A 55,225-nucleotide genomic window follows, 5' to 3' on the forward strand; every position below is an offset into this window, starting at 1 on the left:
TGTGGTGCTCATCTTGGAAGTCCTCAGGATGCAGTCGCGGGCGCCGCAGCGGGCGTCTCGGCGTTGGCGGGAGCAGGAGCGGCGGCGGGTGCTTCGGCGGCAGCGGCAGGCGCGGCTGCGTCACCCGGCATCTGGCCACCCTGTGAGCGGACCCACTGTGCGAACCGCTCGGGGCTCACCGCTTCGATCGAGATCGGCATGAAGCCATGGCGTGCACCGCACAGCTCCGAGCAGACGCCGTAATAGACGCCTTCCTTCTCGATGGTGAAGGTCTTCTCGTTGAGACGACCCGGCACAGCATCTTCCTTCACCCAGAAGGCGGGAATCGAGAAGGAGTGGATCACGTCAGCCGCGGTGATGATCGCCTTGATGGGCACGCCGACCGGCAGGACGACGCGATTGTCGACGCCGAGCAGACGGGGCTCGCCACGCTTGAGCGCTTCTTCAGGCGGCAGCATGTTGGAGACATATTCGCCGATGCCGAGATCGGGATATTCATAACCCCAGTACCACTGATAGCCGGTCACCTTGAGGGTGATGGCGTTGGCGGGGGCTGGCTTGAACTGCTTGGCCAGCAGGTCGATCGACGGAATGGCGATACCGATAAGGATCAGCACCGGCGCCAGCGTCCAGACGATCTCGATCGCCGTGTTGTGCGAGGTGCGCGAGGGCACCGGGTTGGCGGCGCGACGATAGCGCACCACGACCCAGAGCAGCAGCCCGAGCACGAACAGCGAGATAACCGTGATGACCGGCAGCAGAATCACATTGTGCATCCACAGCGCATAATTGCCCGTGGAGGTCACCTGCTTCTGGAAGGTCGTCTCGCCCACGGCAGGCTGGCCGATGCCTTCAACCGGCGCGGCATGATCGAACGCCGGCGCGGCGGGAGCTGCGGGCGCAGCGGCGGCGGCCGGTGCGGCTTCCGCAGTCGACGCCGCGGGCGCAGCAGCCTGTTCTGCCTGCCCGAAAGCGGAAGATGGCGCGAGCGTGCTCAGTCCGAGCGCGATCGCCACCATGAAGCCATTGATTCTTCTAGTCATGCGGTCGACCTGCCTTCAATTTCAGGCCGCTAGCGAAAGACATCGACTGCGGCCCCCCTCATTGATCTTGCGGCCCCTATACGCAGCCAGCCTCCCAGCCTCAAGCGCAGAAATTGCCCGAATGCCAGCCGTTGATTGTCAGCCCGTCCGCCGCTATCTGCGCCGCTCTATATAAGAGGTCGCGGAAACATGACAGAATCGGAAGTGCTCGCTGAATTTCGCGCCTGTGACGCGCTGCTCCAGGGGCATTTTCTGCTGTCCTCGGGCAAGCACAGCGCCAACTATCTGCAGTGCGCGCGCGTGCTGATGAATCCCGAGCGCGCCGGCCGCATCGCCGTTGCGATAGCCCAGTCTATCCCGCGTGATATTCGCGCCGCCATCGACGTCGTTGTCTCGCCGGCGATGGGCGGCATCATCATCGGCCACGAAATGGGCCGAGCGCTGGGCTGCGATGCGCTGTTTCTCGAGCGGCCGCAGGGCACCTTCTTGTTCCGTCGCGGCTTCTCGCTAACACCCGGCCAGAAGGTGCTGATGGTCGAGGACGTCGTGACGACCGGCCTCTCCTCCCGCCAGGCGATGGAAGCGGTGCGCGCGGAAGGCGGCGAGGTCATCGCCGAAGCCGCCGTGGTCGATCGCTCGGCCGGCGAGGCCAATCTCGGCGTGCCCTTCTTCCCGCTCGTGAGCCTCAACTTCCCTGTGTACGACGCTGACGATCTGCCGCCCGAACTGGCAGCGATCCCGGCGACCAAGCCGGGCAGCCGGGCATGACAGCAATGGCGGACCAGTGCGGCCGCCACCTGCGCCTGGGCGTCAACATCGATCATGTGGCGACCATCCGCAATGCGCGGGGCGCCTCCTATCCCGATCCGGTCCGCGCCGCCCTGCTCGCGCAGGAAGCCGGCGCCGACGGCATCACCGCACATTTGCGCGAAGATCGCCGGCACATCACGGACAAGGACATCGCGCGCCTGTCCGCCGAGCTGGAGATCCCGTTCAATTTCGAGATGGCCGCCACGCAGGAGATGCTGGAGATCGCACTGCGCCATAAGCCGCACGCCGTCTGCCTCGTGCCAGAACGTCGCGAGGAGCGCACCACCGAGGGCGGACTGGATGCGGCCGGGTTGCACAATCACCTCGCGCCCATGGTCGACCGGCTCGGCGAAGCGGGCTGCCGTGTCTCGCTGTTCATCGAGGCCGATCCGCGCCAGATCGATGCGGCGCTGCGCCTCAAGGTGCCGGTGGTGGAACTGCACACGGGCAAATATTGCGAGGTCGAAGGCCCCGAGCAGGCTGCGGAACTCCGCCGCATCACCGACATGGCGGCGCTGGCCGCCAAGAACGGCATCGAGCCCCATGCCGGCCATGGCCTGACTTACGAGAATGTCGCGCCCATCGCGGCGATTCCGCAGGTCGCTGAACTCAATATCGGCCACTTTCTCATCGGTGAGGCGATCTTCTTGGGCCTGCGCGACAGCGTGGCGCAGATGCGCAGGCTGATGGACGAGGCGCGCGGGCAGGCATGATCGTCGGCCTGGGCTCTGATCTTTGCAATATCGAGCGAATCCAGGCTTCTCTGGACCGGTTCGGAGAGCGATTCGAGCAGCGGGTGTTCACCGACCATGAGATCGCCCGAGCCAATCGGCGCCCGTTTACGAAGGCCGGGACACTCGCCAAGCGCTTCGCGGCCAAGGAGGCCTTCAGCAAGGCAGTCGGCACCGGATTCAAGGCCGGCGTCTTCATGAAGGACATTGGCGTCGTCAATCTGCCCTCCGGCGCACCGACGCTTGCCCTCACGGGCGGCGCCAAAGCGCGACTGGATGCCTTGACCCCGCCCGGCGCCAGCCTATTTGTTCACCTGACATTGACCGACGATCATCCCTGGGCGCAGGCGTTCGTCATTCTGGAGGCGCGCTTTCCGTGACGGATGAGGCATCGATCAAGGCGCAGGAAACGCGCCGGAAACGCGCTGACAAGAAGACCGATTGGATCGGCGAGATCAAGAGCATCGTGTTGCTGCTGGCGGCAGTGCTCGCCTTCCACAGCTTCGTGGCCAAGCCTTTCTACATACCCTCCGAATCGATGATGCCGACCATGCTGGTGGGCGATAGGCTCATTGTTTCCAAATATGCCTATGGCTGGTCCTACGTCTCCCCGACGATTCCCAATCCGGCCGCGATCCTGCGCACCACATTGCTGGGCGGACCGCCCGAGCCCTGGGGCGTCACGCTGCCGTTCATGAACGGGCGCGTTTGGGGCAAGATGCCCGAGCGCGGCGACATCGCGATCGTGACCCCGCAGAACAGCAACGAGGATTATATCAAGCGGGTCATCGGCCTGCCCGGCGATCTGCTGGAAGTGCGCGACGGCGTGGTGATCCTCAACGGCAAGCCGGTTAAGCAGGAGGCCCTGCCCGCCATGCGGATGCCGGTGGATGCCAACAGCCGGTGCGATCCGCGCCAGTTCCCCGGCGCGCTCGAAACGCAGCCCGATGGCACGCAGGTATGCGTGCTCCCGGTGCTGCGTGAGACGCTGCCCAATGGGCGCAGCTACACGATCATCGACATGGGCGCGCGAGAGACCGACTGGTACGGCCCGGTGCGCATCCCCGCCGGCCATGTGTTCCTGATGGGCGACAATCGCGACAATAGCGCGGACAGCCGCGTCTCCGCCGCGATGCAGGGCCTTGGTGGCCCCGTGCCGTGGGAATCGCTTGGCGGCCGCGCCGAGTTCATCACCTTCTCGCTGGATGGATCGACACGGCTCAATCCTGCGACGTGGATCAGCAGCTTCCGCAGTGGCCGGGCAGGGATGTCGCTGCATCCTGAAGAGACAGCAGGTTCGGCGCAGCGTTAAGCGCTTTTGCGGTAAGAGCGGCTCCTCACCGATAGCCGAGATAGCCACGCACGGCCCGACCGACGCGTTCTTCCAGACCGGGCCGGTCCCGCTCTCCATGCGCACCAGCCGCGTCAACCATGCCCTTGATGATCGCAAGCATGTCCTGCGCGGCGAGCGCTGGATCGGCTTGGGGTGGAAGGTCCGAGCGCTGTAACACGCCGGTGACGATCTCGCGGAGCCGCACGCTCACCGCGTGAACTGCCGGATCGAGCGGCAGCCGCGCCTCCTCGATATCAAGAAGGCGCGCCAAAACGGGGCGCCGGAGTTGATGCGCGACCGCTGCTGCGATCAGCAGAGCCAGCGCCGCCTCCCCCGTCTCGGCCGTTGTCGCCGCTTCCCAATCGGCGATCAGCAGCGCGGTTTCCCGCAAGATCAGCGCACCGATCAGGGCGTCCTTGCCCTGGAAGTACTGATACAGCGACCCGATGCTGACGCCGGCGCGCTCGGCAACGGCATTGGTCGTCAGTCCGCCGAGTCCCTTTTCCTCCAGAATGCGAGCTGTCGCTTCGACGATGGCCTTTACCGTCTCCAAAGAGCGGCTCTGCCGCGGCGATTTTCTGGGGATGGAGCGCTGCTGGGAAGGGATGTTGGTCATGACGTCAATGCGAGTAGCCAATCTTGAGCATTTGCTCGCATTTAGTCCGCGCAGACACAGCCTGACAAGGACCTATCATGACCAATGCAAGCCTTTCGTTCGAACCCGCCCTCACCGTCTTCATGCTCGTCAAGACGTCGCCGGAGTGGCTCGGCTTCCCCGTCGATCAGCGTTTCGCGCTGCTGGGTGAGCAATTCGCGCCCATTTTGCGCAAGCACGCCGGCAAGGTTGCGCTGCGCTTCTTCGACGTGGAGTTCTACGCGACGCGCGTAACCGACATCTGGATGTGGGATGCGATCGACCACCACGCCTATCAGTTGCTGGTCGAGGACCTGCGGGAAACAGCCTTCTGGGACCGTTATTTCGATATCGTCGAAATTCTGACCGGTGTCGAAAATGCCTATGCCAAGAATTATGGCCGGCCGGTCATTGGCGGATGAGGCGTTCAACCGGATGACAGCCCAGATGCCGGGCGGGAATGGGATGTGTGAAGCGGGCGCCAGATCGGCGCCCCTTTGCCATCAGGGCTGCGGCATCTCCGGCGCGCCCGGCGGCATCGCGCCCGGGCCACCCGGACCTCCGCCCTGCTGCTGCATCATCTGCTGCATCTGCATCATCTGCTGGGCCTGCATGACCTCGGCGCGGGATTTGAACTCAAGCAGCTTGATCTCGAACTGCAAGGGCGTGTTCGGCGGGATGACGCCGCCCGGAGGAGGACTGTCGCCATAAGCCAGCTCGGCGGGGATCCACGCACGGATGCTGCCGCCACGCTTGAGCAGGGTCACGGCTTCCGCAAAGCCGGGGACCAGCGACTGCAGGTCCATCGGCGCGCTCTCATTCTCGTCGAACACCGTGCCGTCGGGCAGCGTGCCCTTATAGGCCACGAGGGCGAAATCATCGCGGGTGGGGCTTTCGCCCGACCCTTGCGTGATCATCTGGTAGCGCAGGCCGCTGGCGGTATGGCCGAACTGGCGGCTGCCAGCCCAGGCCAGCACCGCCGCAACGGCCAGCACCAGCACGACCGCAAGCCAGAAACGACGAACCGAACCGCGCCGGATGGGCTGCAAGGGAACCGCCGTGACGGACATGGGCCGTGCCTCTTCTTATTGAAACCGGGAGAATCAACAGGGCCGCAAGCGCGGCCCTGAAAGTAACTTAACGGGCGCCGTCGCGCTCGGCGCGCTTGCGCTCCAGCTTGCGGGCACGACGGATGGCCGCAGCCTTCTCGCGCGCACGCTTCTCGGAGGGCTTCTCATAGTGACGACGGAGCTTCATCTCGCGATAAACGCCCTCACGCTGCAGCTTCTTCTTGAGCGCCCGCAGCGCCTGGTCGACGTTGTTGTCGCGCACGATGATTTGCATAAGCTCGTCAGTCTCCAGTTCTATCGCTTGTCCGCAGGGACCGGAGCACACTCCGGACGCGGTATCAATCTGCCTAAAATAACATACGCCGCGACAATCTGCCACGGCGGAACGGGCTGCCCTTATCAGGGTGACCTTACCGGATCAAGACCGGAAAGGCTTGGAAAAGGCCACAATCATTGCGGTGTGACATTGCGGATGCGGTCCAGGGCAGGTGGGCCGCGTTGCGAGTCGCTGGCGATATACACCTCCAGCGCGTCCACATCCACCGGCCCTTCCGCCAGCACCGGTGCCGGTGCGAACAGCCGCAGACCATCACCGCCCTGCGCGATGAAATTGTTCATGGCGACCCGATAGGTCCCCTCGTCTCGCAGCGCCGCGCCATTCAGGCGGATGTTGAAGACGCGTGCGCCGGCGGGACGGCTGGCGTCGAATTCATAGCTGAATCCCCTGGAAACGCCGAGAATCGACGGGCGATCGCCACGGGTGAACTGCTGCTCCAGCGCGGCACGAATATCTGCGCCCGAGAGCTGCTTGACGAGCACCACATTGCCGAAGGGCTGCGCGGAGTAGAGATCGCCAAAGCGCACGCTGCCATCGGCCAGGGGCGCGATGGGCGCGCGCAATCCGCCGGGATTCATGAGGGCCAGCTGCGCCCCGCCCCGCTCCGGTGCCTGCACGGAGGCCAGCTGCGCATCCGCGATGAAGTTGCCGAGCGTGCTCTGGCCGCTCGCATCGGCAATCTGGGTCAGGCTGCCGGCCAGCTTGCCGACGACTCGGTCGCTCACGCTGGAGGCAGCCGTGCGATAGCGCGCCACCAGATCGGTCAGCTCGGGCTGGGCGACAGGCGCATCCTCGCGCTGCTCCACGAGAACGTTCTCGGCCCGCTTGTCGACCAGCCGATGTGCGGCGACATCATAATCGAGCGTGATGCGGGTGAGCAGCGTGCCATATTGACCCGCGCTGGTGGCGAGCAAGGGCCGGCTGGGATCAACCGTGCCATAGCGGCAGACATAGGCCTGATGGGTATGGCCGGAAATCACGAGATCGAAAGCAGGATCGAGCCGCGCCATGATCTGCGGCAGCGGTCCGGAGAGCGAGCCGCAATCGCCGGGATCGCCCTCCCCACCCGGATAGCCGCCTTCGTGGATCAGCAGCACCAATATCTCTGCCCCGGCCTGCTTGAGCGCGGCGACATAGCTGTTCGCCGCCTCCGCTTCATCGAGGAAGCGCAGATTGGCGACACCGCTGGGCGCCACGATCTCCGGCGTGCCCTTGAGCGTGACGCCGACAAAGCCGACGGTCACCGTCTTGCCGCCAGCGAGGGCAAAGCGCTTAAGGCCATAAGCCGGGAACAAGGTCTGCCCATCGGCCTGCTGCACATTCGCCGCGAGAAAGCCGAAGCGCGCGCCGGGGAAATCACTCATCACCTGGCATGGCTGCAACCGCGTGAACTGGGTGCAGCCGCCGGTCTGCATCCGCCGCAGCTCGTCCGGCCCGCGATCGAACTCATGATTGCCCACCGAATTGAAATCGACACCGACCTTGTTCATCACGCGGATCGTCGGCTCATCGAGGAAATGGCCGGAGATGAGTGGCGAGGCGCTGATCATGTCGCCGGCGGAGACCACGGCGCTGTTGGGATTCTCGGCCCGCAGGCGGGAGACGGCCTGCGCAAAGTGGATCGCGCCGCCCGCTGCCGTGCGCGGCGCATCGGCTGAGACGCCCGGTGGGAGTACGGTCTGTCCGACAGTATCGATATGGCCGTGAAAATCATTGAAGGCGATGATCTGCAGCCGCGCAATACTGTCGCCAGCCGGGGATGCGGGCCGCTGCGCCGTCTGTGCGCAGGCGCCAAGCAAGAGAAGGCCGAGCGGCAGGCTGGCGCGGATCATCGAGGAAAATTGCATCGTCACTCGTCCATAGCTGGCGAAAAGCGGGTCTCTGTTAGCAGATGCTCCGGGTCACCGCGGTGACAGCGGCACAGGCCGCCGCCTTTCACTCGACAACCCGCCCTCTCCCGCGCATCATCCAAGCCATCGCCCCACGAGACCCAGGAGGGTCCGGCGCAAGGAGAGAGGATCATGGCCACAGCCGCCCAAACACACCCGATGAGCGATGCCGAATGGCAGGCCCGCCAGCAACTGGCCGCCTGCTACCGCATCTTTGCGCATATGGGCTGGGACGAACTGATCTATAATCACATCTCGCTGCGCGTGCCGGGCGAAGAGCAGGCGTTTCTCATCAACCCTTTCGGCCTCCATTATTCGGAGGTCAAGGCATCCAATCTCGTCAAGATCGACATTGACGGCAACACGCTGGATGGCAGCCCGCACCCGGTCAACCGCGCGGGCTTCGTGCAGCACAGCGTCTTCCACCGCCATGTGCCGGACGCGCATTGTATCATCCACACCCACACCACGGCGGGCATGGCCGTCTCGTCTACCCAGGAAGGGCTGCTGGCGACGAACTTCTATGCCGGCTTCCTGGTCGGCAACATCGCCTATCATGATTTCGAGGGCGTAACCGTGCGCACGGAGGAAGGCGCGCGCCTCGTCGCCAATCTGGGCGAGAAGCGCTTCATGATCCTGCGCAACCATGGCTTGCTGGTGATGGGCCAGACGTTGCCGGAGGCATTCCTACGCTATTTCGTATTCGAGCGGGCCTGCGAAATCCAGCTGGCGACCCGGCAGGCGGGCACGCCGCTGATCATCCCAGACGAGGTGCTGGCCGTGCATAAGCGCGACATGTTTTCGGCCATTCCGGCCGAGCGGTTCGGGATGCTCGACTTTGCCGCGATGGTGCGCGTGATCGACCGGATCGACCCGAGCTGGCGCGACTGAGCATTGCTCCAGCACGCCGCTGGTGGCAATCAGGGGCGTGTTTCCGGGAAGAATCTCCATGAAGGTATTGGCAATGGCGGCTGCGATCACCCTCGCAAGCGGAACGACGGCGGCTACGGCAGACACTGTGGCGCAGGACGATCCCTTCCTCTGGCTCGAGGACTGGCATGGGGAGAAGTCCATGGCGTGGGTGAAGGCGGAGAATGCGCGCACCGTGAACGTGCTTCAGAACGACCCCAATTACCCCGGCATGGTGAAGGACGCGATTGCCATCGCCACGGCGACCGACCGCATCCCGATGCCGAGCCTGATCGGCGGGCGCATCTATAATTTCTGGCGGGATGCCGCGCATCCGCAGGGCATCTGGCGGCACACCAGCGCCAGCGAGTATGCGCAGGCCAGCCCGCCCTGGACGACCGCGCTCGATCTCGACGCGCTGAGCAAGGCCGAGGCGAAGAAATGGGTGTGGAAAGGCGCGACCTGCCTAGAGCCGGATGAGCGGCGTTGCCTGATTTCGCTCTCTGACGGTGGCGAGGATGCCACCGACATTCGCGAGTTCGATCTCACCACCGGCACCTTCGTCAAGGGCGGTTTTGCGCTTTCCACGTCGAAGCAGGGTGTCGACTGGGTGGATGCCGACACGCTCATCGCCTCGCGCGACTGGGGCGAGGGCACGCTGACGGCCTCGGGCTATCCGTTCGTCGTCAAGACGCTGAAGCGCGGCGCGCCGCTGAGCGATGCCACAGAGGTGTTCCGCGGTGCGAAGGAGGATGTCGGCGTCTGGCCGGCGGTGCTGAACGATGGCGCGGGTAATCGAGCAGTGATGCTCGTGCGCTCGCGGACCTTCTTCGAGAATGATTACATCCTCGTCACGCCGCAGGGCGTGCGCAAGCTGCCGCTGCCGGCAAAGTCCACACTCTCGGGCATGATCGCCGGCCGGGTGATCCTCAAGACCAGCGAGCCATGGCGCAGCGGCGGCGTGGACGTGCCGACCGGCAGCGCGGTGGCGATCTCGCTCGATGATCTGCGCGCCGAGCGGACGCTGGTGCCCCAAATATTGTTCGCACCGGGCGCCCGGCAATCGGTCGAGCAGGTCGCCACGACCCGCGACCATGTCATCCTCGCCACCACCGACAATGTGCGTGGCCGCGCCGCCGTGTTGACGCCGACCGCGACGGGCTGGACATCGACCGCGCTGACCCTGCCCGACAATGCCTCCATCGGCATCGCGGCGGCCAGCGACCGGGACAATGCGGCCTATCTCTCCGTCACTGGTTTTCTCCAGCCGACGACACTCTGGCAGATCGATGCCGCCAAGCCGGCGCCGGTGCAGGTGAAGGCCCTGCCTGCCCGCTTCGATGCCAGCGGGCTGGTGGTCGAGCAGTTCGAGGCCAGCTCCACTGACGGAACGAAAATCCCCTATTTCATCGTCCACCGCGAGGGCATGGCGCGCGATGCCAGCACGCCCACGATCATGACGGCTTATGGCGGGTTCGAGGTTTCCTACACGCCGTCCTACTCCGCGCTGATCGGCAAGCTGTGGCTGGAGCGGGGCGGCAGCTTCGTCGTCGCCAACATCCGTGGCGGCGGGGAATTCGGGCCGGCCTGGCATCAGGCGGGGCTCAAGACCAAGCGCCAGATCATCTATGATGATTTTGCTGCCGTGGGCCGGGATATCTTCGCGCGCAAGCTCTCCAGCCCCATGAAGTTCGGCATCTTCGGCGGCTCCAATGGCGGGCTGCTGATGGGCGTGGAGTTCAACCAGCACCCAGAGCTATGGAATGCCGTGGTCATTCAGGTGCCGCTGCTGGATATGCTGCGCTTCGAGCAGATCGCCGCCGGGCCGAGCTGGGTCGATGAATATGGCAGCGTCTCGGTGCCGGAGGAAAAGGCGTTTCTTGAGACCATCTCGCCCTATCATAATGTGGTGAAGGGCAAGGCCTATCCTGAGCCCTATATCTGGACGACGACCAAGGATGACCGCGTCGGCCCGCAGCACGCCCGCAAGTTCGCGGCGCGGCTCAAGGATTATGGCATCCCCTATTTCTTCTACGAGGACACGGCAGGCGGCCATTCGGGCGATGCGGACATCGAGCAAAGTGCCCGGTTGAAGGCGATGGAAATGGTCTACTTCACCCGCAAGCTCGTCGACGGCAAGTGACGCGGGGCCGATGACCAAGTTCACCGTCAACGACCGCCCGGTCGAATATAAGATGGACCCGCAGACGCCCTTGCTATGGGCTTTGCGGGATGCTTCCAACCTCACCGGCACCAAATATGGCTGCGGCACGGGAGACTGTGGCGCCTGCACAGTCGACATTGACGGTCTCGCGATCCGCTCCTGCCAGGTCACGATCGCCGCGATGGAAGGCCGGTTCGTCACGACCATCGAGGCGCTGTCGCCCGATCGCAGCCATCCCGTGCAGCAGGCCTGGGCAGCGCAGATGGTGCCGCAATGCGGCTACTGCCAGTCCGGCATGATCATGGCGGCCTCCGTGCTGCTGCGCCGGAACAGCAACCCGACCGACGCGCAGATCGACACGGCGATGACCAATATCTGCCGCTGCGGCACCTATCCGCGCATACGCGAGGCGATCAAGCAGGCGGGGCGCATCATGCGCGGCGAGGAGCGGGTCGCGGCCGCGCCGGCACCGGGCATCGCGCCGGCAGATGCCGCGCGCCATGTGCCCGCCATGACGCCGCCTAATGACGGGCGCTCGACCGCCGATTGAGCGTCCCGCTGCGAGACAAGCTTTCGCATCGCTGTCAGCAATGTTCAGCATGACGACAGCGGCCTTGTCGTAAACACATCCTTAATGGCGAAGAACCGCCTGCTTTGAGGATGTAACCACGATGAGCCGTCTTTTGACCTTCGGCCTGCTGGCTTCCACCATGCTGGCCACAGCGCCGGTTGCTGCGCAGGAGCGCAGCGCCAACCGGGGCGACTGGATCCGCAACCAGAACCAGCAGCAGCAATCCGCCCCGCGGCAGGATGGCGGCGATCGCCGGCGTGACTGGTCGGGACAGCGCGGTGGACCTTCGCGTGGGGAAGGCATGCGTCCGCAGCCGGCTCCGCAGCAGCGCGCGCCCGCTACGGTGACCACGACCCGCGTCGCGCCGTCCGATGCGCCCCGCCCCAATTGGCAGGACCGTCGCGCACCCGATCAGGCCGGCCGGCCCGACAGGCCCGAGCAGCGCGAGCGTCCCCGCGATCAGCCGCGCAGCTGGAATGACACCAGCCGGAACAATGCCAACTGGCGTGACGATAGCCGCCAGCAGGCCGAGAACCGCGCCGAATGGGAGCGTCGCCGCGAGCAGGCCAATCGGGATGGCAACCGCACCGACTGGCGGGACCGCGACGACGCGCGCCGCTGGGATGGTCGCCGCGACAATGACTGGCGACGCAATGACAGCGCAGGCCGGGACCGCGCCGACTGGGAGCGGCAGCGCCTGAACGAGCGCCAACGCTGGGCCGACCAGCGCCGCTGGGACAATCGCTGGCGCAACGACCGGCGCTATGACTGGCAGCGCTACCGTACGCAGTATCGCTCGGTCTACAGGATGCCGACCTATTACGCGCCCTATGGCTGGAACTACGGCTATCGCCGTTTCTCGATCGGCATCTACCTGAACGACATGCTGTTCGGGCGGAATTACTGGATCAGCGATCCCTACGAGTACCGCCTGCCGCCCGTCTACGGCTCGCTGCGTTGGGTGCGCTATTATGACGATGCGCTGCTGGTCGACACGCGTGACGGCTATGTCGTCGATGTGATCCACGACTTCTTCTGGTGAGCGGGTCGGCGCCCGCACCAAGCCCTTCCTGAGCGGCCTTCAGGAAAGACTGGGCCGGTTCCCGCTTCGGCAGGGGCCGGTCCTTTTTTGGGTGCGGGCGCACCGCCTCCCCTTGCTAAGCCCGGGATCGGGATGGCAGGAGGCAGGCATGAAGCAAAATTGGCCAGATGACGCGGAACTTCCCTCGCAAGCCCGCGCGGAGATCGGTGTCCGCGTGCGCCAGCGCCTCTCCCGCAACCCGATGATCAGCCGGGTGCAGACCGAGCGCGCCGAGATGTTCCTGCGCCACGGACTGGTGACGCCCAAGGAATGCACCGAGTTGATCGGCAAGATCGATGCTGGGTGCAAACCCTCCAAGCTGTTTTCCGGCACCGAGTCGGGGTACCGCACCAGCAGCAGCTGCAATCTCGATATCTACGATCCGCTCGTGGTCGCAGTAACGAAGCGCATCGACGCGCTGATGGGCATCGAAGGCGACTATGGCGAGCTGCTGCAGGGCCAGCGTTATTACGAGTCCCAGCAATATCAGCTCCATTGCGATTATTTTCCCGCGAAGGTGCACTATTGGCCGGCGATGCGGGCGACTGGCGGACAGCGCTGCTGGACGGCGATGGCCTATCTGTGCGATGTCGAAGCGGGCGGCGAGACGCAATTTCCGCGCCTCGGCGTGACCATTCCGCCCCGCACCGGCACGCTGCTGATCTGGAACAATATGACCGCGGACGGCAGCCCCAATTACGATACGCTGCATGCTGCCCTGCCCGTTACCAAAGGCGCCAAATATGTCGTGACCCGCTGGTATCGCGAGCGCCCGTGGGAACCGCGCAATAAACCGTGACTCCGGGTTCAGCCACGCGGGGCACCTCAGACAAATTGCGACACTTATGAGCGAAAGCTGACACAGGCGTTCGCGCGCCATTCAGCCCGTCGAGCCGATAAGGATCAGGCGACCAAGGCCGCAGAATGAGGCGCCTGGCCGGCACTGAAAGGAGTGTCACATGATGAAAAAGTTTCTGCTCGGCGGGCTTGCAGCCCTCACCCTCATCCCCGCCACCGCGATGGCCCAGCCCTATCATGCCCAGGACCGGCAGGATGTGCGGGAAGCTCGTCGCGATGTAAACGACGCCCGCCGCGATGTTCGCGATGCCAAGCGTGACCTGCGCGACGCTCGCTGGGACTATCAGCGCGAGGTGCGCGACTATAATCGCGAGCGCCCGTGGCGCGCGGCCCCGTTCAAATATCAGAGCTTCAAGGCAGGCGTCACCATCCGGCCCGTCTATTACGGCCGCAGCTATGTCGTGACTGACTGGCGCCGCTTCCACTGGGATGCCCCCCGCGCGAACCAGGTCTGGGTACGCCATTATGACGACGCACTGCTCGTGAATACGCGCACCGGCAGGGTCGTGAAGGTGATCCACAACGCCTTCCGTTACCGCTGACCACGCGTCCCTTTTCGGGATGGGAATGAAGAGGGCGGCGCCGACATTCGGCGCGGCCCTTTTTGTGCGGCTGAGCATGCTTCCGCGCGACGAAACGAGCCGGTCGAGCGTTGTGATGAACAGCGCGCGGCGCTACGCATCCAAGCATGCGATCCCCCGATCGACCTTCCCGGAAAGGATTTCCCATGTTCCGCGCCCAGCGCCTTACCCGCAGCCTCTCGTTGCTGCTCGCCGCCACCGCTTTTGCCACGCCCCTGCTGGCCCAGACGCCTGCGGCGCAACCTGCCGGACAGACTGCCTCGAGCGAGGATCAGCGCCTGACTGCGCTGTTCGCCAGCGCAAACGAGGCCACGCTCGCCAACAACCCGCTCGACGCGCTGTTCCGGGGTGATATGCGCCATGCCGACCGCATGGGCGATTATATCAGCGACGCCTATTTCGCGACCGAGCGCAAAATCGCGCAGGACAATCTCGCCGCTCTCCACGCAATCAACCGCGACCGGCTGAACGCCCAGAACAAGATCGCCTATGACGTGTTCGAGTGGGAAGTGCAGGACAAGCTGACGAAGCTCAGCCCGCCGCTGGTCAACATTAGCGCGGTCATCCCGATCAATCATTTCACGGGGCTGCACACCTTCTACCCGACCTTGTCGTCCGGCAAGGGCGCGGCGCCGTTCAAGACGCTCGCCGACTATGAGAACAACCTCAAGCGTCACAAGGACTATGTGCGCTATCTCGACCGCGCCATCGGGCGGTTCCGCGAGGGCATGGCGAGCGGCGTTGTCGAGACGAAGCTGACCATCGGCAATACGATCTCTCAGTTGGACGCCCTGCTGGCCCAGCCTGTGGACGAGTCGCCCTTCTACCAGCCGGTGAAGGATTTTCCCGAGGACATCGCGCCGGCTGACCGGCAGCGGCTGACCAAGGCCTATCGGGACGCGCTGATCAACGAGATCAACCCCGCCCAGACGCGGCTGCGCGACTTCCTGAAAGCGGACTATCTGCCGGTGGCACGCGAAGGCGTTGGCCTCAGCGCCATGAAGGGTGGCGCGGAGCTTTATGCCGCGCTGGTCAAGAGCATGACGACGCTGCCGCTCACGCCGGATTATATCCATAACCTCGGCCTCTCGGAAGTGGCGCGCATCCGCAGCGAGATGGAACAGGTGCGGGACGAGGTGGGATTCAAAGGCACGCTCGGCGCCTTCTTCACCCATTTGCGCGAGGCCCCGGAATTTCACCCCAAGTCCCGCGAGTGGATGACGGAGGAATTCTACCGCATCGGCAAGATCGTCGATGAGAAGGTGCCGAGCCAGTTCTCGACGCTGCCCAAGGCCAAGCTGGAAATCCGGCCGTATCCGGAGTTCCGCGAGAAGTTCGAGGCTGGCGGCTCCTACGAGAATGGCACGCCCGATGGCACGCGCCCCGGCGTCTTCTACTTCAACGCCTATGACCTGCCCTCCCGCAGCATTCCGGGCATGACGACGCTCTATCTGCACGAAGGCGCGCCGGGCCATCACTTCCAGATCAGCCTCGCGCAGGAAAATGCCAGCCTGCCCGACTTCATCCGCTTCGGCGGCAACACGGCCTATGTCGAAGGCTGGGCGCTGTATGCCGAGACGCTGGGCTATGATTTCGGCCTGTTCAAAGACCCCTATCAGCGCATGGGCCATCTTGACGACGAGATGCTCCGCGCGATGCGGCTGGTGGTGGATACCGGCATCCACGCCAAGGGCTGGACCCGCGATCAGGCCATTGCATACATGCTCGACAACAGCTCGATGGGGAAGACGGACGCCACCGCCGAGGTCGAGCGGTACATCGCCATGCCGGCCCAGGCCCTCTCCTACAAGATCGGCGCGCTGACCATCCAGCGGCTGAAGAAGAAGGCGCAGGCGGCGCTTGGCGACCGGTTCGACGTCAAGGCCTTCCACGATCAGGTGCTGATGACCGGCGCGCTGCCGATGAGCGTGCTGGAGCGCAAGATCGACGATTGGATTGCCGGCACCAAGGCTCGGTAATCGGCCGCGCCTGTGTGCACCCGGTGGCCCCGCCCAAGCGAGAGCCACCGGGATTGACCCCGACATCGACCTCAATCACTATTGCAATTCGTTCTCAATAGCATATCCTGCCAGCCTTCATTCTGCTGGAAGGGGTCGCCATGACCAGGGATTTATCCGCTCTTTTCACCTTTCGGGACCTGCGGTCCTTTCCGTTGACGGCCATGCACCTCATCATGGCCGCACGGCTGTGCATTATTTACGGCCAGTCAGGCCGCGATCCTGTGCCGGACCTTGCCGTCCGCTTGCGGTCCATGGACGCCGCCCGGCGCGTCATTCTGCTCGTGCGGGGATTGCAGGAGGGCTGGCCCGAGCATTTCCTCGTGCATCGCCCCTGCGCGATGTCGCTCAGCCCTGACGAGGCGCTGCTTGGCGATCTGGCGCTGACGGCGATCCAGGGCGACGAGGCGGAGGCCACGCGCCTGCTGCGCGAGACGCTGCCCTGCGATGTCACGCATTTCCTCTTTCACCAGACCGTCGCAGCCGTGGCGGCCATCCGGTCCGCGCAATTGCAGCCGCATCGTCCCGAGAACCGATGCGGCTGCTGAACGCGGGGAACGTTGGAGGGTAGCTTACCCCCGTTCTGCCGATTATGCGGCTGCCAGATCCAGCGCCTGGGCAATCAGCTTGCGGCTGTTTGCAATGCCATAGAGCGCGATGAAGCTGCCCATGCGTGGCCCCTGCTGGGCGCCGAGCAAGGTCTCATAGAGGGCCTTGAACCAGTCGCGCAGCTGCTCGAAGCCGTAATGCGGGTCCTTGCCGATTTCGTAGACGATATTCTGGATGTCTTCGGCCGAGGCGTCGTCCGGCAAAGCGGCCAGCTGGGCATCCAGTTCACGCAAGGCCAGCGCTTCGTTGGCCTCCGGCGCGCGGCGCTTAAGCGTGGGCGCGACGAAATCGCGATTATAGGCCAGCGCATTGCGCACGAGGCCGGCGACGCGCGGATAGCGCTCCACCGAGGCATCGGGCGCGTAGTTGCGCAGATAGGCCCAGACCTGATGCTCGGTCGCATCGGCGCCCATGACGCCGACCAGATTGAGGAGCAGGCCATAGGTCACCGGCAGCGGATCGTCCGTCACCTGCCCGCCATGCACGTGGTGGACGGGATTGCCGAGGCGCTTGTCCACGGCCTGCGTCGCATAGGCGGAGCGGAACTGCTCATAATCATCGACCGCGCGGGGGATGACGCCGATGTGCAGCGACTTGGCCGCCTTGGGCTCGCGATAGATATAGAAGGCCAGGCTCTCTTCCGAGCCATAGGTCAGCCACTGTTCGATGCTGAGACCATTGCCCTTGGACTTGGAGATCTTCTCCCCCTTCTCGTCCAGGAACATCTCGTAGTTGAAGCCCTCGGGCGGGCGCCCGCCGAGCGCGCGGGCAATCTTGGAGCTTTGCGTGACGCTGTCGATCAGGTCCTTGCCGGCCATTTCATAATCGACGCCGAGCGCTACCCAGCGCATCGCCCAGTCGACCTTCCACTGCAGCTTGGCGCCGCCGGAGAGGATGCTCTGCTCGATCGTCTCGCCATCATCCTCGAAGCGGACGATCCCGGCATCGGCGTCGACGACCTCGACGGGGACCTGCAGCACGATGCCGCTTTTGGCGCTGATCGGCAGCACCGGCGAATAGGTTGCCTGCCGCTCCTTGCGCAGCGTAGGCAGCATGATGTCCATGATCGCCTGATAGTTGCGCAGCACGTTGCGCAGGGCGTCATCGAACTGGCCCCCGCGATACATGTCGGTCGAGGAGACGAATTCGTAATCGAACCCGTAGCGATCGAGGAATGCGCGCAGCATCGCGTTATTGTGATGCGCGAAGCTCTCATATTTCTCGAACGGATCGGGCACCTGGGTGAGCGGTCGGCCGAGATGTTCGGTCAGCATTGCCTGATTGGGGACGTTGTCCGGCACCTTGCGCAGCCCGTCCATATCATCGCTGAACGCAATGAGCCGCGTGGGCGCGCCGGTGATTTCCTCATAGGCATGGCGGACCATGGTGGTGCGCTGCACCTCGTTGAACGTGCCGATATGCGGCAGGCCCGAGGGGCCATAGCCGGTCTCGAATAGCATCGGCGCTTCGCCCGGCTTGCCCTGCGGATAGCGCTTGAGCAGCTTGCGCGCTTCTTCATAGGGCCAGGCCTTGGAGACCTTCGCGGCCTCCCGCAGTTGAGCGGCATAATCAGCATCAGTCATGCGGCGAGCCTCTAGCGCCAAGAGCGCGCGCGCAACAACCAAAAAGGCCGGAGAGCAAAAAACAGAAATGCGACGAAACGAAAATTTTACCAATTGGTGTAAGACATCGTGAACGTCCGCCGGAGACGCAAAACCCCTGGGGAGGGGAGAATCGGGTGGGCTTGTGTGGGAGTCTCACCGTGGACCATAAGATCGACCGGCCGCAGCGCGTCTGCGTCCAAGTTCCTGTTATCATAACGACCGTGCTCGACGTGCAGGAGGCCACATTGGTGGACCTGACCGAGGACGGCGGCCTGATTTCAGGATGCAGCCTGAGCGAAGGCACACGCTTCCAGATCGATTATATGAGCGAGACGATCTATGCCCAGTCCATCTGGCATGAGGTTGACCGTACCGGCTGCCGGTTCATTTTCCCGCTAAGGGATGGCGCGCTCTATCAGCATCTCGAACTGGCCCGATCAGCCCTTTTTGCGGAAAGTGCGGCCTTCGCGGATGTGAGCGCTAGCCCAATCCGCGGTTTTGGGCGCCGCCTCGCCTGAATTCGGCCTACCTCAACATTCCTCGCCGACCAGCCGCCGGCCGTTGCGCCGGACCGGGGGGCCCGACTCGGGCTGAAGAATCTTGAGCAGGGCAAGCGCAAGCCGGACTTCCACAAAATCATCGCCCTCGCCCGTCACCACGCGCTGAGCCTCGTCGGCAAAGCCGCTCTCGCGCAGATGCTGCGCTGCGGCCTTGCGAGCCAGATCGATGGGGGCGGCCGTCACGGCCGGTCGCCCGAAGGCGCCACCAGCGGACCATCCGCGCCATAAGGGCGCCAGGGTTGCGACACCCGCCCTTCCCGCGCCTTGAAGAAATACTGGCTGCAGATCAGCCAGCCCTTGAGCGGCCGCAATGGCAGAATACAGGTCGCAAGAACCAGCGGCAAGGTCGTGACCAGATGCAGCCATAGCGGCGGATCGGCCTTCACCTGCAGCACGAGCGCGAAAACGACTGCAGGCACGCAGGCGAAGCAGATTACGAAGAAAGCGGGGCCATCGGCCGGCTCGGCATAATCATAAGAGAGACCGCAGACCTCACAGGAGTCGCGGATGGTCAGGAATCCCTTAAATAGCCGGCCCTGCGCGCAGCGTGGGCAGCGGCCGCGCAACCCGGTGCGCACGGGGTCATGCCGAGGGCCGTTTTCATGCTCATGCGTGGTCAGGTTCGACATGGCGATTGCTCCATTTCCTTTGGCAATCAGATAGGCGATATGTAGGCATCATCCCACCATACATAAAACGGGCGCTTGCCATGCAGAACTGGGTTGCCCTGATCCGCACCGAGAAATTCCGCGCGGACCATGGGCCAAAATATGCCGCCATTGCCGATGCCCTGCGCGGCGCGATCCACTCCGGCGAGTTGCGACCGGGCGAACGCCTCCCCGCGCAGCGCGATCTGGCGGCCCAGCTCGGCGTGGACCTGACGACGGTCACCCGCGCCTACACGCTGGTGCGCGAGGCCGGGCTGATCGAAGGCGCCGGGAAGCTCGGCAGCTTCGTGCGCAACGACATCGCCCTGCCCCGCTTTGGCGAAACCGCGAGCGACCGGGGCATGAATGTGCCACCACAGCCGGGCTTCAACCTGCTGCCGCAGGCGATCCACAATGGCATGGCCAGCCTGCTGCGCGCCGGCCGCCATTCCCCGATCCTCCAGTATCAGCCGAGCCTCGGCAACATCGCGGACCGCGCGCAAGGGGCCGAGCGGCTGGCGGCGCTCGGCTTGCCGACCGAGGCGGACCAGATCGCCATCACGGCGGGCGCCCAACATGCCTTGCATGGGCTGGTCCACAGCATTCTGGAGCCGGGCGACCGCCTGTGCTGCGCGCCGTTCATCTATCCCGGCATGATCGCGCTGGCGCGGCGGCGGGGGCTGGTGCTGACGCCCGTCGCTGTCGATGACGAGGGGCTGGTGCCGGATGCGCTGGACGCAGCCCTGCGCGAGGGCGCGCGCGCCGTCTATCTCACGCCCACCAATGACAATCCCACCTGCATCACCATGGGATTGCGGCGGCGGGAGGAAATTGCCGCCGTCATCGCCGCCCATGGCGCGACACTGATCGAGGACGACGCCTATGGACAGCTCTGCCGCGCTGCCCATCCACCCTGCACAGCCCTGATCCCGGCGCAAAGCTGGTATATCGCCGGCACGTCCAAGCTCATCTCGCCGGTCTTGCGCGTCGCGCATGTTCGCGCGCCCTCCGCAGAGCAGAATCTGCAACTGGGCGCGGCGCTCGGTGACAGCGCCGTGATGGCGCCGCCGCTGAACGTCGCTCTGGTCAGCCACTGGCTGCGCGAGGGGCTGTTCGGTGCGCTGATCGATGGCGTGCGGGCGGAAGCGGTCACGCGGCACCGGCTCGCGACGCGCCATCTCGGCGGCCTGCCCTACCGGATGCAGCCCGAGGGTTACCATCTCTGGCTGGACCTGCGCGATACCAGCGGACGGGCGCCGGATATCGACGCGCTGATCGATGTGCTGGGCGGCATGGGCCTTTCTGCCGTGGCCGGCAGTGCGTTCGCCGTTGAAGATGGCGCGTCCACCCATATGCGCCTGTCCGTCGGCGGCGCGCTCGACCATGGGGCGATCGAACGTGCGCTGCGACACCTCCGGGACCGACTAGGGCGCTGAGCCCCACCCCCCGGCCGGCGGTTATGCGGTAAAATAAACGAACGGCGCGTTCCCCTTATGGACCAAGCACGCTATGGCTGCTGGGTGTCCCCATCCGATCCGATCCTGCCGGGCCTGCCACCGGCGCTCCATGCCAGCCATGCCGGCATCTGGCTGACCGATGGCAGCGGCGAGCAGACCATCGGGCTTGGTCGCGGACAAGCCCTTGCGCGCGCTGCGGATACGCCGCTCCTGCTGGTCAATGCGCCCTTGCTGGGATCGCGACTGGGCTATGCGGATCTCTCTGGCCTCGACCTGCTGGAGCTATTTGCCTTCCTCTTCCCCGCCCAGTTCGTGATTCCCACAGTTGCGGGGCTCGCCCGGGCCATGGGCCTCGCGCCGCCGGCCAGCGATGCCGAGGCGGCCCGGCTCATCCCGCAGATTGCCAGTTCCATGCTCGGCTGGACTGAGCGGGCCGACTGGGCGGAACGTGAAGGCGCCTGGACCAGCCTCAATCAGCTCGAGCGGTTGCGCTGGAGTTGGGCGCCGCTGCTGCGCCCGCGCATTCGCCAACCGGCTGAGGCCGAGCGATGGCTGTTCACGCGCCTGCCGCAATGGGAGGAGCAGGCCCCGCGCCCCGCCCCGCGCCCGGTGACCCTCGACGAGGCGGATGTGTTGGCGCGCCTGCGCAGCCTCACCGGCAGCGGCGCCGAAACGCGGCAGGGCCAACGGGATTTCGCCGCCGCCGCCTCCGGCAGCTTCACGCCCCGGCCGCGTGAGGACACGCCCAATATCGTGCTGGCCCAGGCCGGCACCGGCATTGGCAAGACACTCGGCTATCTCGCCCCCGCAACGCTGTGGGCCGAGCAATCCGGCGGGACGGTGTGGATTGCTACCTACACCAAGGCCCTACAGCGCCAGCTCGACCGCGAGACCCGGCGCCATTATCCCGACGATGCGGCCTTCCGCCGCCATGTCGTCATCCGTAAGGGCCGGGAGAATTATCTCTGCCTGCTTAACCTGGAAGATGCCCTGCAGGGCGGCTTCGCCGGGCGCGCGGCGGTGCTGGCGCAGTTCGTGGCGCGCTGGGCGGGCTATACGCGCGACGGGGATATGGTCGGGGGCGATCTGCCGGGCTGGCTGATGGCCCTGTTCCGCCGCGCGGGTGCGACAGCGCTCACCGACCGGCGCGGCGAGTGCATCTATGCGGGCTGCCCGCATTTCCGCACCTGCTTCATCGAGCGGGCGACCCGCGCCAGCCAGAATGCGGACATTGTGATCGCCAATCATGCACTGGTGATGATCAACGCTGCGCGCGGGCGGGAAGCCCAAGGCACGCCAACCCGGATCGTTTTCGACGAGGGGCACCATCTGTTCGATGCGGCGGACTCGACCTTCGGCGCGGCACTCACCGGGCGCGAGGCGATCGAACTGCGGCGCTGGATCATGGGGCCGGAAAGCGAGCGCAAGGGGCGACGGCGCGGCCTCGCCGCCCGTCTCTCCGATGTCGCAAGCTATGACGAGGAAGGTGCCGAGGCCATCGACGCCGCACGCGAAGCCGCTCGCGCCCTGCCGGGCGAGGACTGGCTGCGCCGCGTCGTCGAGCATGGCGCCGAGGGAGCGATCGAGGCGGTGCTCGCCGCCGTGCGCGACACCGTCTACGCCCGCGCCGAGCGGGACGGACGCGACACCGATCCGGGCTATGGGCTGGAAGTGGACCTGAGCGAAGCGGACGGCGCGCTGATCGATGCCGCCACGGATGCCGCGCGCGCGTTGGAGGCGCTGCTCGGGCCGCTCCAGCGGCTGGGCAAGCGCCTCGTCGCCGTCATTGAACTGGCGCCGGACTGGCTGGATGGCCCGGCACGCGCGCGCATCGATGGCGCGATCTCCGCCCTTGGCTGGCGGTGCGATCTGCTGCGCGCCTGGATTGCGCTCCTGCTACGCGTCGGCGGGCCGCCCGAGCCGGCCTTTGTCGACTGGCTGGCGGTGGATCGCGTCGAGGGCAAGGAATATGACATCGGCCTGCACCGCCACTGGCTGGACCCGACCAAGCCCCTGGCCGAGACGGTGATGCGGCCGGCCCATGGCGTGCTCGTCACGTCGGCGACGCTGCGGGCCGGCGGCGATACCCAGACAGCCGTGGAACGATCGGGCGCAGTGCACCTCGGCCGCGCGCCGCAATGGTTCGAGGCGGCCAGCCCCTTCGACTATGCGCGACAGAGCGAAGTGCTGATCGTCACCGACATCAAGCGCGGCGACCTTCCCGCGCTGGCTGGTGCCTATGCGCGGCTGATCGAGGCGGCGGGCGGCGGGACGCTGGGACTGTTCACCGCCATTCGCCGACTGCGCTCCGTGCAGAAGCGCATCGCCGATCGGCTCGCCCGTGCCGGCCTGCCGCTCTATGCGCAGCATGTCGACCCGTTCGACCCCGCAACCCTGATCGACATGTTCCGGGACGATCCGCGCGCTTCTCTGCTCGGCACGGACGCGCTGCGTGACGGGATCGACGTGCCGGGCGATTCGCTGCGGTTGGTGGTGATGGAAGGCGTGCCCTGGGCCAAGCCCTCGGTCCTCCACGCGACGCGGCGGCAAGCCAGTGGTGAGCCGACCGCCTATGACGATCGGCTGGTCCGCGCCCGCCTCGCCCAGGCATTCGGGCGGCTGATCCGCCGGGGTGACGACAGCGGCCAGTTCGTGATGCTCTCCTCGGCCATGCCCAGCCGATTGTTGAGTGCTTTCCCAGCCGATGTCCCCATCCTGCGCATTCCGCTCGATGAAGCCATCGCGCGCGTGCGCTCACGCCTTGGTTCCTCGGCCGATATCGGGCACAGACCGCTGGACGGATCTTATGAGACTAGGGTGTCCACCAAGGAATGAAGACGGTTATCGTTCTGCGTCATGCCAAGTCCGACTGGAGCGATGCCGCGCTGCGCGACTTCGACCGCGGGCTGAACGGCCGCGGCGAACGCGCGGCGGCCGTGATGGGCCAATGGGCCGCCGGTCACGGCGTGACCTTTGAGACGATCATCGCATCGCCCGCCGTCCGCGTGACGCAGACATTGGCGCGTTTTCGCGAGACTTATGGCCCCTGCCCCGAACCCATGCGTGACATGCGGCTCTATCTGGCTTCCGCCGGAACCATAGCAGAGGTGTTGAGCGAAACCGCGCCGGACCGGGCCTCGGTTCTGTTGGCCGCCCACAGCCCCGGCCTTGAGGATTTCATCCTGACGGCCAGCGGCCAAGAGCGGCAGACCGGACTGCGCGCATCCGTCGAAACGAAATTCCCGACCGCCGCCATGGCCGTGCTGACCTTCGATGTGGCGGACTGGGCTGACCTCGCTAGCAGATTCGCTGAGGCCGCGACGCTCGAAGCCTTTGTGCGGCCACGCGATCTGGATCCGAGTCTGGGACCGGACCAGCGCTGAGTCGGAAGCGCTGACAGGCCGCTCAACCGGGGTTGAGCGCCTCTTCGAGATTGTTGCGGATCACCCTCAGCCTTGCGATCACCGTGGAGATGTCCGGCGAGGCAGGCGCGCGCGGGCGGACCGGCTGATCGACGGCCGTCCCTGAAAACAGGTCATCCATTGCCGTCCGTGCCGGACTGGAGCGCTCGTCGCTCGCTTCCTGTGCAGGCGCTTGCACGACCCGCTCGGCGGGTTGCGCCGCATCCGCCTCATGGCAGGAAGGCGCCAACGCCGCCTTGCGCGCGCCGGCCAAGGCCCGCTGCGCACCTGGCACAGTAAAGCCTTCCTCATTCAACAGTCGATGAATCCGACGCGCAAGTTCCACGTCCGCCGGCCGATAATAGCGGCGATTACCAGAACGCTGGAGCGGACGAAGCTGCGGGAACCGTGTCTCCCAGTAGCGCAAGATATGCTGCGCCACGCCCAGTTCACGAGCAAGCTCTCCAATCGTCAGAAACGCGCCGTCATCTTTGGCCATGCCTTATTCTGCAACGAGATACGCGCGCGGGTCAATCCGCGACCGACCGCACGAGCCCATCACGCGACAGTCAGCCGTGAGATATTCAGGCGCCGGCGACGCGTTCGCGCAGCGTCTGGCTCGGCCGGAAGGTGAGAACCCGCCGCGGCGTGATCGGCACCTCAACGCCGGTTTTCGGATTGCGCCCGACGCGCTCATTCTTGTCGCGCAGCACGAACGTCCCAAAACCGGAAATTTTGACATTCTCGCCTTGCTCAAGTGCCTCACTCACCAGGTCGAGCACCTGCTCGACAATCTGCGCGGATTCAGACCGCGAGAGGCCGATCTGGCGGTTGAGCCGATCAGCGATCTCAGCGCGGGTCAACGTGTCTTCTGAACTCATTTCGCCCCCAAATAACGAAACCAAGCGCGCCCTGTCCCCCAACAGGCCACATCGCCGTCTCTGCGGCAGAAACTCTTACAATGCAATCGGCAAGAATCGAAACAAGCCGCAGTTATTTCGCGATATTATTGAAAAATAAGATTATCAGAACACGGGCTAAAACCGCAGGGCGCTGGCGCCCCAGGTAAAGCCGCCGCCCATTGCTTCCAGCACGAGGAGATCGCCCCGCTTGATGCGCCCGTCCCGTACGGCGGTATCGAGCGCCAACGGGACCGACGCGGCCGAGGTGTTTGCATGCTGATCGACGGTGACGATCACCCGCTCTGCCTCCAGCCCGAGCTTGCGCGCCGTGGCATCGAGAATGCGGGCATTGGCCTGATGTGGGACCACCCAGTCGATATCCTCGACTGCGATATCGGCCGCCTCGAGCACTTCGCGGAGAACCTGCGCAAGGTTGACGACCGCGTGGCGGAAGACGTCCTGCCCCTTCATCCGCAACTTGCCGACCGTTCCGGTGGTCGAGACGCCGCCGTCGGTATGGAGCAGGCAGTTATGCCGGCCATCGGCGTGGAGGCGACTGGCGAGGATGCCCCGCCCGGTCTCCTCATCGGTATCCTGCCCGCGCAGCAGCACGGCGCCCGCACCATCACCGAACAGCACGCAGGTGCCGCGATCTTCCCAGTCGAGCAGCCGGCTCATCGTCTCCGAACCGATCACCAGCGCGGTCTTTGCCGCGCCGCCACGGATCATGTTGTCCGCCACCGTCAGCGCGTACAGAAAGCCCGAGCACACGGCCGCCACATCGAACGCGACGCAATCATTGATGCCCAAACCGGTCTGAACGCGCGTGGCAGTCGCCGGAAACGTCTGATCGGGCGTCGTGGTCGCCAGAATGATGAGATCGACCTCGGTGGCAGGGACATTTGCGGCCTGCAGCGCCTTGCGCGCCGCCTCGACCGCGAGCGTGGAGGTCGTTTCGCCCTCCCCGGCCAAATGGCGAGCATGAATGCCGGTCCGCTCGACGATCCACTCGTCGCTCGTGTCCACTGTCTGCGCCAACTCATGATTGTCGACACGGCGCCGGGGCAGGGCGGACCCGGTCCCTTCGATCACGGACCGCAAGGTCATTTGGCGACCAGTTCCTCTTTTCCAATAGGCCCAACGCGGGCGATGTCCTGCGCGATGCGGGCACTCAGATCTTCCTCGACCAGCCGCGCGGCGACGTGGACGGCATTGGCGATGCCCTTTTCGTCAGCACCGCCGTGGCTCTTCACCACCATGCCGTTGAGGCCGAGGAAGACGGCGCCATTATGATTGTTAGGATCAAGATGCACCTTGAGCAGGTGCAGCGCCGGCTTGGAGAGCAGGAAACCGGCCTTGGAGCGCAACGAGCTGGTAAAGGCACGGCGCAGCACGTCGGTTACGAACCGGGCGGTGCCTTCAGCCGTCTTGAGCGCGATATTGCCCGCGAAGCCCTCGGCGACGATCACATCCGCATCGCCCGAGCCGATCTTGTCGCCTTCGATAAAGCCATCGAAGCGGAGCGGCAGGCCGATGCCCTTGCGAAGGACCGCAGCGGCATCGCGAATTTCGTCAGTGCCCTTCAAATCCTCGGTGCCGATGTTGAGCAGGCGCACACGCGGCATCTCGAGATCGAGCACGACACGGGCGTAAGCGGCGCCCATGACCGCGAATTCGACGAGATTGCGGGCATCGCACTCGGTGTTGGCACCAAGATCGAGCATGACGACATCATTGTCGCCGAGCGTCGGCAGGAATGCAGCCAAGGCTGGCCGGTCGATCCCCGGCAGCGTGCGCAGGGCGAGCTTGGCGATTGCCATCAGAGCGCCGGTATTCCCGGCGGAGACGGCAGCCTGCGCGTCGCCGTTCTTCACAGCCTGAATCGCCAAGCCCATGGAGCTCTGGCGGGACTGGCGGATCGCTTGACTGGGCTTGTCGCCCGCGTTCACCACCTTGTCGGTGTGAACGATTTCAGCGGCCTGCGAGAGATTGGGGTGGTTGGCGAGCGCGGCACGAATCCGCGTCTCATCACCAAAGAGCAGGAATTGCAGCCCCTCATGCCGACGACGCGCCAAGGCAACGCCCGCGATCATCACGCGGACGCCCTCGTCACCGCCCATCGCATCAATCGCGATCCGCGGCGTCTTCACAGCATGATTCCCCGGTCGGGCCTCAGGCGCCGATCGCGATGATTTCGCGGCCGTTATAGTGCCCGCAAGCGGTGCACAGATTGTGGGGGCGCTTCAGCTCACCACAATTGGGGCATTCCTGATAGGATTCCACGCGCAGCGAGTCATGGCTGCGACGCATGCCGCGCTTGGACGGCGAAGTTTTTCTCTTTGGGACAGCCATGAGGGCACCTGTCTAAAAAACGCAAAACATCAATAACGGGTTCGCTTGCCTGGCCGCCTGCAAAGGCGTCTTGGCGGCCACAGAGGACCGCGGCCAACCGAGAGCCGGGCGTTCGCGAGAGTGAGCGCCTATAGCGCTTTTTCCTGATGGTGCAACCGATTCATTGGACAAACTGGGCGCTAGCGGGACCGAACCGGACATTGCGTGGCGGGAACGCCGTATCGCGCCGTCAGTCGCGCACGCCCGTGACGCTGTCGCCCACAAAGGGGTTGCTGGCCCGCTCATGCGCAAAGCTGCTGGGCTGGCCATGGCCCGGCACGAAGATCGTCTCGCCACCCAGCGGCCAGAGCTTGCGCGTGATCGACGCGATCAGATCCTCATGATTGCCGAGCGGAAAATCAGTACGGCCGATAGAGCCTTGAAACAGGACATCGCCGACAATGGCGAGCTTGGACGGGCCGTGATGAAAGACGACGTGACCCGGCGTGTGGCCGGGGCAATGGATGACATCCAGCACCAGCTCGCCGACGGTGACCGTGTCCCCATCGACCAGCCAGCGCGTCGGCTCGAACGGCTCGCCGGGTACGCCCCAGCGCTTGCCATCATCATCCAGCCGCGCGATCCAGAAGCGGTCGTCCTCATGCGGCCCCTCAATGGGCAGACCCAACTCCTTTGCGAGCACGCCGGCCTGTCCACAATGATCGATATGACCGTGCGTCACGAGCAGCTTCTCCAGCGTCACGCCGGCATCCGCGACCGCCTTTTTGAGCCGCGCCAGATCGCCGCCGGGATCGACCAGCGCGCCACGCATGGTTTTGGTGCACCAGATGAGCGAGCAATTCTGCTGGAGCGGCGTCACCGGGATCATCGCGGCGCGCATCGGCGGATTTTGGGGATCGGCAGTCATGGGCCTTGATCTGGCAGTCGAACCCGCCCGGCGCAAGGGTGGCGCGGGGCAGCGGCGTTCAGGACGCCAGCATCTCCCCGACCCATGCCGGCACGAGCTGGCTCGCCGGGCCGAGGCGGGATTCATCGAACCAGGCACTGCCTTCTGACGGTTCGAGATTGAGCTCCAGCGTGCGCGCGCCATAAGCCTGCGCCATGCGGACGAACCCGGCGGCCGGATAAACAGCGCCCGACGTGCCGATCGACACGAACAGATCGGCACGGGCCAGCGCCGCTTCGATCCGCGCCATCTGATAAGGCATCTCGCCGAAAAACACGATGTCGGGCCGCAGAGCGGGCGCGCCGCAGGTGGGGCACGCCGCTGCAGGCGGGAGAGGACCCGTCCACGGCAGACGATGATCGCAGGCGGCACACAGCGCGCTGTTCAACGCGCCATGCATATGGAGGAGGTTGCGCGAGCCGCCCCTCTCGTGGAGATCATCGACATTCTGCGTGACCAGCAGGAGCTCGCCGGGCCAATGCGCTTCCAGCCGGGCGAGCGCCTCATGCGCGGGATTGGGCTCAACGCGGTCCAACGCGGCGCGACGCATATCATAGAAGCGATGGACCAGCGCAGGATCGCGCGCCAGCGCTTGAGGCGTGCAGACATCCTCGATCCGATGCTGCGCCCAAAGGCCATCCTCCGAGCGGAAGGTCTCCAACCCGCTTTCTGCCGAAATCCCGGCGCCGGTGAGGATGACAAGTGCGTTCGAGTCTGGCATCGGCGCGATGAGACAGATTTGGGGCGAAGGACGCAAGCATCATGACGGCGATCGGCATCTTTGGCGCGCGGGGGCGCATGGGTCAGGCGATCGCGGGGGTTGCTGCGGATGCCGGGATTGCGGTGGCCGGCGGAACGGACAGTCAGCCGGGCGGGACCATCGGCGCAGAAGGCGCGGCGATCACCAGCGACGCGATGGGTCTTGCAGACAGCGCGGACGTACTGATCGACTTCTCGGTGCCCGGCGCGTTGCAGGCGCATCTCGATGCCTGCGTCGCGGCGGGGAAGCCGCTGCTGATTGGCACGACCGGCCTCGAAGCAGCGCATCACGCCGCCATCGACCGCGCGTCGGCGCACATCGCAGTGCTGCAGACGGGCAATACCTCGCTCGGCGTCAATCTGCTGGCTGCGCTCGTTCGGGAAGCGGCCGCGCGACTGGGCGACGATTGGGACATCGAAATTCTGGAGATGCATCACCGCCACAAGGTGGACGCCCCTTCCGGCACGGCGCTGCTGCTCGGCGAAGCGGCGGCGGCCGGGCGCGGGATCAGCCTTGCCGACCATAGCGCGCGCGGGCGCGACGGGATCACCGGCGCCCGCAACGCCGGCGACATCGGTTTTGCGGCGCTGCGCGGGGGATCGGTCGCGGGTGATCATCTGGTCGTGCTGGCCGCCGATCAGGAACGGATCGAGCTGGGTCATCGGGCCGAGAGCCGCATCATCTTCGCTCGTGGTGCGGTGAAGGCCGCGCAATGGCTGATCGGCAAGGCGCCGGGACGCTATGCCATGGCGGATGTGCTGGGGCTGTAGGTCTTGAGCCGCCAGCGCATTCTCAACCGCGACCAGATTTTCACGCTGTTCTCGCGGCTGGCGGAGCATAATCCCGAGCCGCGCACCGAGCTGGATTATGGCAATGATTTCCAGCTGCTGGTTGCCGTCGTCCTCTCCGCGCAGGCGACCGATGCAGGCGTCAACAAGGCGACGTGGCGGCTGTTCGAAACGGTGAAGACGCCGGCGGACATGGTGGCGCTCGGCGAGGAGGCGCTCAAGAAACACATCAAGACCATCGGCCTCTTCAACACCAAGGCCAAGAATGTCATCGCGCTCTCGCAGGCCTTGGTGGAGACCTACGGCGGCGAAGTGCCGCGCGACCGGGACGTGCTGACCACCCTGCCGGGCGTGGGGCGCAAGACAGCCAATGTGGTGATGAACACGGCATTCGGCGAGGAAACCTTTGCGGTCGATACCCACATCTTCCGGGTCGGCAACCGCACTGGGCTGGCGCCGGGGAAGACCGTGCTCGCCGTCGAGAACGGCTTGGAAAAGCGCGTCCCCCAGCCCTTCCGGCGCGATGCCCACCATTGGCTGATCCTGCATGGCCGCTATGTCTGCAAAGCCCGTAAGCCCGAATGCTGGCGCTGCATCATCAACGATGTGTGCCTGTTCAGAGACAAGACGCCAGCACCGTGATTTTACCAGATAGGTAAATTTAATCTGTCCTACAGCACCTCTCCGGTGGCTTAAGGGCGTTGCGGCGATTCGGCCGCAGCACTCGCCACAGGAAGGGCACGGACATGGCCGACCGCTTCGAAACACAGATCGACTCCCTCACCCAGCCGGCGCGCGAGGCCTTTGCCATCACGCCCCACGCCACCAATGAAATCGACCCGCTGCCCAAGGCCATCTATGTCGGGACGGGCGGAACCATTACGTTGCGCGCGGCGGGCTCGAGCACGGACGTGGTGCTCAAGAACGTCGCGTCAGGGCAGATCCTCGACATCCGCGCTCGCTACATCCGCGCCAGCGGCACGACCGCCGCCGACATTGTGGGCCTTGCCTGATGGTCGGTCCCGGATTTGGTTTCGGCGCTGCAGGGTCTGGGCGCCGCCGTCGCCCCCTTGGCGTCTCTCCCGCGCCGACGCCGACGCCTACACCAACACCAACCCCCGCCCCCAGTTGGACGAGCAGACCCGCCATCACCGGCGCCGCCAGCCCTCCGCGTGTCGGCGACATGCTGACCGCTCTGGGCGGCATCATCGTGAACGGCGCGGCGACGGGCTGGCAGTGGCTGCGCGATGGCGTACCGATTGCAGGCGCCACGGCGAACAGCTATGTGCTGGCCGCCGCCGATACGGGATCGATGATCAACCTGCGCGAGCTGGCCAGCGGGGCCGGCGGCAGTGGGTCAGCCGATGCGGACGCCGTCGGGCCGGTCGCTGCGGCGCTCGTTGCCGCGAGTTACAGCGCTGGCTTCACGTTGGCGCAGTTCCCAAGCTACGAAGAGAAGCGGATTTACCAGCGCACCACAACCAACGGCGGTGGCCAGGGCAAGGGCACCGGCACGATCCGCGTACCGCTGTCTGGCGTCGTCACCGCCGGCACGGTTGGGGTGCGTATCCGCTCGGCCGATGATGGCACGACGATCCTGCAGGGGCCGTGGACCGCCGGCACGATCGCAAACGGCGCCACCTATGTCGACGTTACCGGCGTGGACGCCCGGCTTGGCTGGTTCTTCATCGATCTGAAGGGCGCGGATGGCGCCTGGCAGCTCGGCACCGTCAAGGTCGGCATGGGCATGTTGACCGGTTTTGCCGGTCAGTCGCTCACCGTGCGGATGCTGGGGCGACAGGCCACCGACTCGACTGCGACCTTCGCCTCGCTGGGCATCGTGCCAGATCCTAACAGCGCTGTGCTGGCGCGATATGTGGATGGCAACACCTACAATCCCGCCTCCGCCACCATGCCCTGGCAGACGCCGGGCGACATGAGCAATAGCACCGGCCCCAATTCCGTCGGCGTCGGTGAATATCTCAACCGCATGATAGCGCTGACCGGCGTCAACTGTGGCGTCGTCGGCCATGCGGTCGGCGGCACCACCATCGCCAGCTTCTTTAGCGGGCAGAGCAACTGGACGGCGCTCTCCGAGGTGATGAACCGGGCCGGCAATGGCTTCGAGGCCTTTGTCTGGGGCCAGGGCCATACCGAGGCCCTCTATGGCATCCCGCCCAAGGCTTATGGCCAGGCCCTGAGCACCCTCTTCAGCCAGCTGACCGCGCTGAACAGCCTGCCGTCCTTCGCCCGTCTCGTCTGGACCATCCCCTCCATGGGGTTGCTGCGGAGCTGGGGCACGCCGTGGCAGGTGAGCCGCATCCGCAAGGGCGCGCAGGATTGGTGCGCGGCCAATGACGGCACCTATGTCCATATGGACGATGCGCTGATGAGCGGCGACGGCATCCACCAGACGCAGGCCGGATCGCTGACCATGGCCCGGCATCTCTATCGCGCGCTGCGCAGTTCTTATGGCGCCAGCGCCGGTCTTGGCCCGGTGCCGCTCTCCGCCACCCGATCCGGCACCACGATCACGCTTACGTTGAGCAATGTCGGCCAGGGCGCGCTGGTGCTGAGCGGCACGCCGGGCAACCGCTTGTGGGTATTCCCGCGCGGGCGGGTGAACCCGATGGCCAACAACGCGACCGACAACCGCTTCCCCGTCGCCTCGGTCACCGCAGTGAACGCCACCACGCTCGCAATCACGCTCGCCAACGATCCCGGCCCCGGGCATGAGCTCGACCTCTGGGTCTACTTCCCGAGCGGCCCGGCCAATGCGGCGGCAGACACGATCCGCGATGACCGGACCGATGGAGACGGCATCACCACCGGCCGCATCGTGCAGGGCAGCACCCTCCCCATCGCCATCGCGGCGCCGACGCCGGGTGGCGCGATCAATGCCCCGCCGAGCGGCTTCATCGCGCCGATCAGCCCGCTCAGCATGGCTGAGACGAGCACGACCTACGCCGCCAGCACCGGTGGCGCGGCGTTCGGCCAGCAGATGACCGGCGGCACCGCGCGTGGCAGTTACAGCCCGGTCTTCGCGCCGATTACGGTCGAGGGCTTCTTCACCTGCCCGGACCCGCTCCCGGGCGCGATCCAGGTCCTGTTCGGCGGGTTCGGAAGCAACGGCTCCCGCTTCGTCGCCATCGATGGCGCCGGCAAGCTGCGCGTATGGAGCGGCCTCACCGGCACCACCGTGCTGGCGCCCAGCAAGCGCTACCATGTCGCCTGCCAGGCCGGGCCGGGAGGGCTGGCGCTCTATGTGACCAACGTCACCGATGGCCTTCCCGGTACCCGCGAGAGCTATGCCGCGTTCGGTGAGACGATCGTGCCGGCCGCCTCGGGCTATTCGCTCCGCAACCACAACGGCGAATACGGCCTCACCGGCGGCGCGCTGGATGAATGGGCGGTGTTCAACAGCGAGCGCTACAGCGGCACGACCTACACCTGTCCGAGCGGCCCGCTTGCTGGCGATGAACCGGACATCGTCGCGCTCTACCGCTGCGATGGCGACGCAAAGGACGTGGCGACAAGATGACCAGCCCACAACTCGCGCGGAAGCTGGATCAACTGATCGGCAAGGTGGAGAGCCTTGCCGAGACGGTCGACCGGCAGGCGCAGGAAATCGGCCGCGCATCCGAGCGGCTTGCGCTGGTCGAACAGGACACCAAGCGGACCATGGAAGTGATCGAAGCCTGGCGCGCGGCGAAGCTTTGGCTGCGCTGGAGCCGATGGGTGGCGGGTTTCATCGCCTCGATGATCGCCGCGTTCGCGGCCTTCAAGGGCTTGAGCAAATGAACGCGCGGGACACGCTGCTGGGCGGCGCGGTCGGCAGCGCTTTCATCGGCCTCGCCATCATGATCGCGGCACCGTTCATCGCGCGATGGGAAGGCCCACGGACCGACCCTTATCGCGACATCGCGGGCATTTGGACGGTCTGCACCGGCGAGACCCGCGTGCCGATGCGGCGTTACACGCCTGCCGAATGCGCGGCGATGTTGGATCGAACGCTGGCCGCCGACTGGGCGCCCGCGGTGCTGCGCGCCGTGCCAGCGCTCAAGGATCGGCCTTACCAGTTCGCGGCGGCCATCTCGCTCGCCTATAATATTGGCGAGGCGGCCTTTGCGCGCTCGACAGTCGCGCGGCGGTTCAACGCGGGCGATTGGCCGGGCGGCTGCGACGCGTTCCGGCTCTGGGTGATGGTCGATGGGCGGCGCGTGCAGGGGCTGGTCAACCGGCGGGAGGCAGAGCGCCGGCTCTGCCTGACCAACCTGTGACGCTGCAAGGATGTCCCGCCGCCGCCGGCGCGCTTGCCCTGGCTCTTATTCTCGCGCTGGCATGGGGGATGCGGGTCGACCATCTGCGCGCACGCCATGCCGCCGCACTCGCACAGGCCCGTCAGGATTATCGCGCCGCCCAGGCCAAGGCGCAGACGGATTTCGACGCGCAGGTCACCGCGCTGCGTGTCCGCAACAGGAGGCTCAACGATGCTGCCGATCAAAAGAGCGAGGCTCTCACCCTTGTCTATCGCGATCGCGTTGTGCGCCTGCCAGCCGCGCCCGCTGCCTGTGCTCCCGATCGCCCCGGCCTGCCCGCGCCCGGCGATGCCGGGCGTGTTGACCGATCCGGTCGCGATCCCATCCTTCTTGACCGCGCCGACGCGCTGATCTGCGCGACGAATACCGCCCGGTTGGAAGCGGCGCGCGCCTGGGCGCTGGAGATGCAGACCGGCTCCGATGCGCCGCGCGACGGGCGCATTGCGGATTGACCCCCGCGCGGTGAAATCATAGGGAGTTGCGACCTTGCCGGATTAGCACAGTGGTAGTGCAGCGGTTTTGTAAACCGAAGGTCGCGGGTTCAAATCCTGCATCCGGCACCATTTCCTCACGGATGTGAGGGTGGTTGTGACCTCGCCCTATTCGCCTCAAAGCGCGCCGATGGATGTCCGGCGATCGTCGAGAGAATTCAGGTCGGCGCTCAGGTGCATTGCATCCGAGCGCTCGTCGGGATGAAAACTGCGCGACAGTCCGGCAAAAACGCGCCGCTGCTGCACTTGATTGAGATGCGCGTCTGCAGCTGTGTTGGGGACCTCGAGCATTGTCTCGCCAGCCCACTTATAGCCGGCAATTCCGTCCATCAATCGAACGACGGAGTCCCTCAGCGAACCCGACGCCTGGAGCGCATCGCCCACAGGGTTGGCATAGGAGACGGGGCTCACGGAACGGCGACGCCAACCAACAATCACATCTTTGATCACGTAAAGTCCCCCGTCGACGCCCCGAAGCATTTGCAGGCCGGTGCAACCTTCTGCTCCCTTGAGCGTTTACACCCTTTTTTGGGCGGAGCAATTGCCATCCGCGTGGGAAAAATCGCGTGCCGAGCGGCGCTGCGGGCGCTCCACTTCAGGCAAAATATGGATCGTTTGGCGCCGCGATGGAGAGTTCCCTGCGGGAGCGGACTTGAGCCCAGCAGCCCAAACTCAGCTAGAATGGCTGAATCGTGGGATTGGCACGCTTAGACCGGGTGAGCGTCCCCACATCATACCCTATTGTCGGCCGCAGAGGGACCACCACCCGTCCGCCTCTGCTCGATCGAAAATCGTATTAAAACGGTACGGTGCATTTGACAGCGGGCTCAACTATTTGCACTTTATTTGTCGGAGTAAAACGCGTGATGATGCGCTGAGGGGCCGCAGACAGGCGAAGTGAAGGGAGTGGATCATGCGCGAGCGCGCGGCCAGCGGAGTCACGCGGCGACGGCTGATGGGGGGCGCGGCTGCGGGAACGCTCGCGTTGCTCGGTTCACCGCTCGCCGCGCGCGCCGGGACGCTGGGATTGGGAGCGCAAGCCCCCTTCCCGCTGATCCGCAGCGGCGTGCCGGCTGTGGTGATAATCGATGGCGAGGCCGACAGTGCGGTGGGGCATGTCGCCACGCGATTCGCGGAAGATCTTGGGCGGGTGTGCGGCACGGCTGCGCGCGTATCGAAGGGCCATGGGAGCACGCCTTCCGGCGTGGCTGTCATCATCGGCGTGCTGGGCCAAAGCCGGCTGATCGACGGTCTGATCGCTTCAGGAAAGATCGACGTGGGCGATCTCGCGGGGGCCTGGGAAGCCTTTCGACGGATCGTCGTGGATCATCCGGCCGAGGGGATCGAGCGCGCGCTGGTGATCGTGGGGTCGGATCGGCGCGGCGCCGTGTTCGGCACCTATGATGTCTCCGAGCAGATCGGCGTCTCGCCGTGGCACTGGTTTGCCGATGTGCCGGTCACGCGGCGGCGGGATGTGTCGATCTCCGCCAAGCCGGTGCGGGATCAGCCCAAGGTGCGCTACCGAGGGTTCTTCATCAACGACGAGGCTCCCTGCCTGAGCAGTTGGGCGGAAAAGACGTTCGGCGGCTTCAACGCCGCGATGTACGCCCATGTCTTCGAGCTGCTGCTGCGGTTGAAGGGCAATTATCTCTGGCCGGCGATGTGGGCGCCGCGCGCTTTCGCCGCCGACGACTCGCAGAACATGATCCTTGCCGATGAAATGGGCGTGGTGATGGGCAATTCCCACCACGAGCCGATGCTCCGGGCGCAGGACGAGTGGCACCGCAATCATCAGGGCGGCGTGACCGGCGGACGCTGGGATTACACGACCAACGCCGACAACCTGCGCGAATTCTGGCGCGGCGGGATCGCCCGCATGATGTCGAAAGGGAAAGGCAGGCGGTATGAGTCCGTCGTCACCATCGGAATGCGCGGCGATGGCGATGAGGCGATGGCGGAAGGCACCGCGATCCCGCTGCTCGAACAGATCGTGACGGACCAGCGCACCATTATCGGGCAGGCGACCGGCCAGAGCGCGGACAAGACCCCGCAGGTCTGGGCGCTCTACAAGGAAGTGCAGGATTATTACGACCATGGCATGCAGGTGCCCGACGATGTCATCCTGCTCTTCGCCGACGACAATTGGGGCCAGATCCGCCGCCTGCCCGATCCGACCGCGAAACCCCGCAGCGGCGGCTATGGCGTCTATTATCACTTCGATTATGTGGGTGTGCCGCGCAACTATAAGTGGCTGAACACCAACCAGATCGAGAAGGTCTGGCAGCAGATGGACCTCGCCTATCAGCGCGATGCCCGGGCGATGTGGATCGTCAATGTGGGTGACATCAAGCCCATGGAATATCCGCTAAGCTTCTTCCTGGCGATGGCCTGGAACCCCGAGGCCATGACGCCGCAGGCGCTGGCCGCTTATCCGATGCGCTGGGCGGCGGCGACGTTCGGCCCCGAACAGGCCGAGGCGATCGGTGCGATGATGACGGCCTACAGCCAATATGCCGCGCGGCGAAAACCCGAACTGATCGATCAGGACAGCTTCCCGCTGGGCGACGTCACACCGCGAGCGCTGGACGGCGGCGTGTTCGGGGCGCTGGTCGCTGAGTGGGATGCGCTCGAACGCCGGATGCTCGCCACGCGGACGCGGCTACGCCCCGAGCAGCACGATGCTTACGATCAGCTCCTCGCCTACCCGATCAGCGCGATGGCCAATCTGTACCGGCTCTATTATGGCGCGGCGTGGAACAAGCGGCTGGCGCAGGACAATGACCCGCGCGCCAACTATTTCGCGGAGATGGTGGAAACGAGCTACAAGCGCGATGCCGATCTGACCGCGCACTATCATAGGCTCAACGGTGGCAAGTGGGATGGCATGATGGCGCAGGTGCACATCGGCTATGTCATCTGGCAGCAGCCGACCCAACAGAGCATGCCCAGCATCTCACGGGTCGGCGATGGAACCACGAAAGGCGCGCCCGTGTTCGTCACGCATCGCCCTGCAGACCCCCGCGTCATCATGATCGCGGCGAGCGAATTCGCCCGCGCGCGCCATGCCAAGGGCCTGCGCTGGACCCCCATCGCCCATCTCGGCCAGGGCGGCAGCGCGATGGTGGCTCTGCCGCAAGGGAGACCAGCGACCACGCCGGCCGACGGGGTCGCGCTCGATTATGAGTTGAACGTTCCCCATGCCGGGACCGGCCAAATCACGGCCCATCTCGTCCCCACGCTGGATACGATGGGACAGGCCGGAGTCGCGCTCGGCGTGTCTCTGGACGATGCCCCAGTCATGGTCTTGCGGGCCGTGCTGGAGCCGACGGGCGGCGCGCAGGACACGTCCGCCAAGCAGCGCTGGGCCGAGGCTGTCATCGACAACAGCGTACGCCTGACCGCCGATCTCGGCCCGGTTGAGGCCGGGCGGCACCGGATCAGCATCTGGCGGATGGACGACAATGTCGTGCTGGAAAAGCTGGTGCTGACCATAGCGACCGGAGAGGGCCGCGCGCCTGCTCCGGCATGACCCATGAAAAAGGGCCGGAAGTCCGGCCCTCTCGTCACCTCGCCGCGGACAAAACCGGTCAGCCGAAGCTGACCGACACCTTGCGGCGGCGCATCATAAGACCCACCAGTGCCAGGCCGCCGAGCATGAGCGCCCAGGTCGCAGGCTCAGGAATGGGATTGGAGGCCGGCGGCGTCACAGGCGGATTATAGGCCGCCTCGCTTACCTGCACATAGCCGCCGAACCAGTCGCCCCAGCAATCGGGGCAGGTGTAGTTCGCCTTGAACTGCAGGGTTACCGACCCGGCATCGGCAAAGCCGGAACCGATCAGCGCGTTGGACCAGCCCGGCGTCAGATTGCTGGCGATGCTCGTGCCGTTGAGCAAAATGTCCGTGAACTGGAATTTCGGCGAACCGCTCAGAAACAGATCCACCTTGCTGTAGGTCGGCAGATTGAACGTGAATGTCTGGTCCACGGTCGAGAATTGGGAGACCTGGACACCCCAATAGTCGATGCCGGCCCACTGGCCTGCTGGGTTGTTGATCCCGTCGGTAATGGTCGAGGTCGCCAAAGCGGGGACCGACACCAAAGACAATGCGAGCGCCGCAGCGCCAAGCCTCACGTTCATCATGCTGTTCTCTCGAAGAAGATCGGGCTACGTTCTGGTGCGTCGCTATCGACGATCCGGCCCTGTTGCAGCCATGATAATCGACGCGCATTCACCGAACAACTTCCTTAACCATCAATATCTTAAGGAATGAATAAGGCCGCTTCGCGCAGCGTTCCGTAGCGGCAATCCACCCGTTCGGTATAATTTGTGACAATTTGCGGCTGGACGAAAATTGCGCGCTCACCCATTCATCGGGCATGAACCGCGCATTCCTGCTGCTATCGGGCATCGTCCTGTTGCCATCCTGCACCATGGCTCCCGCTTATGAGCCGAAAAGCGCCTCGGCTCTGGGGGTGCCCGATCAATGGTCCGTGCCGGCAACGCCGGACCGGGCGGACCTGACCCGCTGGTGGCAGAGCTTCGATGATCCGGTGCTGGGCCAGTTGGTGGAGCAGGCCGCGCAATCCAACCTCGACCTCGCACAGGCGACGGCGCGGCTGCGGCAGGCGCGCGAGGCGCTGGTCGTCAGCCGCTCGAGCCTTCTCCCCTCGGCCAGTGGCTCGGCCGGTTACCGCCGGACCGAGCCGCTGCGGGGCGGCGACAGGGCAACGACGCTGCCGGATGGCTCGGTCGTGACCGTCGGCGATGGGGGCACCGACAGCTTTTCGCTGGGGCTGGACGCCAGCTACCAGCTCGATCTCTTCGGCGGCGTGCGCAGCTCCGTGGCGGCCAGCCGGGCGCAATATGAAGGCGCGGGCTTCGATTATGCGACCGTGCTGCTCTCGGTGCAGAGCGAGGTCGCGCGCAATTATGTGCTGGCGCGCGCCTATCAGGCGCAGATCGAGAATGCCCGGTCGAGCCTCGCGATTCAGGACGATAATCTGGAGATCGCCGGCTTCCGCGTGCAAGCCGGGCTGGTTTCTTCGCTGGATGCCGAGCAGGCGCGGGCAAGCCGGGCACAGACTGCCGCCAGCGTGCCACAGATTGAGCAGCAGTATAATGCCGCTGTCTCCCGCATCGGCGTGTTGACCGGGCAGGCACCCGGCGCGCTCAAGGAGATGCTGGCAGCGCCCAAGCCGATCCCCCATGGACCGGAGGAGATCGCTGCCGGCATCCCCGCCGACGTGCTGCGCCAGCGCCCCGACGTGCGTGCCGCCGAGCGAAACCTCGCCGCCACTACCGCGCAGATCGGCGTCTCGCGCGCGCAGCTTTTCCCGGCACTCAGCATCGGCGGTAGCCTCAGCGCGGGCGCCACCAGCATCGGCAGCGTGCTCGATACGATCACCGGCAGCCTGTTTGCGAGCCTCAGCCAGCTCATTTTCGATGGCGGCCGCACCAGCGCCCAGATCCGCTCCGCGCAGGCGGGTGCGGAAGGCGCCTTCGCCAGCTATCGGTCGACCGTGCTGACCGCGCTGGAAGATGTCGAGAACGCGCTGGTTGCGCTGCGCACCGCCGGTGAGCGGGAACGACAGTTCGCCATCGCCTTCGATGCGGCCAACACCTCCGCCTTGCTCGCGCGGGACCAGTATCGCACGGGGCTCACTGACTTCACCACGCTCAACACGCAGGAAGCATCGCTCATCTCGGCCCGCAACGGCCTGGTGCAGGCCCGCGCCGACAAGGCAACCGCCCTGATCGCTCTTTACACCGCACTGGGTGGCGGGTGGGATTCCACCGTCACGCCGACCGCGCCTCAATGACTGGAAGCACAAGCATGGCAGATCAGCAACTCGATGATTTTCTCGGCGTGAAGCCGCAGCCGGCCTGGCGTCGCCATTTCAAATGGGTCGCCATCGTCGCCGGCGCGCTGCTGCTCATCCTGCTCGCCTGGCGCTTCTTCGGCAGCGCAGAGGCGCCCGGCTATGTGACCGCGCCGGTGCAGCGCAGCCACCTCGTCACCACTGTCTCGGCGACCGGCAAGCTGGCGCCGACCAATCAGGTGACGGTCGGCTCGCAGCTCTCCGGACTGGTGGTGCGCGTACTGGTGGACGTGAACGACCGCGTGACGCAGGGCCAGCCGCTGGCCGAGATCGACCCCGAGCAGATCGAGGATCAGATCCGTCAGGGCCGCGCCCAGCTTGCCGCCAATCAGGCGCAGGTGGCGCAGGCCAAGGCAACCCTCTCCGAATCGCAGGCGCAACTTGCCCGGCTGGAGGAGGTCGCCCGACTTTCCGGCGGACGTGTCCCCTCAAAGACCGAGCTGCAGACCGGACGCGCCAATGTGCAGCGCGCGCAGGCCGCGCTGCGCGTGGCCGAGGCCAATGTCGTCGCCAGCCAGGCCGCGCTCTCCCAGAACCAGACGCAGCGCGCCCGCGCGATCATCCGCTCGCCCGTGGCGGGCGTCGTGCTCGCCCGTCAGGTCGACCCCGGCCAGACGGTCGCGGCCTCGTTCAACACGCCGACCCTGTTCGTGATCGCCGAGGATCTCGCCAAGATGAAGCTGGAGGTGGCCATTGACGAAGCCGATGTCGGCACGGTCAAGGAAGGCCAGAAGGCGACGTTCATCGTGGATGCCTTCCCTGAGCGGACCTTCCCGGCCGTCATCACACGGGTCGACATCGGCTCCAATCTCTCGGCCAGCGCGGCCAGCGCATCCTCGACGTCGAGCACGTCCACGAGCGGCACCACGGGTCAGGTCGTCTCCTATGCCGCCGACCTCAGCGTCGATAACGAGAAGCTCGACCTGCGCCCCGGCATGACCGCGACGGCGGATATCGTCACGTCCGACAAGAAGGATGTGCTGCTGGTGCCCAACGCGGCGCTGCGCTTCTCGCCGCAGGCGCAGGGCGGCAGTCAGGCCGGCGGCGGGCAGTCCGGCATCACCGGCGCGCTCTCGATGGGGCCGCGCCGCAGAGGCGGCGGCAATGACCGCAGCGTCACCGTGGGCCGCGGCGCGCAGCAGCAGGTCTATGTGCTGGGCGACGACGGCAAGCCCAAAGCGGTGCAGATCACCACCGGCGACACCGACGGCTTCCATACCGAAGTGCTCTCCGGCGACCTCAAGCCCGGCATGAACGTCATCACCAGCCAGCTCAGCGGGGCCGCCAGCAGTGGCCGATAACGCCTTCATTTCCCTGCGCGGCATCACCAAGGTCTATGGTGAGGGCGCGACGGCGTTCCAGGCGCTCAAGGGCGTCGACCTCGACGTGGCGCAGGGCGATTTCGTGGCAGTCATGGGCCCGTCTGGCTCCGGCAAGTCGACGGCGATGAACATCCTCGGCTGCCTCGATGTGCCGACCTCCGGCGCCTTCATGTTCAAGGGCGTGCATGTCGAGACGCTGGACCGGGATCAGCGGGCACTGCTGCGCCGCAAATATCTCGGCTTCGTCTTTCAGGGCTTCAACCTGCTCGCGCGCACGACGGCGCTCGAAAATGTCGAGCTGCCGCTACTCTACCGCGGCGATGCCAAGGATGCCCGGCGAGAGGCGGCAATGAGCGCGCTTGAGAAGGTCGGGCTGGACAAATGGTGGGACCACACGCCCGCCGAACTCTCCGGCGGCCAGCAACAGCGTGTCGCCATCGCGCGCGCGATCGTCACCAATCCCGATGTGCTGCTGGCCGACGAGCCCACTGGCAATCTCGACAGCGAGCGCTCGGTGGAGATCATGGAACTGCTGAGCGGCCTCAATCGCGATGCGGGCATCACCGTCCTCATGGTGACGCACGAGCCAGACATGGCCGAGTTCGCCCGCACCATCGTGCATTTCAAGGACGGGCTGGTCGATCGCATCGAACAGGGCGCCGGCAAAAGGGCGATGCACTGATGCTGGGCACCACCTTCCTCCTCGCGCTGCGCTCGATCCTGCGACACAAGCTGCGCTCATTCCTCACGACGCTGGGCATCATCATCGGCGTGGCGGCGGTCGTGACCATGGTGACGCTGGGCAAGGCAACGACAGCCGCCGTGCAGCAGCAGATCGCGGCGCTTGGGACCAACATCCTGCAGGTGCGCCCCGGCCAAGGCTTCGGCCGGGGGGGCGGCGGGCCGCGTCCGCCTGAGTTCGAACCCTCGGACGTAACGGCCATTCAGCAGCAGGTGGCGGGCGTTACCGCGGTCGCACCGCAGGCGCAGGCCAGCGCGACGGCGATCTATGAGGGCGCCAACTGGTCGACGACGATCAACGGCACGACCATGGATTATTTCAAGGTGCAGCCCTGGCCACTAAGTGCCGGGCGCATGTTCACCCCGGCGGAGGAAACCGCCGGCAAGGCCGTGTGCATCATCGGCTCGACCGTGCAACGCAACCTCTTCCGGGGCGACGATGCCATCGGCAAGCGCTTCCGCATTGGCGATGTCAGCTGCGACATCGTCGGCACGCTGAGCACGCGCGGACAGGCCGGCTTCGGCGGCGATCAGGACGATGTCGTCATCATGCCGATCAAGGCCGTGCAGCGGCGCTTTACCGGGACGACGGATATCCGCCTGCTGATGGTGGGCGTCGATCAAGCCTATTCAACCCAGCAGGTGCAGGCCTCCCTCACCGACCTGCTGCGGGACCGGCGGAAGATCACCGGCGGCAAGGAAGATGACTTCAACATTTTCGACACCCGCCAGATTTCCGACACGCTGACCGGCACCACGACGCTGCTCACCCGCATCGTCGCGGCGGTGGCGGGCATCAGCCTTGTGGTCGGCGGCATCGGCATCATGAACATCATGCTCGTCTCCGTGACGGAACGGACCCGCGAAATCGGCATTCGCCTCGCCATCGGCGCGGTGCAGCGCGAGGTGCTGCTGCAGTTTCTTGTGGAGGCAGTGGTGCTCTCCTGCCTCGGCGGCGCGATCGGCCTGCTGTTGGCGCAGATCGCCATCGCCGTGGCGACGCCCTTGATGCAGGTGCCGTGGACGTTCGACGCGCAGATCAACGTCTTCGCCTTCTGCATTTCCGCGCTGATCGGGGTGGTGTTCGGCTTCTTCCCCGCCCGGCGGGCGGCGGCCCTGAACCCCATCGACGCGCTTCGGCACGAATAGGGGGTCTAATCCTCCCCCCGTTCGTGTCGAGCGTAGTCGAGACACGCCAGCGCTGTCCTAACGTGTCTCGACTTCGCTCGACACGAGCGGGCAGGCAAAGGCTCACAATTCCGGCAAGCCCTGCGCCATCAATCCCCAGCCCCGCAGCGACTTGTCCCGTGACCGCTCGATTAAGGCCTCCGCATCCGCGATGCTGAATGGATGCGCATCCTTTGCATCCTCCAGCTCCTCCCAGCTGATCGGCACCGCAACCGGCGCGCCAGCACGGGCGCGCGCGGAATAGGGCACCACCGCCGTGCCGCCCCGCTGGTTGCGCAGATAATCGATGAAGATGCGCCCCTTGCGCTTGGCCTTGCTCATCGTGGCGACGAAGCGCTCCGGCTCGGCCATGCTCATCGCCTCTGCGAAGCGATGCGAGAAATCCTTGTGCGTGTCCCAATCATGCCCCGGCGTGAGCGGCACGATCACATGCACGCCCTTGCCGCCGGACAGCATGGCGAAGCTGACCAGCCCAATATCCTCCAGCCGCCGGCGGATATCCCGGGCCGCGCGGATGATCTCGGAGAAATCCAGCGCCTCATCGGGATCGAGATCGAAGATCATCTTGTCAGGATGCTCGACATCGCTGGCCCGCGCGGCCCAGCCGTGAAACTCGATGGTCCCCATCTGCACGCAGGCGAGCAGGCCCTCGCTATCCTGCACGTAGAGATAATCCTCCGTGCCGCCATCCTTCTCGCGAATGGGCACATGATGCACATGGGCGCCGAACGAACCGCTATCATGCTTCTGGAAAAAGCACTGCTTCGCCCGGCCCTGCGGGCAGCGCACGAGGCTGATCGGCCGATCCGACACGAAAGGCAGCATGATCGGCGCGATCGCCGCATAATAATCGGCCAGATCGCCCTTGGTCTGCCCGCTCTCGGGGAAAATCACACGCTCCCGGTTGGAGATCGGCACGTCGCTCTTCGCCTTGGGTGCGGGGGCTTTCTTTTCGGGCGTCACGGCGGTCGCATCCTTGTCGCTGCGCAGCCCCAGGAAGCTGCCATGCCGAACTCGGCCGTCGCCGGTAAATTCCGCAAAGGCCACCTCGGCAACCAGGTCCGGCTTGATCCACTGGGCGCCGCGCGCCTCGGCCCGGGGCACTTCAGCCGCCGGGGTCTTGCGCGCGCGGGTGGCGAAGCGAGCCGCGAGATCGTCCATCGTCGCCGCATCGAAGCCAGTGCCGACCTTGCCCTTGTAGACCAACGCCTGCCCCTCTCGCTGGCCCAGCAGAAGCGAGGCAAACGGACGCCCCTTGGCGCTGCTGCGGCTCCAGCCGATCAGCACGAACTCCTGCCGCAGCGTACATTTGACCTTGAGCCAGTTGCGGGTCCGCGCGCCGCGATAGGGCGCGTCGATGCGCTTGGAGATGATCCCTTCGCCACCCGCCTTGCACATGGCGGCAAACAGCTTTTCGCCCGCGCCAATGACATGATCGGCAACGTGCAGCGGGGGCTGCGCCGCGTGGAGCAGCGATTCCAGCCGCTCCTTGCGCTCGATGTTCGAGCTGGTGCTCAGTTCCGTGCCATCGAGGCTCAGCAGATCGAAGGCGAAAAAGCTCAGCGCCGCCTTGCCCTCACCCTTCAACGCGGCCTGCAACGTCGAGAAATCGGGATTGCCGCCCTTACCCAGCGCCACGATCTCGCCGTCAATCAGCGCGGGCGGCAGATCCAGCGCGGCAAGGGCATCGGCAATGGGCTGAAACTTGTCCGTCCAGTCGAGGCCGCTGCGCGTAAAGAGCCGTACATCCGCCCCGTTGACGGCTGCGAGTGCACGATAGCCATCGAACTTGATCTCGTGCATCCACTCATTGCCCGTTGGCACCGCATCAACCAGGGTCGCCAGCTGCACGGACTGGAAATCCGGCCGCTTGGCTTTCGACTGAGCTTTCGACGCCCGGCGCGCTGGCGCCGCCGCCTTCTTGGCAGCCTTGTCATTATGCGCGGCGGCGGCCTCCATCGCTTGGGTGAAGGCCTTGCCCTTCTTGCCGGCCAGCGACTGCGCGCCCGCCGTATCCGCCGCGATCTCCGCCATGGTGCGATCGGTGAGCACGGATGTCAGTGATTGCTCCACCAGCACGTCGCCGTTGCCGGCGAAGGCGTCGTCGATCTTGCGGAGCAGCCAGTTCTCGCGCTTTTCGCCGGGGCGCGGCTTCATGCGCACCAGCAGCCATTCGCCCTTCATCCGCTCGCCTTCCAGCCGGAAATGGAGGTGGCCCTTCTCGATATCCTTGGCGCTCTTGCCTTCCACCGGCGCCCAGCTTCCCTTGTCCCACAGCATCACCGTGCCGCCGCCATATTCACCCTTGGGGATGATCCCCTCGAACGTCGCGTAGGAGAGCGGATGATCCTCCGTCCTCACCGCGAGGCGCTTGTCGTCCGGGTCCACGCTCGGCCCCTTGGTCACCGCCCAGCTCTTGAGCACGCCATCCACTTCCAGCCGGAAATCCCAGTGCAGCCGCGTCGCATCATGCTTTTGCACGATGAACAGATTGCCGCCGGGGCTGCGCTCCTGCTTGCCAGCCGGCTCGGGCGTCCGCGTGAAATCGCGCTTGGCGTCATAATCGGCAAGGGGGCTCTTGCGGGGCATCAGCTCTTCTCCTTTTCCTTGTCGGACGCCCTCTCTGCGAGGCGAGGCTCGATCCAGCGCCGCTCCACCAGCCGCAGAAAGGTCAGCATCACAACCGACACGATGCTCGCCACCAAAACCAGCGGCCACTGTGCCGCACCGCACGCAATGCCCACCACGGTCGCCAGCCAGATGTGCGCCGCAGTGGTGAGATTATGGACCTCGCCCTTGCTGAAGACGATGAGGCCTGCCGCAATGATGCCGACGAACGTCCCCGTTGCCTCAAAGATACGCAGCGGATCCATGCCCGACTGGCCGGTCGCCAGCTGGCGATAGAGCGAGATCGAGCTCACCGTCATCACCGCCGCGCTGAAGCAGATGAGCCCATGAGTGCGGAGCCCGGCAGCGTGTCCGCGCAATTCCCGGTCCAGCCCCAGAGCCAATCCCAGCAGGGCCGCGATACCCAGCCGCAGCATCACCTCCCCATCGACCCAATGCAGCGGCGTTCCGGGGTTGAGATCCATGTCAGGCGCTCTTGCGGCGACTCGACCGTGATGCGGTTGCTCGGCTTCCCGCCGCCTTCGAGGCCGGGGCCTTGGCGCTCTTGCTGGCGGTTGCCCGGCTCTTGGCGGGCGCGCTCTTGGTTGTGCCGCCCTTCTTGGCAGCCCCACCATCGCCAACCGACTTCTTGAGCGCAGCCATCAGATCGATGACATTGCTGCCGCCGGGCCGGCTCGCTTCCTCAGCATCCTCGAGGATGCGCTTGCCGCCCTTCGCCTTGCGCTTTTTCTCGATCAGCCCCTCGAGCGCCTCAATGTAGCGATCCTGAAATTCGGCCGGGTGGAACGGCGCGCTTTTCTTGTCGATCAGCGCAGTGGCGAGGTCGAGCAGATCGGCCTCCGGCTTGGTGTCGCCAATGTCGCGGAAGAAGCCCTGCGCCTTCACCACCTCGTCGGCATAGCGCAGCACCTCCATCACCAGCCCGCGCCCGCACGGCTTGATGGAAACCAGCTGCTCGCGCCCGCGCACGGAAAGTTGGCCCAGGCCTACCTTCTTCGCCTGTCGCAGGGCATCGCGCAGCACCACATAGGCCTCCTCGGCCAGATCGTCCGCCGGCACGACATAATAAGGCTTGTCGTAATAGAGCACGTCGATCTCGCTCGCGTCGACGAACTGGACGAGGTCCAGCGTCTTGCGGCTCTCGATCTTCACCGCCTCGATTTCCTCATCGTCGAGCAGCACATACTGCCCCTTGGAAATCTCGAAGCCCTTCATGATCTCGTCGCGATCCACCGGCCCCACGCCGGGTGCGACCTTCTCATAGCGGATGCGCTTTCCGCTAGGCTCATGGACCTGATGAAAGGCGATCTTGGCGCCCGAACGCGTGGCGGAAAAGACTTCCACGGGGATCGAAACGAGCGCCAGCTTGATCTGCCCACGCCAATATGCACGCGCTGCCATGAGATACCTCCGGGAATGAACCCCGCGGCGCGGTGGTTGGTTCCCCGTTTAGCGCTAGGTGGCTTCGACAATTCCAAAGTTGGTAGAATGGCGGCTATCCCATTCCATTTCCCCGAAGCTGCCTTTCCGGACACGACGACATTGCGGCCGGTGTTAGATGGTGGGGCCCTTCTGCTTGGTTACGCCAGACCATCCAGGAGCTTCATCGCAAGCGCTCCGTGTCTTCCGACATTGGAGACGGCTTTCCATCATCTTTCTGACCCGAACTTTAGCGCTGCATTGCGCGTACTTCGAAGGACGGAAAACTGTGAGAACTTGCATGCGGAATTTTGTCGTGGCGAGAAGATATTTGTCGAGTGTTTTCCAATCAATAGCCGATCCGTTCCATCGAGGGGCCCCTGCTTTTGAGAGCGATATAATGTTAGCTCCTTGGTGCATCTGGGCTTCCCACCTATCACCCACCCAATGCTTGCTCGGAGCTGGGCAAACTTTTAGCGCCGCACTAGATGATGACGTGCTCAAGGCTGCAAGGCAGCAAACACCAATAGCAAGACTAGCGTGTTTCATAAGGCATGATTTGGATGGATTGATTGGTGTGTCAATGCCCGTTTCCCAAGCCTTTTCTGACTTGCATCTTCTCCCTGTCTCCGATCAAAGCGGATGCTTTCAGGTCGGACTTTGTCCACATAACTCTACCGCATAACCGTCATGGGGCTATGGTCCACGCCAATGCTGCTGCCAATGGTGCAGCCAGGCAGAGGAAGGTGCCGAACGGCAAGCGCATGTCGCCGGACAGCGCCCGCCCGTTCAGACGCAGGATGACGGCCCAGATCAGCCCGCCGATGCTGGCCAACAGCAGCACGAAAGGCAGCAGCTGCCAGCCGAGCCATGCTCCGATGGCGCCGAGCAGCTTGGCATCCCCCAAGCCCAGCCCATCACGTCCACGCAGTCGCCGGTAGCTCATGGCCAGCAGGAACAGGCCGATATAGCCGACGGCGGCGCCGATCATGCGGTCCGCAAAAGGCGCGGGCACCAGCCAGTCGCCCAGGGTGAGACCGAGGATCGCGAGCGGTAAGGTCAAGGCATCCGGCAACCAGAAATGGCGCACATCCAGCACCGCCAGCGCCAGCAAGATCCACAACGCCACCGCGACCAGCGCGGCAGCGGGCAGCGGCAGCATCAAGGCGCAGACGCCGCCGATCAGCGCTGCGCCCAGTTCCGTAATCATATGCGCCGGATCGATCCGTGCCCCGCAGGTCCGGCATCGCCCGCGCGTCCGCAAGGCGCTGAGCAGTGGAATGAGGTCGATCGCGCCCAATGTCCGCCCGCAGGCATCGCAGGCAGAGCGCCCGCGCATCACCGATTCGCTACGCGGCCAGCGGGTGACGATGGCGCCGAGAAAACTGCCGGCGATGAGGCCAAGGCCGCAGCCCAGCGCCACGCGCAACAGATCGGCCCCCAGCATCACGCGATCAGAACCGGCCGACGGTCCGCAGCACCTGCTCGCCATTGACCGCCTGAAAGCCGTTGGCGCCCAGCGCCGCGCCGATCAGCGGATCGGTTGTGCGCATTCGCATCGTCGCCTCATAGCTGCCGTCCTGCTTGATCCGCACGAACAGTTGCTCCTGACCGGACTGGCTGACCAGCGGCAGTTCCACCGCATCGCCTGCGCAGCGCACCGCGCCGGCAAGACCATTGGCGAGGCCCAGCCCGCTCATGATCGCTGGCACGCGCGCGCGCACGCGCCCTTCCGCCTTGGTGCACATGCCGCCGGAGAAGTGGACGGTCATATCCTCGAACTCGACCCGGCTCACCGGCAGCGGCGCCAGCGGTGCGCCGAGCGCGACCGATCCGGTCACATCGTCCACACCGCGCCGGTTGAGCCCCAGCGTGAAGGCCCCGCTGATATCATCGCGGTCGCCTAGCCGCCGCACGATGTCGATGCGCACGCGGCCCACGAACAGCTGGATCGGGCTCAGGAACACATCCACGGTGCCCAGCTGAACCCCACGGATTTGCAGCTCCTCGGCGCCTCCCCACCAGATGGGCCCGCGCAGGGATCGGGCGGCGACGCCCATGTCCTTGAGGCCGAACAGCGCGAAGGCGGCATAAAGCGGCCATGTCACCAGCAGCGCGATCAGGAAGATCACGCCGAGCATGATGCGCGCCCGCGTCGTCTGGACCATCGCCATCATGGCTGCGTCTCCTGGAATACGGCCTGTACGGAGACGGTGCCTTCTGCCGCTCCGGGGACGATGCTGATCGTCTGGACCGCAACCCCGTCTGCCTCCAGCCGCGCGATCCATTGCAGCAACGGCCCGACGCGCGCCGAGGCGATGTTCACGGACATGCGGCCCTGCCCCTGCTGGTCGGCGCGATCGAGCGTGAAGCCTGCTTCCGCTGCTGTCTGGCCGATGCGTTGATCGACCGCGAGACGCTCGCCCTGCACGCGCTTTTGCGGCTTTTGGCGCAATTCCGCGACCATGGCCCGCACCGACGCATAGCGATCCAGCGCCGCGCCCTGCCGCTCCCAGCCGGCCGCCAGCCCATCATTCACCGGGCGCCAGATGCCCAGCCACAGGAAGATCAGCAACGCCACGATGCCCAGCCCCGCCATGAAGCGACGCTCGGCCAGGCTGTGATTGGCCCACCAGGTCCGCAGCCCCTGCATCAGCGCACCACCGTGATATCGGCGACGATCCGCGCGCCGCGCTGCTGCACGGCATTGGCGCTGATCCGCCAGCCGGCCTCCTGAATGGCGATCAGCACCTCATTGATCTCCTCGGCCTGATTGGCGGACAGTTGCACCCGCAGCGCGCCATCGCTGCCCTGATTGATGCTGGTGAGCGTGACATTGGCGTTGACCTGCATGGCGCTCATCAGCCCGGCGACCGTGCCGGTGAACCCGCCGCGCCCGCCCCGCGCGCCGAGCAAGGCGGTCACGCGCGCCTCTGCACCGGCCGCATCGGCCACCGCAGGATCGACACTTTGCGCGATGGCCACGGTCTGCGCGTCCAGTCGGGAGGCCTCCGCATTCAGCCGAACGATGGTGATGAGCGAGACGATGAGGCTGGCCAGCAGAATGAGCCCGAGCATGATGGCCATGCGCCGCCAGCGATCCTTGCCGAACAAGGCCGGCGCGCGGCGAGCGAAGGCGCCCTGCCGCAGATCCAGCGGCGGCGTCGCCAGCGCCAGCAACAGCGCCTCATCGACATTATCAGGCGGCAGACGGGTCAGCGGCGCCTCGCCGATGATGAGCGGCGCGTGCGGCTCGCTGCCATCGAACGCGCTGTCGCGCCCGCGCACCACATCCGCGCCGCCAATGGGGGCATGGACGAAGCCGTCCTCGGGCGCCGGCAGCAGCAAAGCGGAAGGGACGAGACTTGCCTGCGCGATGCCATGCTCTGCTGCCCAGTCCACCCAATGCGTCATGGCGCTGCGGCTGGTGACGGCCACGACATGCGGCGCATCGGGATCGTCATTGGCGGCGACGGCGGCGTGAAGCTGGTCGCTATCGCCAATGCTCGCCTCCAGCGCCATCAGCCGCGCGGCGGCAGCGCCTTGCTTCGGCGTCATGCCGGGGCAGGCGATGAAGTGGAGCGTCGTCACATGCGGTGGGAGCACCAGCATGGCGTGGCCGACGGCGGGCTCGGTCTCGTTCGCCTGTTCGGGCGGAAACCATTCGATGCCGCGTCCGCGCCGCACGATCTGCTCGTCCGCCACCCGATACCAGACCGGGGGCGTGTCGCTCTCGCGCGGCAGAACAATGACATAATCGTGCTTCAACTCTCGTCACCCCATTGGCGGCGCATCAGCCGGGCCGGCTGCGTCTCCGCATCGATCAGCACAATCTCACTCACCTGGTCTCCCCCGAGATCCGCTCGCAACGTCGCTTCGAACCAGCGCGTCTTGGCCACGGTCTGGTTCTTCACATCCTCGGGCAACGCAAGCCTGACAAGCTGCGGGAGAGACCAGAAGGAGTTCACACTGCCATACCCATCCGCAGGGCGCTGCGCCAGCACCTGCCGCGCCTGTTCGAGCCCGAGACCGTCCGGCGCGAGCATCGCCAGCAGCACGGCCTGCCCCGGCAGCAGCGTATTGATGTTGATCGGCGAGAGCCGCGTCGTCGGCAAGGCGCAGACCCACGGGCGGATGCGCTGATAGACCTGCGGCGTCATGGCATTGACCATCAGCAGCTCGCTCGGATCGGCCATCAATGTGTTGGCCGCGCGATAGGGCGGATCGAACCCCGCATAATAATTGTCCTCCGCGCCGCCATTGCCCGGCTCTGAATCGCTGTCGATCCAGTCGGCGGCGGAAATCGCGATTTGCGTGGCGGCATTCTGATCCACGCCGAGCAAGCGCATCAGCGCCGCGAACTGGGCGATGCCGACTGGCCGGGCAGCGAGTTGCATGGTGGACGTATCCCCCTCTACCCCACCTGCCGGCTCCGGCCCCACGACCAGACTGTTGAGGTTGAAGCAATTGCCGCGATCGACCAGCTGCACGGTCACCGCGCCGCCGGGCACGGAGATGGTCTGGTCGCGGCCCAGCCAGCCGCCCTGCAAGGTGGTGCGATCCGCGTTCACGGCCACAATGTCGCTCACCAGATTGGCCACCATCTGCTCGCCGGTCAGCAGATAGGCGCGGCCTTGATCGGCCGAGACGATGTTGCGAGTCATCCGGCTCGCCAATGTGAGCCGATCCAGCGCGACAGCCGTGACGACCGAAAGAATGGCCACGAGCAACAGCACCGTGAGCAGCGCAGCGCCCCGCTCACGCGCGGGTATTGCCGCGCTGGCATGAAGGGGGTCAGGGCGCACTGGCAGCCTCCGCCCCTTCAGCCGGCGGCTGATACATGGCCGTGCCGACCGGGAAACGCAGCGTCACCGGCGCGGCGCCCCGGCGCTCCACGGTTATTTCGACGACGGTCGGCAGTTCGGTCGGCCGGGCGGGAGACCAGCGGTCCTGCCAGGCGCCGTTGCGGGCCCGGTAGCGCAGGCTGAGCGCGGTCACATTCTCGAACAGCACGGATGGGGCCGGCGGCTGCGCGCCATCGAGCGCCGGGTAGCCGATGCGTTCCAGCCGCCCGTCCCGCCACCAATATTCGATCTTCTGCAAGGTCGGTCGGCGCAATGTGGCAGGATTGCTCCAGCCCGCGCGCACGAACTGGATCAGCGGCTCCTCGCTCTGCGCGGCGCGGCCGAAAAAAGCCGGCGCGAACGTTCCGGCCTCGGTCCGGCTGATGCGCGTCACAGCCTGCGAGAGATCGGCATCGAACAGGGACACACCACGCTGCACATCGGCCAGCGCATCGAGATTGCGGCCGATCGCGGCCTGCCCATCCACGCTGGTGCGCAGCAGCACGACACCGGCCGTCGCGAGCATGGAGAAGATCATCACCGCCACCAGCAGCTCGATGAGGGTAAAGCCCTCCTCGCCCGCATGGGCATGGCCAATAGCGCGCGCGTCAGTCACCGCTGGTCACCTTGCCATCCAGCGTCATGCGCACCGGCAGCTTCTGCCCGTCACGCTCCAGCGCAAAATCGAGCGGCTGATCGGCTTGCCCCACGCTGTCGAACATTACCCGCAGGCGGGTCTGCTGGCCGAGCGCGGCGCGGGTCTCGCCGGACCAGTCATGCGCCGCGATCGGCCCTTCCGTGATCGGCTCCCACTGCCCCTGCGCCCGCCGCTCGAAGCCATAAGCGGTGGTGGAGACCCACAAGGCGACCGGCCGGCCTGCGACGATGGCACTGTCCCGCGCGGCACGCACGCGCCCGGCGAAGCGGTCCACATCGCCCGAAACCCGCCCGCGCGGATCGGCCATGGTGAGGACAACCGCGCCCGAGATCAGCCCGATGATCGCGATGACGACCATCAGCTCAACCAGCGTGAAGCCGGCCGTGCTGCGCGTCACAGGCGAGGCAGGGGCCCGCCGCATCATTGCGCGGGCCGCCCGAAGGTCAGCACGGCGGGCGACTGGCCCGGCCCGGCATCCACACGCACCGTCACGATGAGCAGGCGCCCGTCTTCCCCCTTGTCGACCCGCTGAATCCACGGCCATTTGCGGCCGCCATTCTCGGCCACGCCGTTGCTGGCGCCCAGCGCCGGGGGCTGCGGATCGGTCATTCGCTCGATCATGAGGTTGCGCGCGACGATCTGCGCCATGGTGCGGCTGTTGAGATCGACCGAGGTCCGCGCCGAGACGCCCTGCAGGCGCACCAGCGCCAGCGCGGCGAGGCTGAAGATGGCAAGCGCGACCAACATTTCCAGCAAGGTGAAGCCGGCGGATGCGCATGCGCGGCGCGGCATGGGCAAGCCCTGCCGATGACCGGGCGTGCCCCGCCTCATGCCTCAATCTCCCTGACGGACCCGCGCCGGTGCGCTGCCCTTAAAGATCGCTCGAATAGATGTCGGCATTCTCGCCCTCGCCTCCTGTCTGGCCGTCGGCGCCCAGCGAATAGACGTCGAAGGCGCCGCGACGGCCGGGGGCGGCATATTGATAGGGCTTGCCCCAGGGATCGTTCGGCAGCTTCTTGACGTACCCGCCGACGCGATAGCGCTCCGGCTGCGCCAGTCCCGGCGGGGGCGCGGTGAGCGCGTTCAGGCCATCGCTGGTGCTGGGATAGGTCAGGTTATCCAGCCGATACTGCTCCAGCGCGGATTCGATGACGGAGATATCGGCCTTCGCCTTGGCAACGTTGCTGGTGCCGAGCGCGCCGAACACGTTAATCGCCACGATGGTGCCCAGCAGGCCGATGATGACGATCACCACCAGCAGCTCGATGAGCGTGAAGCCCTGCTCGCTCGGCCGCTGCGGCCCCCGCAGGGCCGGCCCGAAGGATCGCGACCGCCGTGCCTTGCGGCGGAGGGAGGAAGCGAGAAAACGCGCGAACTTCATGAGTCAGACTCCGGCACCGGTGAGATTCTGCAGCTGCATGATCGGCAGCAGAATCGAGAGGATGATGATCGCCACGATACCACCCATGAGGATGATGATCAGCGGCTCCAGCATGGAGAGCGCCGCAGCGGTAAAGCTGTCGAACTCGCGCTCCAGATATTCGGCGGCGCGCTCCAGCATCAGGTCGAGCTGACCGGCGCTTTCGCCGCTGGCCGCGAGATAGACGAGCAGCGGTGGGAATACATCGGCACGGCGCATCGCAGCGGACAGGCTGCCGCCGCCGCGCACCGACTCCACGATC

At 65.5% G+C, this 55,225-nt stretch carries 58 protein-coding genes, 1 tRNA gene and 2 pseudogenes (2 of these 61 running past the window's edge); 30 read left to right on the top strand and 31 right to left on the bottom strand.

The window, feature by feature from the left end; all coding sequences use genetic code 11:
- Together ctaD and coxB are read right to left on the bottom strand one after the other, a co-directional pair.
- A protein-coding gene (ctaD, locus tag M2341_RS12335; RefSeq protein WP_181560188.1) for a cytochrome c oxidase subunit I crosses the window boundary here: on the bottom strand, nucleotides 1–12 show its beginning. It extends 1,659 nt beyond the left edge of the window; the window shows 12 of its 1,671 coding nt (coding positions 1–12); the start codon lies at nucleotides 10–12; its stop codon lies off the left edge, out of view.
- 11 nt (nucleotides 13–23) lie between these two features.
- Nucleotides 24–1,043: a cytochrome c oxidase subunit II gene (gene coxB / locus M2341_RS12340; RefSeq protein ID WP_181560189.1), complete on the bottom strand. Its 1,020-nt coding sequence runs from the start codon at nucleotides 1,041–1,043 to the stop codon at nucleotides 24–26.
- A 189-nt stretch (nucleotides 1,044–1,232) separates the two neighbouring features.
- On the opposite strand from coxB, the gene pyrE reads away from it, so the two are divergent.
- The 4 genes from pyrE to lepB are packed head-to-tail and all read left to right on the top strand — an operon-like array spanning nucleotide 1,233 to nucleotide 3,896.
- Nucleotides 1,233–1,811: an orotate phosphoribosyltransferase gene (gene pyrE, locus M2341_RS12345; protein ID WP_264573260.1), complete on the top strand. Its 579-nt coding sequence runs from the start codon at nucleotides 1,233–1,235 to the stop codon at nucleotides 1,809–1,811.
- Complete coding sequence (locus M2341_RS12350) at nucleotides 1,808–2,566, top strand: pyridoxine 5'-phosphate synthase (RefSeq protein ID WP_264585443.1); 759 nt, start codon at nucleotides 1,808–1,810, stop codon at nucleotides 2,564–2,566. Before pyrE ends, M2341_RS12350 begins: the two co-directional genes overlap by 4 nt.
- Nucleotides 2,563–2,964: a holo-ACP synthase gene (acpS, locus tag M2341_RS12355; protein WP_264573262.1), complete on the top strand. Its 402-nt coding sequence runs from the start codon at nucleotides 2,563–2,565 to the stop codon at nucleotides 2,962–2,964. The genes M2341_RS12350 and acpS overlap by 4 nt, the downstream gene beginning before the upstream one ends.
- Before the next feature lie 14 nt (nucleotides 2,965–2,978).
- Nucleotides 2,979–3,896, top strand: coding sequence for a signal peptidase I (lepB, locus tag M2341_RS12360; RefSeq protein ID WP_264586042.1), 918 nt, complete (start codon nucleotides 2,979–2,981; stop codon nucleotides 3,894–3,896).
- 25 nt (nucleotides 3,897–3,921) lie between these two features.
- On the opposite strand, the gene M2341_RS12365 is transcribed toward lepB, so the two are convergent.
- Nucleotides 3,922–4,533, bottom strand: coding sequence for a TetR/AcrR family transcriptional regulator (locus M2341_RS12365; protein WP_264585444.1), 612 nt, complete (start codon nucleotides 4,531–4,533; stop codon nucleotides 3,922–3,924).
- Between the two features lie 77 nt (nucleotides 4,534–4,610).
- Between M2341_RS12365 and M2341_RS12370 the strand changes: the two genes are divergently transcribed.
- Nucleotides 4,611–4,973 (top strand): darcynin family protein, encoded by a 363-nt coding sequence (locus M2341_RS12370; protein WP_264585445.1) that lies wholly within the window; start codon nucleotides 4,611–4,613, stop codon nucleotides 4,971–4,973.
- A gap of 81 nt (nucleotides 4,974–5,054) precedes the next feature.
- On the opposite strand, the gene M2341_RS12375 is transcribed toward M2341_RS12370, so the two are convergent.
- The 3 genes from M2341_RS12375 to M2341_RS12385 form a co-directional block, all read right to left on the bottom strand.
- Entirely contained in the window at nucleotides 5,055–5,621 is a 567-nt protein-coding gene (locus tag M2341_RS12375; RefSeq protein ID WP_264585446.1) for an FKBP-type peptidyl-prolyl cis-trans isomerase, read from the bottom strand.
- Between the two features lie 67 nt (nucleotides 5,622–5,688).
- Nucleotides 5,689–5,895: a 30S ribosomal protein S21 gene (rpsU, locus tag M2341_RS12380; RefSeq protein WP_181560196.1), complete on the bottom strand. Its 207-nt coding sequence runs from the start codon at nucleotides 5,893–5,895 to the stop codon at nucleotides 5,689–5,691.
- 176 nt (nucleotides 5,896–6,071) lie between these two features.
- Nucleotides 6,072–7,805, bottom strand: coding sequence for a bifunctional metallophosphatase/5'-nucleotidase (locus M2341_RS12385; protein ID WP_264585447.1), 1,734 nt, complete (start codon nucleotides 7,803–7,805; stop codon nucleotides 6,072–6,074).
- 174 nt (nucleotides 7,806–7,979) lie between these two features.
- Here M2341_RS12385 and M2341_RS12390 point away from each other — a divergent pair, with 174 nt between their 5' ends.
- From M2341_RS12390 to M2341_RS12425, 8 genes are all read left to right on the top strand, one after another.
- The gene (locus tag M2341_RS12390; protein WP_264585448.1) at nucleotides 7,980–8,738 is read left to right on the top strand and encodes a class II aldolase/adducin family protein; all 759 of its coding nucleotides are present in this window, start codon (nucleotides 7,980–7,982) and stop codon (nucleotides 8,736–8,738) included.
- 58 nt (nucleotides 8,739–8,796) lie between these two features.
- A complete protein-coding gene (locus M2341_RS12395) occupies nucleotides 8,797–10,899 on the top strand; it encodes a prolyl oligopeptidase family serine peptidase (RefSeq protein ID WP_264585449.1) in 2,103 nt (700 codons plus the stop codon).
- Nucleotides 10,900–10,909: 10 nt separating this feature from the next.
- The gene (locus M2341_RS12400) at nucleotides 10,910–11,470 is read left to right on the top strand and encodes a (2Fe-2S)-binding protein (RefSeq protein ID WP_264585450.1); all 561 of its coding nucleotides are present in this window, start codon (nucleotides 10,910–10,912) and stop codon (nucleotides 11,468–11,470) included.
- A 121-nt stretch (nucleotides 11,471–11,591) separates the two neighbouring features.
- A complete protein-coding gene (locus M2341_RS12405) occupies nucleotides 11,592–12,533 on the top strand; it encodes an RcnB family protein (protein WP_264585451.1) in 942 nt (313 codons plus the stop codon).
- Nucleotides 12,534–12,681: 148 nt separating this feature from the next.
- Entirely contained in the window at nucleotides 12,682–13,371 is a 690-nt protein-coding gene (locus M2341_RS12410; RefSeq protein WP_264585452.1) for a prolyl hydroxylase family protein, read from the top strand.
- Between the two features lie 160 nt (nucleotides 13,372–13,531).
- Nucleotides 13,532–13,972, top strand: coding sequence for an RcnB family protein (locus M2341_RS12415; protein ID WP_264585453.1), 441 nt, complete (start codon nucleotides 13,532–13,534; stop codon nucleotides 13,970–13,972).
- Nucleotides 13,973–14,157: 185 nt separating this feature from the next.
- Nucleotides 14,158–15,990 carry a DUF885 domain-containing protein gene (locus tag M2341_RS12420; protein ID WP_264585454.1) on the top strand — a complete coding sequence of 611 codons (1,833 nt, stop codon included), beginning with the start codon at nucleotides 14,158–14,160 and terminating at the stop codon, nucleotides 15,988–15,990.
- Nucleotides 15,991–16,130: 140 nt separating this feature from the next.
- Entirely contained in the window at nucleotides 16,131–16,577 is a 447-nt protein-coding gene (locus tag M2341_RS12425; protein ID WP_264585455.1) for a hypothetical protein, read from the top strand.
- Between the two features lie 42 nt (nucleotides 16,578–16,619).
- On the opposite strand, the gene M2341_RS12430 is transcribed toward M2341_RS12425, so the two are convergent.
- The gene (locus tag M2341_RS12430) at nucleotides 16,620–18,221 is read right to left on the bottom strand and encodes a lysine--tRNA ligase (RefSeq protein WP_264585456.1); all 1,602 of its coding nucleotides are present in this window, start codon (nucleotides 18,219–18,221) and stop codon (nucleotides 16,620–16,622) included.
- 179 nt (nucleotides 18,222–18,400) lie between these two features.
- On the opposite strand from M2341_RS12430, the gene M2341_RS12435 reads away from it, so the two are divergent.
- The gene (locus M2341_RS12435; RefSeq protein WP_264575360.1) at nucleotides 18,401–18,760 is read left to right on the top strand and encodes a PilZ domain-containing protein; all 360 of its coding nucleotides are present in this window, start codon (nucleotides 18,401–18,403) and stop codon (nucleotides 18,758–18,760) included.
- Between the two features lie 12 nt (nucleotides 18,761–18,772).
- Here the strand turns inward: M2341_RS12435 and M2341_RS12440 are convergent, their stop codons facing one another.
- Both M2341_RS12440 and M2341_RS12445 read right to left on the bottom strand, forming a co-directional pair.
- Nucleotides 18,773–18,985 carry a hypothetical protein gene (locus M2341_RS12440; RefSeq protein ID WP_264585457.1) on the bottom strand — a complete coding sequence of 71 codons (213 nt, stop codon included), beginning with the start codon at nucleotides 18,983–18,985 and terminating at the stop codon, nucleotides 18,773–18,775.
- A complete protein-coding gene (locus tag M2341_RS12445; protein WP_264585458.1) occupies nucleotides 18,982–19,431 on the bottom strand; it encodes a DUF983 domain-containing protein in 450 nt (149 codons plus the stop codon). Before M2341_RS12445 ends, M2341_RS12440 begins: the two co-directional genes overlap by 4 nt.
- 80 nt (nucleotides 19,432–19,511) lie before the next feature.
- Here M2341_RS12445 and M2341_RS12450 point away from each other — a divergent pair, with 80 nt between their 5' ends.
- Genes M2341_RS12450 through M2341_RS12460 form a run of 3 tightly spaced genes read left to right on the top strand, consistent with a single transcriptional unit; the run spans nucleotide 19,512 to nucleotide 24,289 of the window.
- Nucleotides 19,512–20,885, top strand: coding sequence for a PLP-dependent aminotransferase family protein (locus M2341_RS12450; protein WP_264585459.1), 1,374 nt, complete (start codon nucleotides 19,512–19,514; stop codon nucleotides 20,883–20,885).
- A gap of 57 nt (nucleotides 20,886–20,942) precedes the next feature.
- Entirely contained in the window at nucleotides 20,943–23,741 is a 2,799-nt protein-coding gene (locus tag M2341_RS12455) for an ATP-dependent DNA helicase (RefSeq protein WP_264585460.1), read from the top strand.
- Nucleotides 23,738–24,289: a SixA phosphatase family protein gene (locus tag M2341_RS12460; protein ID WP_264585461.1), complete on the top strand. Its 552-nt coding sequence runs from the start codon at nucleotides 23,738–23,740 to the stop codon at nucleotides 24,287–24,289. The genes M2341_RS12455 and M2341_RS12460 overlap by 4 nt, the downstream gene beginning before the upstream one ends.
- A gap of 286 nt (nucleotides 24,290–24,575) precedes the next feature.
- On the opposite strand, the pseudogene M2341_RS12465 reads toward M2341_RS12460, so the two are convergent.
- The 7 genes and pseudogenes from M2341_RS12465 to M2341_RS12495 form a co-directional block, all read right to left on the bottom strand.
- A pseudogene (locus M2341_RS12465) lies at nucleotides 24,576–24,806 on the bottom strand (MerR family transcriptional regulator); the annotation flags it as partial.
- A gap of 85 nt (nucleotides 24,807–24,891) precedes the next feature.
- Complete coding sequence (locus tag M2341_RS12470) at nucleotides 24,892–25,188, bottom strand: integration host factor subunit alpha (RefSeq protein WP_264570883.1); 297 nt, start codon at nucleotides 25,186–25,188, stop codon at nucleotides 24,892–24,894.
- A 156-nt stretch (nucleotides 25,189–25,344) separates the two neighbouring features.
- Complete coding sequence (locus tag M2341_RS12475) at nucleotides 25,345–26,316, bottom strand: beta-ketoacyl-ACP synthase III (RefSeq protein WP_319801055.1); 972 nt, start codon at nucleotides 26,314–26,316, stop codon at nucleotides 25,345–25,347.
- Nucleotides 26,313–27,359, bottom strand: a complete 1,047-nt coding sequence (gene plsX, locus M2341_RS12480) for a phosphate acyltransferase PlsX (protein WP_264585462.1) — start codon at nucleotides 27,357–27,359, stop codon at nucleotides 26,313–26,315. The genes M2341_RS12475 and plsX overlap by 4 nt, the downstream gene beginning before the upstream one ends.
- Before the next feature lie 22 nt (nucleotides 27,360–27,381).
- Nucleotides 27,382–27,561, bottom strand: coding sequence for a 50S ribosomal protein L32 (gene rpmF, locus M2341_RS12485; protein ID WP_264570885.1), 180 nt, complete (start codon nucleotides 27,559–27,561; stop codon nucleotides 27,382–27,384).
- 229 nt (nucleotides 27,562–27,790) lie between these two features.
- Nucleotides 27,791–28,468, bottom strand: a complete 678-nt coding sequence (locus M2341_RS12490; protein WP_319799446.1) for an MBL fold metallo-hydrolase — start codon at nucleotides 28,466–28,468, stop codon at nucleotides 27,791–27,793.
- A gap of 58 nt (nucleotides 28,469–28,526) precedes the next feature.
- Nucleotides 28,527–29,228 carry an NAD-dependent deacylase gene (locus tag M2341_RS12495; RefSeq protein WP_264585463.1) on the bottom strand — a complete coding sequence of 234 codons (702 nt, stop codon included), beginning with the start codon at nucleotides 29,226–29,228 and terminating at the stop codon, nucleotides 28,527–28,529.
- Nucleotides 29,229–29,269: 41 nt separating this feature from the next.
- Between M2341_RS12495 and dapB the strand changes: the two genes are divergently transcribed.
- From dapB to M2341_RS12535, 8 genes are all read left to right on the top strand, one after another.
- Nucleotides 29,270–30,037, top strand: coding sequence for a 4-hydroxy-tetrahydrodipicolinate reductase (gene dapB, locus M2341_RS12500; protein ID WP_264585464.1), 768 nt, complete (start codon nucleotides 29,270–29,272; stop codon nucleotides 30,035–30,037).
- Between the two features lie 3 nt (nucleotides 30,038–30,040).
- Nucleotides 30,041–30,697, top strand: coding sequence for an endonuclease III (gene nth, locus M2341_RS12505; protein ID WP_264585465.1), 657 nt, complete (start codon nucleotides 30,041–30,043; stop codon nucleotides 30,695–30,697).
- Between the two features lie 104 nt (nucleotides 30,698–30,801).
- Nucleotides 30,802–31,068: a spike base protein, RCAP_Rcc01079 family gene (locus tag M2341_RS12510; protein ID WP_264578449.1), complete on the top strand. Its 267-nt coding sequence runs from the start codon at nucleotides 30,802–30,804 to the stop codon at nucleotides 31,066–31,068.
- 170 nt (nucleotides 31,069–31,238) lie between these two features.
- Nucleotides 31,239–33,596 carry a sialate O-acetylesterase gene (locus tag M2341_RS12515; protein ID WP_264585466.1) on the top strand — a complete coding sequence of 786 codons (2,358 nt, stop codon included), beginning with the start codon at nucleotides 31,239–31,241 and terminating at the stop codon, nucleotides 33,594–33,596.
- Complete coding sequence (locus M2341_RS12520) at nucleotides 33,593–33,856, top strand: hypothetical protein (RefSeq protein WP_181560218.1); 264 nt, start codon at nucleotides 33,593–33,595, stop codon at nucleotides 33,854–33,856. The genes M2341_RS12515 and M2341_RS12520 overlap by 4 nt, the downstream gene beginning before the upstream one ends.
- The gene (locus M2341_RS12525) at nucleotides 33,853–34,335 is read left to right on the top strand and encodes a lysozyme (RefSeq protein ID WP_264585467.1); all 483 of its coding nucleotides are present in this window, start codon (nucleotides 33,853–33,855) and stop codon (nucleotides 34,333–34,335) included. Before M2341_RS12520 ends, M2341_RS12525 begins: the two co-directional genes overlap by 4 nt.
- Nucleotides 34,332–34,826, top strand: a complete 495-nt coding sequence (locus M2341_RS12530; RefSeq protein WP_264585468.1) for a hypothetical protein — start codon at nucleotides 34,332–34,334, stop codon at nucleotides 34,824–34,826. The genes M2341_RS12525 and M2341_RS12530 overlap by 4 nt, the downstream gene beginning before the upstream one ends.
- A 36-nt stretch (nucleotides 34,827–34,862) precedes the next feature.
- Nucleotides 34,863–34,937, top strand: a tRNA-Thr gene (locus M2341_RS12535).
- A 45-nt stretch (nucleotides 34,938–34,982) separates the two neighbouring features.
- Here the strand turns inward: M2341_RS12535 and M2341_RS12540 are convergent.
- Nucleotides 34,983–35,315, bottom strand: coding sequence for a hypothetical protein (locus M2341_RS12540; RefSeq protein WP_264585469.1), 333 nt, complete (start codon nucleotides 35,313–35,315; stop codon nucleotides 34,983–34,985).
- A 463-nt stretch (nucleotides 35,316–35,778) separates the two neighbouring features.
- Here M2341_RS12540 and M2341_RS12545 point away from each other — a divergent pair, with 463 nt between their 5' ends.
- Complete coding sequence (locus tag M2341_RS12545) at nucleotides 35,779–38,394, top strand: glycosyl hydrolase 115 family protein (RefSeq protein ID WP_264585470.1); 2,616 nt, start codon at nucleotides 35,779–35,781, stop codon at nucleotides 38,392–38,394.
- 58 nt (nucleotides 38,395–38,452) lie between these two features.
- Here the strand turns inward: M2341_RS12545 and M2341_RS16500 are convergent.
- Nucleotides 38,453–38,548, bottom strand: a pseudogene (locus M2341_RS16500) (PEPxxWA-CTERM sorting domain-containing protein); the annotation flags it as partial.
- 692 nt (nucleotides 38,549–39,240) lie between these two features.
- On the opposite strand from M2341_RS16500, the gene M2341_RS12555 reads away from it, so the two are divergent.
- The 4 genes from M2341_RS12555 to M2341_RS12570 are packed head-to-tail and all read left to right on the top strand — an operon-like array spanning nucleotide 39,241 to nucleotide 43,955.
- Nucleotides 39,241–40,683 (top strand): efflux transporter outer membrane subunit, encoded by a 1,443-nt coding sequence (locus M2341_RS12555; RefSeq protein ID WP_264575344.1) that lies wholly within the window; start codon nucleotides 39,241–39,243, stop codon nucleotides 40,681–40,683.
- A 14-nt stretch (nucleotides 40,684–40,697) separates the two neighbouring features.
- Entirely contained in the window at nucleotides 40,698–42,044 is a 1,347-nt protein-coding gene (locus tag M2341_RS12560; protein WP_264585471.1) for an efflux RND transporter periplasmic adaptor subunit, read from the top strand.
- Entirely contained in the window at nucleotides 42,034–42,747 is a 714-nt protein-coding gene (locus M2341_RS12565; RefSeq protein WP_264570898.1) for an ABC transporter ATP-binding protein, read from the top strand. The genes M2341_RS12560 and M2341_RS12565 overlap by 11 nt, the downstream gene beginning before the upstream one ends.
- The gene (locus M2341_RS12570; RefSeq protein WP_264573295.1) at nucleotides 42,747–43,955 is read left to right on the top strand and encodes an ABC transporter permease; all 1,209 of its coding nucleotides are present in this window, start codon (nucleotides 42,747–42,749) and stop codon (nucleotides 43,953–43,955) included. Before M2341_RS12565 ends, M2341_RS12570 begins: the two co-directional genes overlap by 1 nt.
- A 102-nt stretch (nucleotides 43,956–44,057) precedes the next feature.
- Here M2341_RS12570 and ligD read toward each other — a convergent pair whose 3' ends face one another.
- From ligD to gspF, 13 genes are all read right to left on the bottom strand, one after another.
- Complete coding sequence (gene ligD, locus M2341_RS12575; protein WP_264585472.1) at nucleotides 44,058–46,583, bottom strand: DNA ligase D; 2,526 nt, start codon at nucleotides 46,581–46,583, stop codon at nucleotides 44,058–44,060.
- Complete coding sequence (locus M2341_RS12580) at nucleotides 46,583–47,086, bottom strand: MgtC/SapB family protein (RefSeq protein ID WP_181560228.1); 504 nt, start codon at nucleotides 47,084–47,086, stop codon at nucleotides 46,583–46,585. The genes ligD and M2341_RS12580 overlap by 1 nt, the downstream gene beginning before the upstream one ends.
- 1 nt (nucleotide 47,087) lies before the next feature.
- Nucleotides 47,088–48,023: a Ku protein gene (locus M2341_RS12585; RefSeq protein ID WP_264585473.1), complete on the bottom strand. Its 936-nt coding sequence runs from the start codon at nucleotides 48,021–48,023 to the stop codon at nucleotides 47,088–47,090.
- 706 nt (nucleotides 48,024–48,729) lie between these two features.
- On the bottom strand, nucleotides 48,730–49,488 hold the full coding sequence (locus M2341_RS12590) for a prepilin peptidase (protein ID WP_264585474.1): 759 nt from the start codon (nucleotides 49,486–49,488) through the stop codon (nucleotides 48,730–48,732).
- Between the two features lie 7 nt (nucleotides 49,489–49,495).
- Nucleotides 49,496–50,218: a type II secretion system protein N gene (gene gspN, locus M2341_RS12595; RefSeq protein WP_181560233.1), complete on the bottom strand. Its 723-nt coding sequence runs from the start codon at nucleotides 50,216–50,218 to the stop codon at nucleotides 49,496–49,498.
- The gene (locus tag M2341_RS12600) at nucleotides 50,215–50,694 is read right to left on the bottom strand and encodes a type II secretion system protein M (RefSeq protein ID WP_264575338.1); all 480 of its coding nucleotides are present in this window, start codon (nucleotides 50,692–50,694) and stop codon (nucleotides 50,215–50,217) included. The genes gspN and M2341_RS12600 overlap by 4 nt, the downstream gene beginning before the upstream one ends.
- Nucleotides 50,694–51,809, bottom strand: coding sequence for a type II secretion system protein GspL (gspL, locus tag M2341_RS12605; protein ID WP_264585475.1), 1,116 nt, complete (start codon nucleotides 51,807–51,809; stop codon nucleotides 50,694–50,696). Before gspL ends, M2341_RS12600 begins: the two co-directional genes overlap by 1 nt.
- A complete protein-coding gene (gene gspK / locus M2341_RS12610) occupies nucleotides 51,806–52,846 on the bottom strand; it encodes a type II secretion system minor pseudopilin GspK (RefSeq protein WP_264585476.1) in 1,041 nt (346 codons plus the stop codon). The genes gspL and gspK overlap by 4 nt, the downstream gene beginning before the upstream one ends.
- Complete coding sequence (gspJ, locus tag M2341_RS12615) at nucleotides 52,836–53,501, bottom strand: type II secretion system minor pseudopilin GspJ (RefSeq protein ID WP_264585477.1); 666 nt, start codon at nucleotides 53,499–53,501, stop codon at nucleotides 52,836–52,838. The genes gspK and gspJ overlap by 11 nt, the downstream gene beginning before the upstream one ends.
- On the bottom strand, nucleotides 53,494–53,967 hold the full coding sequence (locus M2341_RS12620; protein WP_264585478.1) for a GspH/FimT family pseudopilin: 474 nt from the start codon (nucleotides 53,965–53,967) through the stop codon (nucleotides 53,494–53,496). The genes gspJ and M2341_RS12620 overlap by 8 nt, the downstream gene beginning before the upstream one ends.
- Nucleotides 53,964–54,374, bottom strand: a complete 411-nt coding sequence (gene gspI, locus M2341_RS12625) for a type II secretion system minor pseudopilin GspI (RefSeq protein ID WP_413715516.1) — start codon at nucleotides 54,372–54,374, stop codon at nucleotides 53,964–53,966. Before gspI ends, M2341_RS12620 begins: the two co-directional genes overlap by 4 nt.
- 40 nt (nucleotides 54,375–54,414) lie before the next feature.
- Nucleotides 54,415–54,924: a type II secretion system major pseudopilin GspG gene (gspG, locus tag M2341_RS12630; protein WP_181560238.1), complete on the bottom strand. Its 510-nt coding sequence runs from the start codon at nucleotides 54,922–54,924 to the stop codon at nucleotides 54,415–54,417.
- Nucleotides 54,925–54,927: 3 nt separating this feature from the next.
- A protein-coding gene (gene gspF / locus M2341_RS12635; RefSeq protein WP_264585479.1) for a type II secretion system inner membrane protein GspF crosses the window boundary here: on the bottom strand, nucleotides 54,928–55,225 show its final stretch. The gene runs 950 nt beyond the window's last position; the window shows 298 of its 1,248 coding nt (coding positions 951–1,248); the start codon falls outside the window, past its right edge — the gene reads right to left on this strand; it ends in the stop codon at nucleotides 54,928–54,930.

The sequence above is a fragment of the Sphingobium sp. B7D2B genome (assembly GCF_025961895.1).
In the GTDB taxonomy this organism is placed as follows: Bacteria; Pseudomonadota; Alphaproteobacteria; order Sphingomonadales; family Sphingomonadaceae; genus Sphingobium.

What these genes read in the sequence shown, in the direction of transcription:
- M2341_RS12445 (WP_264585458.1), bottom strand. Translation starts at nt 19,431, where the DNA reads ATGTCGAACCTGACCACGCATGAGCATGAAAACGGCCCTCGGCATGAC.
- M2341_RS12400 (WP_264585450.1), top strand. Translation starts at nt 10,910, where the DNA reads ATGACCAAGTTCACCGTCAACGACCGCCCGGTCGAATATAAGATGGAC.
- pyrE (WP_264573260.1), top strand. Translation starts at nt 1,233, where the DNA reads ATGACAGAATCGGAAGTGCTCGCTGAATTTCGCGCCTGTGACGCGCTG.
- M2341_RS12590 (WP_264585474.1), bottom strand. Translation starts at nt 49,488, where the DNA reads ATGCTGGGGGCCGATCTGTTGCGCGTGGCGCTGGGCTGCGGCCTTGGC.
- M2341_RS12555 (WP_264575344.1), top strand. Translation starts at nt 39,241, where the DNA reads ATGAACCGCGCATTCCTGCTGCTATCGGGCATCGTCCTGTTGCCATCC.
- M2341_RS12425 (WP_264585455.1), top strand. Translation starts at nt 16,131, where the DNA reads ATGACCAGGGATTTATCCGCTCTTTTCACCTTTCGGGACCTGCGGTCC.
- M2341_RS12525 (WP_264585467.1), top strand. Translation starts at nt 33,853, where the DNA reads ATGAACGCGCGGGACACGCTGCTGGGCGGCGCGGTCGGCAGCGCTTTC.
- M2341_RS12620 (WP_264585478.1), bottom strand. Translation starts at nt 53,967, where the DNA reads ATGATGCGGCGGGCCCCTGCCTCGCCTGTGACGCGCAGCACGGCCGGC.
- M2341_RS12510 (WP_264578449.1), top strand. Translation starts at nt 30,802, where the DNA reads ATGGCCGACCGCTTCGAAACACAGATCGACTCCCTCACCCAGCCGGCG.
- gspN (WP_181560233.1), bottom strand. Translation starts at nt 50,218, where the DNA reads ATGATGGCGATGGTCCAGACGACGCGGGCGCGCATCATGCTCGGCGTG.
- M2341_RS12350 (WP_264585443.1), top strand. Translation starts at nt 1,808, where the DNA reads ATGACAGCAATGGCGGACCAGTGCGGCCGCCACCTGCGCCTGGGCGTC.
- rpsU (WP_181560196.1), bottom strand. Translation starts at nt 5,895, where the DNA reads ATGCAAATCATCGTGCGCGACAACAACGTCGACCAGGCGCTGCGGGCG.
- M2341_RS12375 (WP_264585446.1), bottom strand. Translation starts at nt 5,621, where the DNA reads ATGTCCGTCACGGCGGTTCCCTTGCAGCCCATCCGGCGCGGTTCGGTT.
- M2341_RS12430 (WP_264585456.1), bottom strand. Translation starts at nt 18,221, where the DNA reads ATGACTGATGCTGATTATGCCGCTCAACTGCGGGAGGCCGCGAAGGTC.
- M2341_RS12560 (WP_264585471.1), top strand. Translation starts at nt 40,698, where the DNA reads ATGGCAGATCAGCAACTCGATGATTTTCTCGGCGTGAAGCCGCAGCCG.
- coxB (WP_181560189.1), bottom strand. Translation starts at nt 1,043, where the DNA reads ATGACTAGAAGAATCAATGGCTTCATGGTGGCGATCGCGCTCGGACTG.
- M2341_RS12490 (WP_319799446.1), bottom strand. Translation starts at nt 28,468, where the DNA reads ATGACTGCCGATCCCCAAAATCCGCCGATGCGCGCCGCGATGATCCCG.
- M2341_RS12520 (WP_181560218.1), top strand. Translation starts at nt 33,593, where the DNA reads ATGACCAGCCCACAACTCGCGCGGAAGCTGGATCAACTGATCGGCAAG.
- M2341_RS12365 (WP_264585444.1), bottom strand. Translation starts at nt 4,533, where the DNA reads ATGACCAACATCCCTTCCCAGCAGCGCTCCATCCCCAGAAAATCGCCG.
- ligD (WP_264585472.1), bottom strand. Translation starts at nt 46,583, where the DNA reads ATGCCCCGCAAGAGCCCCCTTGCCGATTATGACGCCAAGCGCGATTTC.
- gspG (WP_181560238.1), bottom strand. Translation starts at nt 54,924, where the DNA reads ATGAAGTTCGCGCGTTTTCTCGCTTCCTCCCTCCGCCGCAAGGCACGG.
- M2341_RS12570 (WP_264573295.1), top strand. Translation starts at nt 42,747, where the DNA reads ATGCTGGGCACCACCTTCCTCCTCGCGCTGCGCTCGATCCTGCGACAC.
- M2341_RS12585 (WP_264585473.1), bottom strand. Translation starts at nt 48,023, where the DNA reads ATGGCAGCGCGTGCATATTGGCGTGGGCAGATCAAGCTGGCGCTCGTT.
- M2341_RS12460 (WP_264585461.1), top strand. Translation starts at nt 23,738, where the DNA reads ATGAAGACGGTTATCGTTCTGCGTCATGCCAAGTCCGACTGGAGCGAT.
- M2341_RS12385 (WP_264585447.1), bottom strand. Translation starts at nt 7,805, where the DNA reads ATGCAATTTTCCTCGATGATCCGCGCCAGCCTGCCGCTCGGCCTTCTC.
- M2341_RS12370 (WP_264585445.1), top strand. Translation starts at nt 4,611, where the DNA reads ATGACCAATGCAAGCCTTTCGTTCGAACCCGCCCTCACCGTCTTCATG.
- gspI (WP_413715516.1), bottom strand. Translation starts at nt 54,374, where the DNA reads ATGAGGCGGGGCACGCCCGGTCATCGGCAGGGCTTGCCCATGCCGCGC.
- M2341_RS12395 (WP_264585449.1), top strand. Translation starts at nt 8,797, where the DNA reads ATGAAGGTATTGGCAATGGCGGCTGCGATCACCCTCGCAAGCGGAACG.
- M2341_RS12420 (WP_264585454.1), top strand. Translation starts at nt 14,158, where the DNA reads ATGTTCCGCGCCCAGCGCCTTACCCGCAGCCTCTCGTTGCTGCTCGCC.
- M2341_RS12545 (WP_264585470.1), top strand. Translation starts at nt 35,779, where the DNA reads ATGCGCGAGCGCGCGGCCAGCGGAGTCACGCGGCGACGGCTGATGGGG.
- M2341_RS12410 (WP_264585452.1), top strand. Translation starts at nt 12,682, where the DNA reads ATGAAGCAAAATTGGCCAGATGACGCGGAACTTCCCTCGCAAGCCCGC.
- M2341_RS12600 (WP_264575338.1), bottom strand. Translation starts at nt 50,694, where the DNA reads ATGCAGGGGCTGCGGACCTGGTGGGCCAATCACAGCCTGGCCGAGCGT.
- M2341_RS12475 (WP_319801055.1), bottom strand. Translation starts at nt 26,316, where the DNA reads ATGACCTTGCGGTCCGTGATCGAAGGGACCGGGTCCGCCCTGCCCCGG.
- M2341_RS12450 (WP_264585459.1), top strand. Translation starts at nt 19,512, where the DNA reads ATGCAGAACTGGGTTGCCCTGATCCGCACCGAGAAATTCCGCGCGGAC.
- M2341_RS12390 (WP_264585448.1), top strand. Translation starts at nt 7,980, where the DNA reads ATGGCCACAGCCGCCCAAACACACCCGATGAGCGATGCCGAATGGCAG.
- M2341_RS12415 (WP_264585453.1), top strand. Translation starts at nt 13,532, where the DNA reads ATGATGAAAAAGTTTCTGCTCGGCGGGCTTGCAGCCCTCACCCTCATC.
- rpmF (WP_264570885.1), bottom strand. Translation starts at nt 27,561, where the DNA reads ATGGCTGTCCCAAAGAGAAAAACTTCGCCGTCCAAGCGCGGCATGCGT.
- acpS (WP_264573262.1), top strand. Translation starts at nt 2,563, where the DNA reads ATGATCGTCGGCCTGGGCTCTGATCTTTGCAATATCGAGCGAATCCAG.
- M2341_RS12580 (WP_181560228.1), bottom strand. Translation starts at nt 47,086, where the DNA reads ATGGATCTCAACCCCGGAACGCCGCTGCATTGGGTCGATGGGGAGGTG.
- M2341_RS12470 (WP_264570883.1), bottom strand. Translation starts at nt 25,188, where the DNA reads ATGAGTTCAGAAGACACGTTGACCCGCGCTGAGATCGCTGATCGGCTC.
- dapB (WP_264585464.1), top strand. Translation starts at nt 29,270, where the DNA reads ATGACGGCGATCGGCATCTTTGGCGCGCGGGGGCGCATGGGTCAGGCG.
- M2341_RS12405 (WP_264585451.1), top strand. Translation starts at nt 11,592, where the DNA reads ATGAGCCGTCTTTTGACCTTCGGCCTGCTGGCTTCCACCATGCTGGCC.
- M2341_RS12495 (WP_264585463.1), bottom strand. Translation starts at nt 29,228, where the DNA reads ATGCCAGACTCGAACGCACTTGTCATCCTCACCGGCGCCGGGATTTCG.
- M2341_RS12515 (WP_264585466.1), top strand. Translation starts at nt 31,239, where the DNA reads ATGCTGACCGCTCTGGGCGGCATCATCGTGAACGGCGCGGCGACGGGC.
- M2341_RS12455 (WP_264585460.1), top strand. Translation starts at nt 20,943, where the DNA reads ATGGACCAAGCACGCTATGGCTGCTGGGTGTCCCCATCCGATCCGATC.